We start from the raw sequence: 56,543 nt of genomic DNA, 5'->3' as shown, positions 1-56,543 counted from the left end.
CTGGCGCCGACACGCAGATCGCCGCGCCGGCCGAATACGTCGACGACGGCGACGAAGACGACACCTTGCCCCTGCTGTTCATGTGCTGCCACCCCGCGCTGAGCCCTGCCAGCGCAATTGCACTGACACTGCGCGCGGTCGGCGGCCTGAGCACGGCCGAAATCGCCTGCGCCTTCCTGGTGCCCGAAGCCACCCTGGCCCAGCGCATCAGCCGGGCCAAGCGCACCATCCGCGATTCCGGCATTCCGTTCCAGACCCCGACGGTGCACGAACGCGAGCAGCGTCTTGCCGCGGTGCTGCATGTGCTCTACCTGATCTTCAACGAAGGCTATGCCAGCGCCAGCGGCCCTACGCTGCAGCGCAACGACCTGGCCGCCGAAGCGATACGCCTGACACGGCTGCTGCTGAACCGCCTGCCCGATCACGCCGAAAGCGCTGGCCTGCTCGCGCTGATGCTGCTGACCGATGCACGCCGCGCTGCACGCTGCGGCGCCCAGGGCGAGCTGATTCCGCTGGCCGGGCAGGACCGGCGCCGCTGGAACCGCGCCGCCATTGCCGAAGGCATTGCGCTGATCAGCCGCACCTTGCCCCGGGGCAAGGTCGGTCCGTATCAGCTGCAGGCTGCGATTGCCGCCGTACACGACGAAGCCGGCCGTGCCGAAGATACCGACTGGCCGCAGATTGTTGCCTTGTATACGGTACTGCTGCGCATCGACGTCAATCCCATGATCGCGCTGAATCACGCCGTCGCGGTGGCCATGACACAAGGCGCGACCGCCGGACTTGCCCTGTTGCGGCGGCTGCAGCAGGACACTCGCATTGCCAACCACTACCGCCTGATTGCGGTCCACGCCCATCTGCTGGAAATGGCCGGCGAGCGCGCGCAGGCAGCGGCACAGTTCCGCGCCGCCGCGGCACGGACGCCCAGCGTGGCGGAACGCAACTACCTCAGCAAGAAAGCGGCGGGCAATGAGGCCGCCGGATAGCGAATATCGACCGCCCGCGCCAGGCCGCCCGAAAAGCACGGCCACGCTGGCTCAAGCCAGCATGGCCCTCTCCGCCGAGAGAGAGGGCCGCGAGTCTGTCGGTCAGTAGCCCAGCCCGTCGCAATCCACATCGACATAGCCCTGAGTAAAGGTCCAGGCAATATCGCCCGAATTGACGACGGATCGCGAGTGACGATGTATCCGGCGACGGCAGTCGAACCACCATTCAAGTCTTTGCACAGCCAGACCAGGTCGTCTTCCTGCGCATTGTTCGCCTGTGCCACTGCGACCGCCTTGGCTAACCAGGAGGCACCGCTGCTGGCACCGCCGGTACAGGTCTGTCAGCGATCCACATAAATTGCCGCCGATGCCTGCGCGCTGACCAGGGCGCCGCCGATCAAACCGAACAGAAGCAACGCCTTCATTGCCTTTCTCCTCGCAGTATGGCCTGCGCGAATGCGCTGGCCTGAAACCGTTCGTTGTCGCTCTGCTGCGCGAATTCGCGCTCGACGCTGGCGCGGAAACTGACGATTTCCGTCGCCGTCGCGCCGTTGGCCTGTAGCTGTTGCAGCCAGGCCAGTTTGTAGGCCGCCGCACGCAGCGGGTCTGCCGCAGTACCCAGGCCGCGTGCATAGGCATCGCCGAGCGCGAGATAGGCGTCGGCATAGCCTTGCGCAGCGGCCTGCTGCAGGAAGCCCAGTGCGCGCTGGCGCTGTTCGCCGCGCCGGTTCTGCAGGCGCGCCTCGAGGCTGCGCTCGCTGCCCGGATCGAGCAGCGCATAGGCAACGCGCAATTCGTTATCGCCGAATTCGGCACCAACGCGCACGACTTCCCAGTCCGAGGCGAGCTGGCGATCGCTGTAGCCGCCGCAGTCGCGCATCAGTTCGTCCATCGCACGGCGATTCATCAGGCTTTTGCCCTGCTCCGGAATGCTGTCGCGCAGCCGGGCATATTCTTCCTGCGATGGGCGCAGACGGCAGCGGCTCAGGCCCGCATGCAGCAGCCGCGCCGCGCACGTATCGCCGTTTTTGGCCGCCTGCAGCAACGCATCGAAGTGACGCGCACCGAGCGGCGCCGCCGACAGTTCGTTGGCGGCGAACTCGGCCAGTACCTGTTCGAACAGCGCGGGCGCGCCAGCGCGCACAGATGGCATGGTGGCGCGCACTGCCGTCGCGTCGGCGGTATCGGCATTTGCCCCGGCAACATCGGCAGTGCTGCCTGTGCGCCCTGCCTTGTCGTTACTGGCCGGTTGCAGGCGCGGCCACGCCAGATAGAGCAGCAGCACGGCGCCGCTCAGCAGCACGGCAATCCCGTAACGACGCAGTCGATGCGACGAAAATACCATCGTGAGGCTCTCCGTTCGTATACGTCGGCGCAGCAACCGGAGCCGCATCGCCGTCATCTGTACCTGTGAATCTTTACAGTCTGTGCATCGGTCGAAAAATGCTGCATTGCGGCAGAAGAGCCGCGCACGTTTGCCACGCTGCGACAGCTACTCTCGCAATTCGGCAGCGGATGTGATCACTCGTTTTCGTGACCGAGTTCCGATCTGCCCGATTGACGGCCGCCGCAGCGCCGGCAGCGGCGATTGCTTGCTGCAACGGCGACACCGCTGGCATCTGCAGCAGAGAGCAGAACGGCCCCCTGCCGAAAAGGCGAGAGGGCCGCCGCTGCCGTGCCGGATCAGACGTTGAAATCGTCGCAGCCCGCGTCGTAGCCAATCGAGCTGTGCCACGAGATATGGCTGGAATTGGCGACCGGATCATGCACGACGAGGTAGATGCCCAGCACCGAGTAGGTCGGATTCGACTGCTTGCAGACCACGAGATAGTCATCTTCCTGGGCATTGCTGGCCTGGGCCAGCGCCACCGCGGCGGCATACCACGATGCGCCGGTATTGGGGCCGCCTGTACAGGACTGGCAGCGCGCGTAGTGCTCGACCGCCGATGCTTGCGTGCTGACCAGGGATGCCGCCACCAGACCAAAAACCAACAGAGCCTTCATTGCCTTTCTCCTCACAGTCGGCCAGCGCGGATGCGCCGGCCAGAGATCGTTCGTCGTGCGCTTTTGCGGCGCCTGACAGAGACTCTCGAGATCTGGCAGACAACGTGATCAATACCGTTTTATTAACAATGCACTTCTTTCAATCTGCGGCATCGCTTCATCGGCGCGGTGTGATCGACACAGCTTGCCCGGGGCCGGCGCGGGCAGGCCCCGGACCCGGCTTGGCCATGCCTACACAAACACTTCGCCATTGCCTGCCCACGCTGCCGCCAGCGATGGTGCCGGCGCAGTGCCGGTCACCGGCCGAGGCGCGCTTGCATGTCTGGAGCGGGCTGACATAGGGTCGCAAGCCACGCCCCCTGGCGTCGTCGAGCAGGTAGCTGCCGTGAGCAAGAACGTGCTGTTTCTGTGCAGCCAGAACCGCCTGCGCAGTCCCACTGCCGAGCAGGTGTTTTCCGACTGGCCGGGCATCGAGGTGCAGTCGGCCGGACTGAACGCCGAGGCCGAGGTGCCGCTGTCGCCGGAGTTGCTGCACTGGGCCGAGCTGATCTTCGTGATGGAGAAATCCCATCGCAACAAGCTGGCGAAGAAATTCCGCGCGCACCTGAACGGCAAGCGCGTCGTCTGCCTGGATATTCCCGACGAGTACGACTACATGGATCCGGTGCTGGTACAGCTGCTGCGGCAAAAGGTCACCCACTTGCTGCCGGGGCCGCGGCGAAGCGAACTCGTATGAACGAAGACATCGGCATCTGCCGCCTCAGCGGCGAACAGGCCAGGCAATCGGTCGAGGCGCTGGCCGACCTGCTGGCCGACTGCGTCGAAGGCGGCGCCTCGGTCGGTTTCCTGCTGCCGTTGCCGCGGCAGCGCGCTGTGGCGTTCTGGCACGCCGTCGCCGACGCCGTCGCGCGCGGCGAACGCCTGTTGCTGGTGGCCCGGCATGGCGACGGACGCATCGTCGGCACCGTGCAATTGGTCGTCGCCCTGCCCGACAACCAGCCGCACCGCGCCGACGTGGCCAAGATGCTGGTGCATCGCAGCGCGCGCCGCCGCGGTGTAGCGCAGCGGCTGATGGCGGAAATCGAACAGCTGGCGCGCGCCGCGGGAAAAAGCGTACTGGTACTCGACACTGTCAGCGGAGGCGATGCAGAACGGCTGTACCAGCGCGCGGGCTGGCAGCGTGTCGGCAGCATTCCGAACTATGCACTGATGCCCGACGGCACATTCTGCGCGACGACCTATTTCCACAAACCGCTGTAGTGGCCTGCAACGGACAGATCGGAAGCCAATCGCTCGTCCGATTTATCCGTTGCAGGCAATCGGCCGCGCAGGTCCGCCGTCTCGCGCGTCAGAGAAACATGCCGCCCGAGGCTTCGATGCGCTGCGCATTGATCCAGCCGCTGTCCGGCGCCAGCAGCAGGGCAATCGCGCCGCCGATATCGTCGGGCCGGCCGGCGCGGCCCAGCGCGGTCTGTGCAGCGACGAACGCGTTCAGGGCGCTGTTGTCGCGCACGGCACCGCCGCCGAAATCGGTCTCGATTGCGCCAGGCGCCAGGGTGTTCACGGCGATGCCGCGCGGGCCAAGTTCCTTGGCGAGGTAGCGCGTCAGCACTTCGATGGCACCCTTCATCGCCGCGTAGGCGGCATAGCCCGGCAAGGCAAAGCGCGCAAGGCCGCTGGAAATATTCACGATGCGGCCGCCATCGGCGAGCAGCGGCAGCAGGCTCTGGGTGAGGAAGAACACCCCTTTGAAATGCACGTTCATGAGTTCGTCGAACTGCGCTTCAGTGGTGTCGGCAATGGTCGCATGCGCGCCCACGCCGGCGTTGTTGACGAGGAAGTCGAAACTGTCGCGCTGCCAATGCGTCTGCAATTGCGTGTGCAGCGCCGTGGCGAAGGCAGCGAACGTGCCGACCGCGCCGACGTCCAGCGCCAGCGCAACGGCCTTGCCGCCCAGGGCTTCGACCTCGGCCACGGCGCTGGCTGCTTCGTCGGCGCGCTGGCGATAGGTCAATACGAGGTCGACGCCCTGGGCGGCGAGCTTGAGCGCAGCACTGCGGCCCAGGCCGCGGCTGCCGCCGGTAATCAGTGCAATCTTGCGTGTCATGGTCTGCTCCGATCGGGGAAAAGCGACACCGGGCGGTGTCGTGGCGCCATTGTCATTGCCGGATCGTGGCGGATAAATGCGGACTATCCGTTTAGACTGTTCGCCAGATCCGAATAAATGGCCTGCCGCATGAACCTGTTCGACGCGGTCCAGATCTTCCTGCGCGTAGCCGAACTATCGAGCTTTACCCAGGCCGCCGACCGGCTCGGTCTACCCAAGGCCTCGGTCTCCACCGCGGTACAGCAGCTGGAAGCGCGGCTGGGTACGCGCCTGCTGCAGCGCACGACACGGCGCGTGCAGCTGACCCAGGACGGCCAGGCGTATTACGAACGCGCGCAGGATCTGCTCGCCGACGTGGACGAGCTGCAGAGCATGTTCCAGCTCGGCGAGTCGGCGTATACCGGCCGCCTGCGTGTCGACATGTCCATCGGTCTGGCCAGCAGCATCGTGATGCCGCGACTGCCCGGTTTCCTCGCCACGCACCCGGGGCTCAGCGTGGAACTGAGCAGCACCGATCGCCGCGTCGATCTGGTACGCGAAGGCTTCGACTGTGTCGTGCGCGTGGGCACGCTGGCCGATTCCAGCCTGGTGGCAAGGCCACTGGGGCGCTTCCGCATCGTCAGCGTGGCCAGCCGCGCCTACCTGGAAACCCACGGCCGGCCGCAGCGGCTGGAAGACCTTGCCCGGCACCAACTCATCGGCTATGCCAACGTGCTCGGCGCACGGCCGGAACCCTTCGAATACGTCGATGCCCAGGGCCAGGTGCATACCCTGGACATGCCGGTCTCGCTCGTGGTCAACAATTCCGAAGCCTATCGTGCCGCCTGCCTGGCCGGGCTGGGCCTGATCCAGGCGCCCGATGTCGGCATGCGAACGCTATTGGCAAAAGGTGAACTGGTGGAAGTATTGCCGCAATGGCGCGCCGAGCCGATGCCGGTTTCCATCCTCTACGCCCACCGCCGCCACCTGCCCAGGCGCGTACAGGTTTTCATGAACTGGCTGGCCGAAACGATCGCGCCCTATCTGATGCGATGAGGCCGCCGCGGCAGGTTAGGCTTTACGGCACTGCGAAGCCCACCGGAAAACAGGCCCTCATGTCCAGCGACAACAGCTTCATCGACTATCTGCAGGAACTGCTGTCGGGCCTGGGCAAGGTCAGCCTGCGGCGCATGTTCGGCGGCCATGGCATCTACTACGACGGCCTGATGTTCGCGCTCGCCTTCGAGCAGCGCCTGTTCCTGAAAGTCGACGCCGAAACACGCGCCGCCTTCGCTGCCGCCGGCTGCGAAGCCTGGACGTACGAGGGCAAGGACAAGACGGTGCAGATGAGTTACTGGACGGTACCCGACGAGGCGATGGATTCCACCGAAGCCATGACGCCCTGGGCGCGGCGCGCGTTTGCCGCCGCGCTGCGCAAGGCGAATGCGAAACCGTCGGCCAGGCCGAAAGCAGCGAAGAAACCGGCGTCCGCTGGCAAAGCCGCCAAGGCAGCTGCCACGCCCAGGGCCAAGGCGGCCAAAGCAAAATCCGCAGGCCCCAGTGAAACCAGCGCCAGAAATTCAACGCGCAAGCCGCGTGGCTGAACCGGCCGCGCGGCTTGCGCCCTGGTCTATGCCCCCAGATCCCAGGCCGCCGCCGAATCGTACAGCGCCGGCTCGGCCTGTACCGACAGATGCACGTGGTGGGTATGCCCATTGCTGCCGGTATATGCACGCCATTCCCAGGCCGCGGCCTCGCCGATCGGCGAGGCATTGCAGATGCGCCGGTTCCAGATGATGTATTTGATGCGGCTGTCGCGGCTGTTGCGCAGCTGCGTGGCCAGCCATTCGCCGTCGCAGCCGTTGGCCTTGTCGTGGGTGATGTCCATGGCCGACACCACGCCCGTGTTGCCGGTGCGTATCCAGGGGTTGTGATCGGACGCGCGGGTCTGGTGGCTGGGATCGCCAATGGTGCCGTCGCTGGCCTTGCTGCGCAGCGGGAAGCGCGTGTTGATCTGCTGGCGCAGCTGTAGCAGGCTGGCCGCGACGCGCCAGTTGCTGACGCCTTCGAGCGATGAGACGTCCGCGGCTTCCAGAGCGTTTTCGTCGAGCGCGACAGCGTCGGCAGCGGCATCGTGGCCCGGATCTACGACCGTGGGCTCGCGCCGGCCAGCCACGCTTTCGGTTTCTACCCCGGCTACGCCGGCCTGCTCCAGCACGTCGCGGAACAGCGCCGCCACGCGTACGAAGCTCGCGTCGGTGGGATGCAGCTCGTCGGCCCAGTGACGCAGTTCGCTCAGCGTGCCGCGCACATCGACATGCCAGGCATTGCGGAAGGCGCCCTGGGCATTGTTACCGCCGCAGACGCGCTGGATGCGCTCGTTGAAGCGGTCGATCAGCAGGGAAACGATAGCGCGGCGCAGGGCCGGGTCAGCAATGTGCAATTGTTCGCGCATCGCCTTGCCCATCCATTCGTCCTGGCTGGCCCAGATGGCATGGCGCGGGTCGCCGGGTGCGCCGCCGGGAATGGCCCGGTCGTAACCGTGACAGAGGATAGGCAGGCTGGGAAACTCGCGCGCCACGTTGCCGACCACCTGGCGGTAGCAGGATTCGATGAAATCGAGCTTTTCGCGCACACCGTCGGTATCCAGGTACCACTCCACCGGGCGGCCGGCCTCGAACGGCCGCACGATCTGGCCGATGATGGAATTGCCCTGGGCGTCTTCGCCGACCACGTCGTTGCCGCCGCCGGAAAACAGGAAGGCCCGCACCTTGCCCTTGTGCTCGCGCAGCGCCTGCATGTACTCGGCATTGTCCAGCACCATGTTCTGCAAGGTGTCGCCGGCCGAATCGACGCTCCAGACGTTGTACCACTCGTCCACATTGTCGATCACGTCCTTGAGCATGATGGGGAACTGGAACCAGGAGTCGCCTTCGGACACGAGTATCGGGCGCGAATCGCCGCGGCCGAGGCGCCGCTTGAACTCGCGCTTGCGCCGGGAACGGGCCCAGGAGTTGGCCCAGTCCATCATCATCGCGCCTTCCAGGCCGTCGCCCGGTGCGGCGACATCGACCGTGTCCGGGTTGGGAATGATGGACGGCGCAAACGGCCGCGATGCGTTCGGCGCCGCGGTGAAATACGGCCGCAGCTCTTCGTCGCTGATGCCCGGGTCGCGCATCTTGCGCTGCAGCTCGGCCACCGAGATGCGCGGCGCGGCGGCCGCGCGCACGCCTTCGGCGAAGGCGGCGCCCTGCAGGCCGGCTGCGGGTGGCGAAAGCACGGCCAGCACCTGCTCCGCACCAGGCAGTGGCCGCAGCCGCGGGCGCGGCATGCCTTCCAGCCCGGCCATCTCCAGCGGCGCGGCGACGTCGTAGCCGGCACCGGCGATCTCGCGGCTGAAAATATCCAGGATGCGCGGTTTGTCGGCGGCCAGCAGATCGGCGCAAAGCCAGACGCGACGGCGGAACTCGTTGAAGCGCTGGCGCACTTCGCCGGGTGGACGGCCTTCGCTGGCGACGCTGCGCACAGACTCCCAGCCGTCGCGCACATCGGGAATGCGCGCGTAGTCGGCCCGCTGTTCCAGTGCTTCCACGGCGAAGACGAAATAGGGAAACGGTGCCGGCTGCCTGTTCTTGTCCAGCAGCTTGTAGTCCTTGGCGTCCAGGCTGTATGCGCCCGGCGCCAGCGTGCCCTTGGGCACGCGCGCCACCACGTAGGTGCCGGCCTGCCACTGCGCCTGGCCCAGCGCGATGCCGATTTCCAGCACCGAGCGGTTCTGGTCGAACAGCAGTTCGGCACCGCGGCGCAACGGCGCCAGGAATGGCTCGATCTGGCTGATGAAGGCAACGCCGGCGGCCTTGCTCAAGTCGCCGAGCAGTTCCAGATAGGGTTGGGCCAGGTCGGCCGCACCGAACGAAAACAGGCCGATTTCCAGCTCCATGCCACCGCGATACGGCACCGGCCCGAGCAGGGGCTGGTCGAGCACGATCAGGCGCTCCGCATGCGCCGCGTCCAGCGCTTCGAACACCTTGTTCGGCGCGACCACGCTGAGCACTTCCTGCTCGCCCTTGCGCCGTTCGATGAAATTGAAGCGCGCATGCACGACCGGGCTGTATTTGGTAGTCCACTTGCGCACATCGGTAATCCGCGCGGCACGCAGCGAAATGCGCACGTAGTGGCTGTCGGTGGCCAGATCCAGCGGCGGCTGTTGCGAGGGCAGGAACAGGAATTCGAAATCGGCGGTTTTTTCGCCGGCGAGCTTGCCGATCAGATCCTTAAGAAACGACATGGCGTTCTCCTGCGGCCAGACAGCACGGGAAGGTGTATGGCAACAACGTCTTGCGGAGGGCAACGGCGACAGCGGCCGACGGCCGCTGCAGGCAGAAGAGGATTTACTCCTGCATCGCTACACGTGTGTGTCGCGCGGCGATTCTCTCAGGGAAGAAAGGCAGCCGTGGCGGCTTGCCGGCGACGGACCAAGGTGTCACCACCCTGCCCGATCGCTAACCGGCACAGGCACAGGCACCATCGGCGGCAAGCGCTTCTTCCTGCCTGTGTCGGCCGGCGTGGCAAAAGGCAGAACTTCACGGTGCGAAAAAGGCGCCGAAGCGCCTTTTGGGAAAACGGCCTGGTCGATGGCCCGACCGCTGCAGGCGCGCGCCGTTCAGTGACTGCTGAACTGCAGTTGCGCCGTGTCGTAGCCCAGCTCGCGTGCCTTGTCGAGCAGCAGGCCCCGCTGTACGGAATCGATGGCCGGCTCGCGCGTCAGCAGCCACAGGTACTTGCGATCTTCGCCGCCGACGATGCTCCAGCGGTAGTCCGGATCCAGCGCCACGACGCGATACTGCGCCTGAGTGAAGGGCAGCCAGCGCAGCCCCTTGGGCATGAAGGTCACGGCAAGCTGTCCCGGCTGGCTCAGGTCCGGCACTGTGGCCAATCCCTTGGCCGTTTCCTCGCTGCCGTCAGCACGCACGCAACGGTTGGTCACGTTGATCGAACCGTCGTCGTTGAGCGCATAGCTCGCACTGACATCGCGCACGCAGTCGCGCTGAAAACGGTTCGGCAGGCGGGCCTGCTCGTACCAGGTGCCGACGTAGCGATCCAGTTCGATCGACGGCACGGTAGGCGCGTCGGCGACGATGGAACTGGCGGAGGTCAGGCCAGCCATTGCGAGGGCAATGGCAGCGGCGATCTTGCTGGGCAGCGAGGCTTCCATGACGGGTTTCCTGAGCGCTCAGGCGACGTTGCGCAGGGCCAGGCGGCGGGTGGCGTCACCGGCCCGCTGGATGGTCAGCACATGCTTTTTCAGTGCGGCGCGCACGTTCATGTCGGGGTAGTTGGCGAACAGTGCTTCGATGCGCTGCATCAGGTCCATGTCGAGGGCATGCAGCTCGCGCGCCGCAGCCTGCGGTCGGCGGCCGTCGAACTGCCCGGCGATAGCCGCGAACACCGACGGCGGTTGCTCGCCGTCCAGCCGCGCCGCCGGCACGGACTGCTGCAGGGATTGCAGCAAAGCCGACTGGGCTTCGGCAGAGAAGGCGAAGGCATGGCGAATCTCGGCGTCGAGCACCGAGCGCGACGCATGCAGATAGAACTCGCGCGCATCGGCCAGATGACGGACGGTTTCGGCCAGCAGCTGATGGACGTCTGCGGTGCGGTAGACAGAACGGGTCGGGTTCATGCGGGACTCCTGCGGCTAAATTCGCGTTGCAGTCATCCACTCAGCATTCGTGCCAATCGCCCAGACCGGCATAAATCACCGCAAAACCAACAAATTACTGAATTATGCCGAGGCCGGTCACGGGGCAGTTTGCAAGATACCGCCTGCAGCCTGTGCAGGCTGCAAGAACTCGGCAGGTCATTGCTCGGCCCGGCAGCAGCAAACTCAGCCGCCGCCGCTGAACTCCAGGCTGCGCTGCAGCTGCCGGCCATCGGCACCGGTCACGCTCATCTGCACGGTCTTGCCGGCCAGCAGCGCGCGCGGTGCGATGAAGGTGGCAAAACCCTCGGACGAGACACGCAGCACGCGCTGGCTGCCGTCGGGCAATTGCACGGAAACCTTCTGTGCATCCGAAGCCACGGATATATCGACGATCAGCATTTCGTCGGGCTTGCCCGCGGTGGCGAACTCCCAGCGCGGCTTCAGCGCCTCGCCGCGCAAGGTATCGAATACGACCCGGCCCGGGCTGGCCTCTATCGCGTCGCGCTGGCCGCCGTGCCACTGGCTGCCCAGGCCCAGGCCGACCAGCAGCGATGCGGCCAGCGCCAGTCCGGCGGCCAGCGCCGGGCGCCGCCGGCGCGCGGGTACCGCTGCCGGCAGTGTGTTGTCGGCAGGTTCTGCGGCAAGCAGCTCAGGACCAGCGGCGGCCAGGCTGTCGCGCAGGTCGTTGTCCGCCTCGATGTCGCGCAGAAGATCGGGCTTGTCCAGAACATAGGCTTCGAAACGGGCTGTTTCGTCGTCGTCCAGACTCCGATCCAGATAGCGTGCCAGCCAGGCCCGTTCCAGCCAGGCAGACGCGCGCGACGATAGATCAAGGTCGATCATGGGGACCTCCGGTACATCGATTTCGGCCCCTGCAGAGCACTAAGTGTCGTCATGCGTGCGATTGTCTCATTCGGGCCGGCCCAGGCCGCGGGATTCGAGAATCTCCCGTATGCGTTCGCGTGCACGGTAGGCGACACGATGAAAATGCGAGGGATCGATACCCAGGATGCGACAGACGTCTTCCTTGGAATGCTCCTCCAGATAGAAGCGCTGCAGCAATTCGCGGTCGCGCAGCTTCGGCAGGTGGCGCAGCAGATCGCGGATCGTGTCGGTGAGCTGGGCCGAGTGCAGGTTTGCCGCCGGATCCTCGCCGTCGCTCGCCGTGGCCGCGGCCTCGATCGGCAGAGTGTCGCCACGCCGGCCGCGCTTGCGGTATTCGGCCCTGCAGACCAGGACGACGGTGGAACGGATAAAGGCAGGCAGGGCATCGGGCTTGTCCAGCTGGCGCGCACGCAGGTGCTGCAGCACGATGAGGACCACATCCTGGGCGAGGTCGTCCACCTGCGGATCGCGCGGACGGCAGGCCCGGCGTACCAGCTGCTGGATACCGTTGCGGAACCTCTGGACGAAGAGGTCTTCGGCTTGCCGGTCTCCCTGGCCTATGCGTTGGACCAGTTCTGCCAGCGGCATTTCGCCATCCCTTCCTTCGCCCATGCTTCCCCCAATGCCGCTTAACCGAATAGTAGCGATCCGGCACTGTGGCGCCAACACGCGGCTTGCAATTCTTGCAAGCGACGGGGACAGATGAATTCTTATAAATCCAGAGGGTTATAACATTGGCCCGCGCGCAGTTGGCGAAAACACCTCGGGCTCTTGCACATAAGCCGACCCGATCGGCGAGAGCCGGCAGCAAGGACGAGGCCGGCACCGGGCCAGCGGCGGGCCGGGCCGGCCTGCCGCCGATGAGACTGGCAAACCAAGCTAGCCTTCCAGTTCCTGCCAGCGCGCATAAGCGACTTCCAGCTCGGCCTGCAGCGCCGCCAACTGCTGGTTCAGCGCGACAATGGCCGGCTGCGGCTGCTGGAAGAACGCGGGTTCGTTCATGGCTGCGCTCATTTCGCCCAGGCGTTTTTCCAGCTGTTCGATGCGCAGCGGCAGCTGCTCCAGCTCGCGCTGGTCCTTGAAGCTGAGCTTCTTCTTCGGTGCGGCGGTTGCCGCCTCGAACTTGGTCAGCGTGGCTGCAGCGGGTTTTTCCGCCGCGCGTGCGCGCGGACGCTGGCGCTGCCAGTCGCTGTAGCCGCCGACATACTCGGCAATGCGGCCGTCGCCTTCGAGCACCAGCGAACTGGTCACCACGTTGTCGATAAAGGCACGGTCGTGCGAGACCAGCAGCAAGGTGCCGGAATAGTCGCCCAGCAGGTCTTCCAGCAGTTCCAGCGTTTCCACGTCGAGGTCGTTGGTCGGTTCGTCCATCACCAGCAGGTTGGACGGCTTGGCGAACAGCTTGGCCAGCAGCAGGCGGTTGCGTTCGCCGCCGGACAGGGCGGTGATCGGCGCACGTGCGCGATCCGGCGTGAAGAGGAAATCCTGCAGGTAACCGATGATGTGCTTGCGCGAACCGTTGATCTCGATGAACTCGCGTCCTTCCGACACGTTGTCCAGCGCGTTCAGGTCGTCGCGCAGCTGGATGCGGTGCTGGTCGAAATAGGCGATTTCCAGATTGGTGCCCAGGCTGATCTCGCCGCGGTCGGGCTGCAGCTGGCCCAGCATCAGGTTGAGCAAGGTGGTCTTGCCCGAACCGTTCGGTCCGATGATGCCGACGCGGTCGCCGCGCTGGATATTGCAGGAGAAATTCACCACCATCGGGCGGCGCGCAAAGGCGAAGTAGACGTCCTTGGCCTCGATCACGCGCTTGCCCGAACGGCCTGCATCGGCCAGTTCCATGCGCACATTGCCGCCCAGCTCGCGCCGTTCGGCACGCTCCGAGCGCATCAGCTTGAGCCGGCGCACGCGGCCTTCGTCGCGGGTGCGCCGCGCCTTGATGCCCTGGCGGATCCACACCTCTTCCTGCGCCAGCAGCTTGTCGAAGCGCGCGTTTTCCTGCGCTTCCGCATGCAGGCGCTCTTCGCGCCGGCGCAGGTAGTTGTCGTAGTCGCCGGGCCAGCTGGTCAGCTTGCCGCGGTCGATCTCGACGATGCGCGTGGCCAGCGCACGCAGGAAGCTGCGGTCATGGGTGATGAACACGATGCTGCCGCGGAACTGGCGCAGGAACTCTTCCATCCAGGCGATGGATTCGATGTCCAGGTGATTGGTCGGCTCGTCCAGCAGCAGCACGTCAGGCGCCTGCACCAGGGCCTGGGCCAGCAGCACGCGGCGCTTCATGCCGCCGGACAGTGCGGAAAACTCCAGGTCCTCGGGCAGGTCCAGGCGCTGCAGCACATCGCCGACGCGGCGGTCCAGATCCCAGCCGCGCACCGCTTCGATGCGCGCCTGCACGTCGGCCATGGCATCGGTATTGCCCGGCACGTCCAGGTGATGGCTGAGGTGATGGAACTGGGCCAGCCAGGTGCCCAGCTCGCCCAGGCCCTGGGCGACCACTTCGAATACCGTGCCGCTGGTGTTCTGCGGAACCTCCTGCGCCAGCCGCGCAATGCGCGTGCCGCCTTCGACCTGGATCACGCCGTCGTCGGGCTTGATCTCGCCCGCGATCAGTTTCATCAGGGTCGATTTGCCGGCACCGTTGCGGCCGACGACGCAGACACGCTCGTTCGCGTCCAGGGTGAATTCGAGCTGGTCGAGCAGCAGAGGTCCGCCGACGCTGTAGTCGACTTGGCGTAGTTGCAGCAGGGGCATTGCGGTTACCGCGTGATTCGGGGCGCGAAGGATAGCGCGCAAACGCGTTATTCCGCGGATTTCCTCGTTCCGGGGCCGCGCCCCCGCCGTCCGCTGCTGCAACAGCCTGGCTGCGGCCCGCCTGACGCGGCGGTTTGCCTGGGCCAGGCTGTGCTGGCTGGCTCGGCGAAAGTCTTGCGTGCTGCACGCGCCGGCGCAGGACTTTCGTCATTTACCGCCGTCGCTGTGCCGGGCTAAGGTCGCCGCTTCGCCCTGTCTCGATACTGTCATGACCGCACGCCTGCGCTGGTTCGCTGCCGTACTGATTTTCCTCGCCCTGCCGGCGATCGCCGCCAAGGCTCCGGCCGACGCGCTGGAAGGGCTGAACCGCAAGGACGGTTTCTTCGAAGTCTGGACCGATGCGGCCAAGGGTCGCGTACTGCTGGGCGTGGAGCGGCTGGACACGCCGTTCCTGCTGGTCAGCTCGCTGCCCCACGGCCTGGGCTCCAACGACGTCGGCCTGGATCGTGGACAACCCGGCAATGTGCGCGAAGTGGAATTCCGCCGCGCCGGCCCGCGCCTGCTGCTGGTCGAGCGCAACACCCGCTTCACCGCCAGCAGCAGCAACTCCGCCGAACGCACCAGCGTGCACGAGGCGTTTGCCGAATCGGTGCTGTGGTCGGGGGAAGTCGTTCCTTCCACCAAGAGCGATCGTGTACTGGTGGATTTCTCCACATTCCTTCTCGGCGACCGCCACGGCGTGGCGGACCGGCTGGACGATACCAAGCAGGGCAAGTACAGCGTCGACAAGGAGCGCAGCGCCGTACTGGTCGACCAGGCGCGCAGCTTTCCCGACAACACCGAACTGGAAGCGCTGCTGACCTTCCAGGGCGACGGCAAGGGCGATTTCGTCAGGCAGGTCAGCATGGACCCGGCCTCGCTCAGCCTGCGCCAGCATCTGAGCCTGGTGCGCTTTCCCGCCGCCGGCTATGTACCCCTGCCCTATCATCCGGCCAGCGGCGGCTTCAGCCAGGGCGGTTACGACTTCTCCCAGCCCTTGGCCACCAGCCTGGAACAGCGCCTGCAGCCGCGCTTCCGCCTGGAAAAGATCAATCCTGGCCCGGCCCCCAGCGCGGTAAAGAAACCCATCGTGTTCTACCTCGACCCGGGCACGCCCGAGCCGGTGCGTTCGGCCTTGCTCGACGGCGCCAACTGGTGGAAGACCGCGTTCGAGAAAGCCGGCTATATCGACGCCTTCCGCGCCGAACTGCTGCCGGCCGGCGCAGACCCGATGGATATCCGCTACAACACCATTCTCTGGGTGCATCGCGCCACGCGCGGCTGGTCCTACGGTGCGGCACTGACCGATCCGCGCACCGGCGAAATCATCAAGGGCGCCGTTACGCTGGGCTCGCAGCGCGTACGCCAGGACATCCTGATCGCCGAAGCCCTGCTCGCGCCGTACGGCGCGGCAGCTGCGCAGCAGCGCCAGCCCCAGGCCGAGGCGATGGCCCTGGCGCGCCTGCGCCAGCTCGCCGCGCACGAAGTCGGCCATGCGCTCGGCTTTGCCCACAACTTCGCCGCCAGCCGCGGCGGCAACGGCTCGGTGCTGGACTATCCTCACCCGCTGCTGCGCCTGGACGACAAGGGCGAGGTCAGCCTGCAGGACGCCTACGGCATCGGCGTCGGCCGCTGGGACGAATTCGTCGTCGCGCATGCCTACGGCGAATTCCCCCGCGGCGAAGAAGACAAGGCGCGTGCCGAGCTGCGCCGCCAGATCGCAGCGGCCGGCGTCGACTACATCAGCGACGCCGATGCGCGCGCCAGCGGAGCGGCCCATCCCGACGGCGTGCTGTGGGACTACGGCAGCAACTCGCTGAACAGTTTCGACCAGCTGCTCGCCGTGCGCCGCCGCGCACTGCAGAACTTCAACACCGGCGTGCTGCCACCGCAGCGCCAGCTCGGCGAGATCGAGGCACGACTGGTGCCGCTATACCTGCTGCACCGCTACCAGACCGAAGCGGTGGCGCGCCTGCTCGGCGGCGCCAGCTACCGCTACGGCCTGGCCGGCGACACGGTCGCCGGCACCAAGCCGGTAGCCGCCGGCGAGCAGCGCGCCGCGCTGGAGCGATTGGTGCGCAACCTCAGCGCCAGCGAGCTGGCCCTGCCGGCCAACGTGCTGGATATTCTTACCCCGCCCGGCAATGACTACGACCGCTCGCGCGAATACTTCGCCACGCGCAGCGCACCGGTATTCGATCCGCTGGCCGCTGCCGCTGCGGCCAGCGCGCAGACCCTGCAATTCCTGTTCGACCCGGCGCGCCTGAACCGCCTGGCCTGGCAGCAGGCACGCGAGCCGGCCCAGCCCGGCATCGCCGATCTGATGAGCACTACCTTCCGCGGCACCTGGCAGCGCGATGCTGCCGGCGACAGCGCTCCGGGTGCCGCCGCTGTACAGATTGCAGCAAACTGGACAACGCTGGATGCGCTGCTGCAGCTGCTCGATGGCGGCAGCCTCAATGCGCCGGTCGAGGCCGAGGTACGCAGCCAGCTGAAGAACTGGCAGCAATGGCTGGGCAGCAGCGCCGGCACGCCGGCGCAGACCGCCAACCGGCACCAGGCCGCGGAACTGATCGGCAAATACCTGGCCGATCCGAAATCGGTGAAGCTGCGCGCACTGCCGGCGGTACCGCCCGGGGCGCCGATCTGACGGACGGCGCAAGTCGCTGCGCTCGTTTCGCCCTGCTCAGGTACGCCGCCCCGCGCGGTGCGGGGCGATGTCGCGTAGGGCGCGATGAGCAACGCAATTGCGCCGCGAGCTATCGATAACCGCCGCGCATATTCGTCGCGATCGGCACGGAGCCCGTCACCCGGCGCACTGCCGGGCGTCTCAGCCACAGTAGCCGTACAGCGGCAGGAATCTGGTGCATCCTGCAGCGGCGCACAACCCGTCCGCGCGCTGCTGCGGGCAGGCGGCGGGTCAATCGAAACCATCCGCGAAGGTCAGATCGTTGAAGTCATAGGCCATGCAAGGCGAGAACTCCGACGTATTGCCATCAGTATCGATGGCGATGGCGGAGACGACGCGGCCAGCCAGGCCACCAGCCAGCGACACCGGAATCGATAAGTTCGCGCTGCTGTAGAAACCCGCGACGAACGGCGGCGCTGTGGTAACCGAGGCAGCACCGATCCAGAACCGCCCTTCGCCATGTCCGCTGCGGTCGCAGGCTTCCGATGCGCAGATTTGCACAAGGTAATCGCGGTTCGGCGGTGCGTTGATGGCACCGCTGGCCACACCGCTGTTGAAACTGCCGCTGGCGCTGCCGACCAGCGGGAAGTTCTGCACGCCGTCGGAATTCTGCAGAGGGGTGTTGTTCGGCGTGACGCCATCGACGTTCATGTCGATGCCGAGTGCCGCATTGTGGCAAATGCGATTCGTCACGAGACGATTCGTCGTCCCGTGCCGAATTCAGCGCCTGCTGGAGACTGGCAGTGTTGTTCACGCACCAGATGGAATCCGCATGCAGCAGCGGCGCGGTGAACATCGCGCAACAGAACAGCAGCAATGCGGCCAGCGCGCGGCGCGGCACCGATTACCTCGCCACGCCAGCCCTGGCAGGGCGCCGCACGGCGGCAACGGCGGGCAGAGCGAGCAGAGGGACGGCCGGGCGGCCGGCCTGCGTTTGCGAGGACAAATACGATGTGCTGCCGCACATGGCGATTTCTCCAGGGGTTGGCGACAGCGGAAAAAAGCCGTCAACCCGGGAAATCCGAACGCAGAACCTCTGGCGCGAATGCCAGACACTGCTCTTGCTCAGGCTGGGCCCGCGGTGCCAAGGCCCGATCGGCGCCCTGCGCAACAGGTATACAAGGCACCCGATGCGGCAGCAGCGCCGGCCAGCCAGCCACCTTTCAGCGCGAGTAGCGCCAGGAAACCATGCGCCCGTCCTTGTACGGCATCACGCCATGGAACGGCCGCGGGTCCGCATCGAATACCAGGGGCAGGAACTGACGGTCGCCTTCCCACATGGGCAGTTCGTAAAGACGGTCCAGGTCCACCCATTCCAGCGCGCCTTCGGCATTGCTTTTCAACGGTGTGCCTTCGAATGCGGTGATAAGGAACAGAAAGCCCAGCCAGTCCTCGCCCTGCTTGCCGAAACCTGGCCAGCTGAGGGTGCCGCGCAGTTCCAGTGCGCTGCAGTGGATACCGGCCTCTTCGAGAATTTCCCGGCGCATGCCTGCCAGCACGTCTTCGTCGGGTTCGATCTTGCCGCCCAGGCCGTTGTACTTGCCCAGGTGCATGTCGTGCTCGCGCGCATTGCGATGGATCATCAGCACCTGGCGGCGGTCCGCCGACAGCACGTAACCCAGGGTGGCGACGATAGGTGTATACGGCATTGCAAAAAATTCCTGAAATATAGTTTTTTATTTTGCTTTCAGCGCGCTTTCGCGGCTGATCAGATACAGCCCGCTCAGCACGATGATGCCGGCGCCGAGCAGCATCATCGCATCGGGAAGCGTGCGGAAGAACAGCCAGTCCAACCCCAGCGCCCAGACCAGGGCGGTGTATTCCAGCGGCGCAACGACCGAGGCCGACGTCTCGCGGAACGCTTCGGTGACGCAATACTGGCCGATCGCACCGCTGACGCCCACGCCGAGCAGCAGCCACCAGTCCTGCCGCAGGATAGGCTGCCACTGCGGCCAGGCCACCGCGGTGGCGAACAGGCTGAGCAGGGTCAGCATCCAGAAAACCATGGCCTGGGTGGTGTCGGTACGCCCCAGCGCACGCACGCTGATCGCACTGACGGAATAGGCGAATGCCGCGGCAATCATCGCCAGCCCGCTCAGCGACAGCATGCCCCTGCCGCTGGGGCGCAGTATCACCACCGTGCCGATCAGGCCGACGCCGATCGCGCTCCAGCGCCGCCAGCCCACCTGCTCGCCGAGTATTGGCACCGACAGCGCCGTGATCATCAGCGGCGCAACGAAGAACAAGGCGTAGGCCTCGGCCAGCGGCAAGGACTGCAGCGCATAGGCGAATGCAGCCAGCATCACCACGGCCAGCACGCCACGCAGCAGGTGCAACGACCAGCGCACGCGGATCAGCTGGCCTACTCCGCCGGAAAGCAAGGCCCAGCACAGGATCAGCGGCCACGAGGCGAGTCCGCGCAAGGCTGCCACCTGGGCCGGCGCATAGTGCATGGACAGAAACTTCAGGCCCATGTCCATCAGGGAAAACGTGGCGACGGCGCCGAGCATGCACAGCACGCCGCGCAGTTGGATAGTCATGGCTGCGAATCGAATTGCGGATCGCGCACGAAAACACAGCCTCTGCCGCGGCACAAGAGCCGCCTGCAGCACATCGGCCGGGACGCGGCCGCGCCGGCGATGTTATCGGCACGTGTTGAAAGGCTGGGACTTCGTTCAAAGCATGCTTAGGTCCATGCAGGCATGCTCGCGCCTTGTCCGGTACGAGGCTGCACATGAAATTCCGTTATGCGTTCGTCGTCGCCTGCATCGCCCTGAGCGGTTGCGTCACCACCAGCACGCGCAGCGTGCCCGAGGCATCTGCCCCTGTTGCACCGGACGACCGCTACGAAAGCGTGGCCGGGCGCGATGCCGCCACCATCGACCCGCTGCGCGCCGCGCCGGCGCAGGCGGCAGAAATCCTGCCAGGCAAGAACCCTTCCATCGACCAGGAACAGCTCACGCCGCAGTCGTACGTACTGATCGGCAACAGCTATCACCGCCGCAACGACGAGGCCGCGCGCGGCTGGATCGCCGCACAGGGCCGCGACGTCGGCGCCGACAAGATCCGCTGGTATGCCAGCACCGATGGCGGCGAAACCGCGCTGAGCGCGGCCTATTACGTCCGTCTGCGCCTGGTGTTCGGCGCCAGCTTCCGCGACCTCAATGCGCAGGAACAGGCCCAATTCGGCAACGGCGTGCGCCTGGGCGAGATCGTCGGCGACAGTCCCGCCTCGCGCGCCAACCTGCGCGCCAGCGACGTGGTCAGCGCCCTCGACGGCGTGGCGGTACGCGACCGCGCCGGCTTCCAGCGCCTGCTCAGGGACAACATGGGCAAGGTGGTCAACCTGAGTCTGTCGCGCAATGGCGAGCCGCTGCAGCGCAAGGTGAAGCTGGGCCGCAGCTTCGCCGCCACGCCCTGACCATACGCGCCGGGCAGGCTGCACGAACGCCCCGGACAATTGGGCAGTATGCCCTGGCAGCACTGCCCCGCCCGCCAATAATTTCCAGCGGCCACAACAACTTGGCGCACAAATTCGGCTGGCACGAAAACTGTTGCTATGACTCCGACCAACACAAAGGAGTCGGGTCATGGTGCGCAAGACAACGTCCGTCGAAAAAGCTCCGCGCAAGACCGCCGTCGCCAAGAATTCGTCCAGCAAGGCCGCTGCGACTACGGCAGTAAAGAAGTCCAGCGAGATCAAGCCCAAACGCGCGCTCAGCACGACCGCGCAAAAGTTGAAATCGCCCAGAGTCCTGGTGCCGCTGGCCGTGGCCGTCGGTGTCGGCGTCGCCGCCGTGGCACGCCTGATCAACGGCAAAAGCGGTAAAAGCTCCAACGCCTTGCCACGCCTGGCCAAGGAAATCTCGCCGCGCTTCTCCGAAGCCGTGCACGCGCTGGCCGACCTCGGCCGCGAGCTGCGCGCCAAGGTGCGTTGAGGGTAGCGCCATGAAAAACCTCATTGCTCTCGCCCTGCTGGGTTTTGCCGCGAACAGCTTCGCCCAGAGCCCGGCCGTGCCGCACGACCCAGGGCTGCGGCAAAACACCTACCGCTCGGCATCCGGTGGCACGGTGACGGTGACTACGGGCCAGCCGCCCGCCGGCCCGGTCATTCCCAAGCCGAGCTTTGCCGCCCTGGACCGTAACGGCGACGGCGGCATCGAGGAGACCGAAGCCGCCGCCTACATCACGCTTGCCAACGATTTCATCTACGCCGACCACAACCGCGACGGACGCATTTCCGCCCGCGAATTCAACCGCTGGTAGGCCTCATCACCTGCAAGGAGCATTGCCGATGAAAACCCGAGCTTTGTTGCTGATCGCCGCTCTCGCCCTGCCCGGGCTGGGCCTGGCGGCCAACCGCCACGATGCGGAAATCGCCCTGACTGCTGCGCAAAGCTCGCTCGAAGCGGCCGAACGCGCAGGTGCCGTGGAATTTGCCAATGTGGAAATCACTACCGCACGCAGCGGCCTGGCCAGCGCCCAGGGCCTGGCCGAGCGGCGCGACTGGACCGAAAGCATGCTCGCTTCGGAAAAGACCCAGGCCGATGCCCACCTGGCCGAAGCGCGCAGCCGCCAGGCCCGTGCCGAAGCCACCACACTGGAAGTCGAAAACGCCGTGCGCACGTTGCGCAACGAACTCGGCCGCGGAGGCTAACTCATGAATATGCGCAAACTTGCACTTGTGGTTTCTTCAAGCCTGCTGCTGGGTGCATGCGCCAGCATGCCCCGCGGCCCGGCACCGGAAGTGGTGCGCCTGCAGGGTGAACTGCAGCGACTGCACAGCGACCAGCGCGTCGCACCGAACGCCCAGGCAGAACTGGCCAAGGCCGATGCCGCCGTCTCCGTGCTGGCCCGCGATGGCCGCCGCCTCGACGAGGAACTGTTCGACCATGGCGTCTATGTGGCCGACCGCCTGATTCGCACAGCCGAGGCCGAAGGCCTGGCCCGCTTTGCCGAACGCCACGCACAGGAACTGGGCCGCGAACGCGAGACCTTGCTGGCCGAAGCGCGCTCGCGCGATCTGGCCCTTGCGCGCGCCGATGTCAATGCCGCCACCACAGCGGCTGCCATCGCCCAGCAGCAGGCCGCACAGGAACGCGAAGCGGCTTCACAGGCACGCCTGGATGCGCAATCGCTACGTGCGCAGCTGTCCGAACTGCAGGCCAAGGAAACCCAGCGCGGCATGGTTGTCACCCTCGGCGACGTGCTGTTCGAAACCAACCGGGCCGAACTCAAGGCCGGTGCCACGCGCAGCCTCGACCAATTGGCCCAGGCGCTGCGCAGCGACGATCGCGGCACGGTGTCCATCGAAGGGCATACCGACGCTACCGGCTCGCGCGAACACAATGTCGACCTGAGCCTGCGCCGTGCCCAGTCGGTGCAGTCGTATCTGGCCGGTCACGGGGTCAATCCGGCGCGTATCAGCGTACGCGGCATGGGCCCGGACTTCCCGGTTGCCGATAACAACAGCGCGGGCGGACGTCTACAGAATCGCCGAGTCGAAGTGATCGTCCAGAACACGGTGGCGGTGCGCTGAAAAACTGTCCATCCGGCGGCCGCCCACTAGTGGTCGCCGGATGGCCTGAGTAGCCAGCGCAAGCCGACAGCCAGTACCGGCGGAAGCCCGCTCCGTACCACTTTTGCCAAAACTAAAACCGCTTGACCGTCTCGCCGAACGACGCAATCCGCTCGGGCGGCAAGGCCTCGATCACCTGCTGTGCCGCCTGCAGCGGCGAGCCATGGCGCGCATCGAAAGGATAGGCCCCTTCGCCGTACGGGCCCCATTCCTCAATATCGGTATGCGCAAAGATTGCCGCCGTCGGCGTACCGCTGGCCCGCGCCAGATGCATGATGCCGCCGTCCAGGCACACAAGCAGCGACAGCTGCGACAGCACACCGGCCAGCTTGCGCACACTGCTGGAGTAGTAGCAGGGATAGCGCGAATCCAGCAGCGACACCGCACTCGCCGGCACGATCTCGATCAGGCGGAAATCGCGCAGATGCGCATCGATCGGCGGCATGAACTGCTGCCACCACGCGCGCGGCAGCAACTTGCCGCCAGTGGCATTGGCAAATATGCCGACCACGCCGCGCTGACCGCGTGCAGGGTCGGACTTGGCCGCGATCCGCGACAGCAACTGCGCGCCGGCGTCCTTTTCCAGTTGGCTCAGGCGCAGGTCGAGCGGCGGAAAAGCCTGCTGCGGCTGCTGCGCGGCGGCACGCAACAGGTGTACCGGATACTGGCCGTTGTGACGTGGCGCGCCGGACGGATCGACGCTGTGGCTGATCGCGCCGCTTTTGCTGCCGCCGGCAAACCCCAGCTTGTTGCGCGCATGGCTGCGCAACAGCAGGGCTCGGCCGGTCTGCGAGCGCGGGTCGGTATCGATGGCCAGGTCATATTCCTGCCGGCCTAGCTGGCGCAGGCCACGGGCCAGCGCCAGTGGATGACGCAAGCCGCGCCGCGGCAAGGCAATGACGCGGCGTACGCTGGCATAGCCGCTGAACACTTCTTCCGCCACCGCATTGCGCGTGACGATGTCGACTTCCGCCCCCGGCCAGGTCGCCTCGATTTCCTGCAGCAGCGGCGTGATCAGCAAGGTATTGCCCAGGCTATGGCTGGAGCGGCAGATCAGCACGCGGAAAATATCGCCCGACAGCGGCGGCGCGGCATGCCCGTCGGCGGCCGTCCTGGTGATTGCGCGCATGCCCAGTTGGGCGGCGCGCCGGCGAAGCTGCTGTATACCCATCAGCCCCTCCGCCACAAGCGACTATGCGGGGATGTAGTGGCGCGCTGCCTGTTGCAGTGCGCCGCATACGGGAACAACGCGGGCGATGGCATGACTCTGTGTACTCCCTCAAATCGGTTTGCGCCGCTGCGCCAGACTGGATGAACAAAGGAAAGCGCTGCTGCGCCATGCGCCGACGACTGGCCAGCCGGGGCCGGACGCGACCGCACCTGCCGGCTGTCCGAGCCCCGCGTTGCGCGTAACGGTCCAGCTATTTTCCGCGAAGAACCGGGCAAACGAAGTCTGAACATTTCACCGCGGCTTCATGGCGTTGAACGCGGCGAATAGTCCACGCCCTGCCGTTCAAAAAGCAATGGCCACCGCTCCGGCGTGCAATACGCGCCGATCAGGTAGCCGAAAGCTCCGCCAGCCACCGCGCTGGCCTGACTGAGGCTGCAAGTGTTGACGAGCCCACTGTATGCACGGGCCGCAATGTAGCAATGGCGGGTTGGCGTAAACGCCTGAAACACGGAAAACCCGGAGTCGCCGGTTGCCGCGAGCGTGGACAAAAGCCACTGCCGGCGGCAGCAGCACCCCCTGCTCAACGCAGGCGAAAGCGCGGCGAAAATTCGCCGCAAACGCGGCCTGTTCTTTGATTCAGGGCGCGCCCTGCAACAGCAGCAACAGCCCTACGCACCGGGCAGGCATTCGGCAGGTTTGCATTCCGCCCAGACCGGCCGCAGCGCCAGCGGCGGGCAACGGCGCGCGCATTGCACGCGCGCCGTGCCATTTTCAATGGTGTCCGTAGACGCCGCCGCCCTTGCCGTCGGGCAGTACCATGCGCACGTTCTGCATCATGCCCTGGTCTTCGTGATCGAGGATATGGCAGTGCAGCACGTATTCGCCGATGTAGCGCTCGTAGCGCGAACGCACATGCAAGGTATAGCCCTGCTTGACGAAAAGCGTGTCGCGCCAGGTGCCTTTCAGGTTCGCGTACTGCGTATCTGCCGGTACCGCCGGCGTGGCCTTGCCCGCGGCATCGACGCCAGCCGGCTTGGCTGCCTCGCCGGTCACACTGACATCCACGCCGCTGGGATCGAGGATCTTGTCGATCTGGAACGGATTGACGTGGATATGGAACGGATGGTTCGCCAGCTTCGAGGTCAGGATCCATTCTTCCTGCCGTCCCAGCACCAGGGTGCGTGCCTCGTGCGGATCGTAGGCCTTGCCGCTGACCATGAACTTGCCGCCGGCAATATCGAACTCTACCCGCTGCGGTTCTTTTTCCACCGTGGTGATGTCTTCGTGCGGTACGAACTTGTCCAGCTGCAGCTTGGCCACGTCATCGCTGACCTTGGCCTTGACGGCGTCCGGCATATTGCGCGCAGCCAGTGCGCCCAGCTGCTTGATCACTTCGGCGCGCATCTCCTTGGCCGCCACCGTGCCGCCTGCATCGACGCTGACCTTGCCCAGCACCTGGCGGGTTTCCACCTGCTGGCCTATGGTCGCCGTCGCTGCTGCAGCGGCGTCGATGACGCAGTAGTCGCCGGCTTCGGGAAACAGCATCAGCACGTCGCTGCGATAGCCCGGCTGCAGGATGTTCTCTGTCTTTTCGATGATCTTGCGGTGAGTCAGGCCATCGCTGGCGATTTCCCATTGCGGCAGCGGATCGCCGATGCAATTGGCCTTGACCCACTTGTCCTGGTCTTCCACGCGCAGGCGATCGAAGCGCGGCGCGTTGGCCTTCATTTTCTTGAACTGCAGCGCCACCGTCGCGCGCACGCCGGCGTGTACCAGGCGCCAGCGTTCCAGGCGGCCGCTGCGCGCACCGGCGAAGGTCGGCAATACCTGGCCGTTGATGCTGGTATAGCGGTTGGATTCGATCCAGCTGCGGCTGCCGAACTGGTCGTAACTGTCGATGCGGCCGGTATCGCCCTTGTCGCAGATCCAGGCCACCACTACGTCCTTGCCCTGGCTGTCTTTCTCGGTCTTGGTCTTGATCTGCTGCTTGCTGTCGCGGCAGGCGTACTGCACCTGCTGCAATTGCAGCAGGCGTCCCGGCATGGCCGCGCCGTCGGCCTGGGCCAGCAAGGTGTCGACGTCGCCGTTGTCCTCGGCCGTGGGCAGGCGGCTGCCGTGGATGATCAGGCTGCCGGCCATGCCGCTGGATACCTGCAGCGCGGTAGAACCGTGCAGATGCGGGTGATACCAGAACGTGCCGGCCGGATGGTCAGCGGGAATGTTGTATTCGTATTCGAACGACACGCCGGGACGCACGGTGATCAGCACGTTGTCGCTATTGCCCGAAGGGCTGACCCACAGCCCGTGCGAATGCAGGTTGGTCGAATTGAAGCAGTGCGGAATGTTGATGTTGTCGGCCGCCACCTTGCCGCAGTCCGGTTCGGCCTGCAGCTGGTTATTGAGCTTGACGCGCACGGTTTCGCCGGGCTGCACCTCGATCAGCGGCGCCACGAACGGAATCGGCGGATTGGTGCCGGGGCTGCGGTAAGAACGCAGTTCCACCGTGTCGTCCTCGCCCGTGGCCGGATTGAAGATCTTGGACGTGGTCAGCACGATGTCCAGTTCCAGCCGCGCCTCATGATCGGGTACCGGCGGCAGCCGCCGGGGGGCAACCGATTCGTTGCCGGTCAGCAGGCGCTCGGCAGTACGCTTGATCGCCGCCCTGACCGGCCCCTGGTCGACACGCTCGGCCGCCACGGCCGGTACGGCGACAACCAGGCCAAGCGCCAGCGCACAACACCAGCTAATGCGTTTCGCGCGCGCAGCCGGACGCGGCGCGCAACAGGCACGCTTCGAAGTCATTTGGTTTTCCCCTAGTCGATGGAATCGCGGGCCCGCCACCCCAGCGGTCGCGGTGCCACGCTAACACAATCGAGAAATTGCGACAAAAGCTATCAATAGCCAGCGGACGCCTTACCGCGCCGCTGTCGGCAGGCGGACGCCAGCGCAGCTAGCGCTGGAACTCCTCGTGCAACACCACCGACGTCGTCACCGACGCCACTTCAGCCTGTTGCGCCAGCCAGTCGCGCAGTTCGTTCAGCGCGCCCAGCGACTCGGCCTTGGCGCAGAGGATCAGGTCGATGTCGCCGCCGATGGAGCAGCAGCCGCGCAACTCGGGCCGCTCGCGCAGGCGCCGCACCAGGGCCGTGGCCGGCGTCTGCTTAAGGCGCAGCGACAGATAGGCCTGCACGCCGCCGTCGGGCCAGTCCACTTCGGCGCGATAGCCGCGGATCACGCCGCTGCTTTCCAGCCGCGCCACCCGCTCGCGCACCGACGAGCGGGCCAGGCCGACCCGCGCCGCAATCGTCTTCAGCGGCAGGCGTGCATTGCTGTACAGCAGGTTCAACAGCTGTCGATCCTTGGTGTCTAGCGTATTCATGGGGTAGCCCGGTCAAAGTGGCGGTGGCGGGGGCCGCATTGGCGGCACCTGGCGAGGCACGATTCGCGTCCAATAAGGCGGCGCAGGGCGTGCCTGTCCACTCTCGCAACCGCGCAACCGCCTGTCATGCGGCAACCGGCGCGAGCCGCGGCGATTTCGGTATGAGATTGCCGGAATGTGACGGGCGTCCGCAGCACTATCCGCGCCGGCCGATTCCCGCCTGGCATCCGCCATTTTGGCCTTGCGCGCCGCAGCGTAGCGGGCAGCATTATTCTGCGTATTTTTTGCTTTGTATTTATTTTAAGTACAGATCAAATGTTTTGCGATTCCAGCGGAAAATTGCCGCGAATATGACAATACGGTGACCAGCCACCCTCCTAGATTGCACGCCGCGGCAGCCAAGAGCTCGCAAAGCCCGCTGCCGCGAATGCGGGGAACTCATCATCAACCGGAGGGGATTCATGTCACACCATGTGCGTTACCGAAGCCTGAAATTCTGTACCACCCTGCTCGGCGGCAGCCTGCTGCTGGCCGGCATGGTCAACGCCGCCGATCCCGCTGTCCTGCGCGACCGGGGCCAGACGGCCAAGTCGGCGGCGCTGGAACAGCTCGCCCTGCCCTCGTCGCATCTGCAGAAGCAGGCACGTTCCAGCGCCCAGCGCGCACCGACGCCGGCACTGCACAGCGGCCACCGTTCCGACTACGACCTGCCCGACGCACTCAGTGCCAAGCTCGCGCGGCCTTCGGCAGCCGGCGATTTCGCCAAAGCCGACTGCAGCACCAGCCAGTTCGCCAACCTGAGCGGCAGCGCCCTGGTCACGGCGGTGAAGGCGGCCACCAGCGAATGCATCAACGGCCTGTTCAACCTCAGCGGCAGTACCGCCACCGGCACGTTCCGCGAAGCGCAGATGGTCACCATTGCCACTGCGCTGCAAAGCGCCGCCGCCAGCTACAACGGCACGAACAGCGGCTCGGCCCTGCAGCTGATCCTTTTCCTGCGCGCCGGCTACTACGTGCAGTACTACGACCCCGCTACCGTCGGCAGCTACGGCACCAGCCTGCGCAATGCCATCCGTCCGGCGCTGGACGCGTTCGCGGCAAACGCCAGCTTCGGCCTGGTCAATGACGCCCACGGCGAAGTGCTGGCCGAATTCGTCACCCTGATCGACAGCTCGACCGAAAACGCGCGCTATCTGCCGGTGGTCAAGCGCCTGCTAGGCAACTACAACCCCAGCGCCTATGCGCCGTTTTTCTGGATGAAATCGGCCGTCAACAACAGCTATACCGTATTGTTCCGCGGTCACTACGACGCCGCTTTCGTCAGCGCGGTACAGGCCGACACCTCCATCGTCGACACGTTGTACAACTTCGCCAACGCCAACTTCAGCCAGCTGGGCGGCAGCGACGACTACCTGGTTTCCAATGCCGGGCGCGAACTCGGCCGCTTCCTGCAGTACACCGGCAGCCTGCAAAGCCTTGCACGCAGCCGCGCCAAGGCACTGCTCGACCGCAGTTCGGTCACCGGCAACACGGCGCCGCTGTGGGTAGGCCTGGGCGAGATGGTCGACTACTACGACAAGGCCAACTGCAGCTACTACAACCTGTGCGATTTCCAGCAGCGCCTGGAAACCGCGGTACTGCCCATCAGCTACAACTGCAGCTCCACCCTGCGCCTGCGTGCGCAAAGCATGAGCCAGACGGAAATCAACACCGCTTGCGCCACGGTCGCGGGCCAGGAAAACTATTTCCACACCCAGGTCGCCAGCAACCGCGTGCCGGTGGCCAACGACAACAACAGCGCACTGGAAATGGTGGTGTTCGACAGCAGCAGCGACTACGGCACCTATGCCGGCGCGCTGTTCGGCATCGATACCAACAACGGCGGCATGTACCTCGAAGGCGACCCCTCGGTCGCCGGTAACCAGGCACGCTTCATCGCCTACGAGGCCGAGTGGCAGCGTCCCAGCTTCGAAATCTGGAACCTCACCCACGAATACGTGCACTACCTCGACGGACGTTTCAACATGTACGGCGATTTCTCGGCCGCCATGGCGCAGAAAACCGTGTGGTGGGTGGAGGGCTTCGCCGAATACATGTCCTACAGCTATCGCAACCTCGCCTACAGCGAGGCGACCGCCGAGGCTGCAGCCGGCACTTATCCCATCAGCACCATTTTCCAGAACGATTACAACAGCGGCACCACGCGCGTCTATCGCTGGGGTTATCTTGGCGTGCGCTTCATGTTCGAGAAGCATCGTGCTGACGTGAGTTCCATCCTGGGCCTTTTCCGCCCCGGCAACTACACCGGCTATGCCAGCTTCATGAATGGCCTGGGCACCCGCTACGATACCGAGTTCCGCAGCTTCCTCGCCTGCGTCGCCAATCCCTCGGGCAGTGGCTGCAGCGGCGGCAGTGTCAACGTGCCGCCGGTGGCGAACTTCAGCTTCGTGGCCAACGGCCTGGGCGTAACCTTCAGCGACGGCTCCAGCGACAGCGACGGCAGCATTGCCTCGCGTAGCTGGAGCTTCGGCGACGGCACCAGCTCCACCGCCACCAACCCGAGCAAGACCTATGCGAGTGCCGGCACCTACACCGTCAGCCTCAGCGTGACCGACAACGCCGGCGCCAGCCATAGTGTCTCGCGCAGTGTCACGGTCAGCAGCGGTGGCGGCGGCAGCAGCGAACTACAGAACGGCGTGGCCAGGACCGGCCTGACCGCAGCGGCCAATGCCAAGCTGGCCTTCACCTTCGACGTGCCGGCCGGTGCCACCAACCTGCGCTTCGTCATGAGCGGCGGCAGCGGCGACGCAGACCTGTACGTGCGCTACGGCAGTGCGCCGACCACGACGGCCTACGACTGCCGCCCGTATGCGGGTGGCAACGCAGAAACCTGTACGATTACCAATGTACAGGCAGGCCGCTACCACGTGATGCTGAATGCCTATGCCGCCTTCTCCGGCGTCAGCCTGGTAGCCAGCTATACCGCCCCCAGCGGCGGCCTGGCCGAGTGCAGCGGCAGCGACCTGCGTGTACTGGGCAAGAACTGCCAGCGCAGCAACATGTCGGCAACCCAGGGCAACTATGCGTACTTCTTCGTCAACATACCCGCAGGCACCAGCCAGCTGCGCATCCGCAGCAGCGGTGGCACGGGCGATGCGAACCTCTACGCCAACGCCGCGACCTGGGCTACTACCAGCGCCTACCAGCAGCGCTCGATCAATGCCGGCAATAGCGAAACCCTGACTATCAACAATCCGCCGGCCGGGTATTTCTACATCAGCCTGCACGCAGCCAGCGCCTTCAGCGGGGTGACCATTTCGACCGAGTACTGAGGAAGATCCACACCCGCAGCCGGCATGCCGTTCGCGTGCCCGGCTGACGGCCGCAACCCGGTCCGGGCCCGGCTACGCCGGGGCCGGACTTGCCGTTCTCCAGCCTGTGCCTTGCCGGCACAGGCTTTTTCTTTGGCGACCTGCCGCCACGGCACCGCTGCAGCCTGTGCCGCCTCGCTTATCATGCGCAGCCTTGCCGCAACGCCCCTGCCCATGACTGTCAGTAATTCCTGCGAACCCATCGATGTCGCCGTGATCGGCGGCGGTCCTGCCGGCCTGATGGCCGCCGAAGTCGCCTGCGCCGCCGGACTGCGCGTGCAGCTGTTCGACGCACTGGGCTCGGTCGGGCGCAAGTTCCTGGTTGCCGGCAAGGGCGGACTCAACCTCACCCACTCAGAACACTTTGTGGAATTTATTGCACGCTTCGGCGTGCGTGCCGGCGAGGTGGCGCACTGGCTGCGCCGTTTCGACGCAGACGCCCTGCGCGCCTGGGCCGGCGAACTGGGCGTGGAAACCTTCGTCGGCAGCTCCGGCCGCGTGTTTCCGCTCGACCTGAAGGCTGCGCCGCTGCTGCGCGGCTGGGTACGGCGTCTGCGCGAACAGGGCGTGCAGTTCCAGGTACAGCGGCGCTTTCTCGGCTGGGACGATGCAGGACAGCTGCGCCTGGCCGATCGCGACGGCAACGAAACCGCCGTCGCCGCGCGCGCCTGCGTACTGGCACTGGGTGGTGCCAGCTGGCCGGTACTCGGTTCCGACGGCGCCTGGGTTGCGGTGCTGGCGGCGAACAATGTGGATATTGCACCTTTGCAACCTGCCAACTGCGGCTTCGACCTGGCCTGGTCGGCGCATTTTTCCAGCCGCTTCGCCGGACAGCCGCTCAAGCCGGTCAGCCTGAGCTGGCGCGGACAGGACGGTACGGCACAGACGCGCCAGGGCGAATTCGTCATCAGCGCCAGCGGCGTCGAGGGCAGCCTGATCTACGCCGCCAGCGCCGACCTGCGCGAAGCGATACGGCGCGACGGCAGCGTGGAAATCGCGCTGGACCTGGCGCCGGCGCAACCGCTGGCGCAGCTGCAGCGCGAACTGGCCAAACCGCGCGGCAAGCGCTCGCTCAGCGACCACCTGCGCCGCCAGGCAAATATCGCCGGGGTCAAGGCCGGCCTGCTGTATGAAGTACTGGGCAAGGCGCGCATGGACGATGCCACGGCACTGGCCGCCGCGATCAAATCGCTGCCCTTGACCCTGCTGCGTCCACGCCCGGTGCAGGAAGCGATCAGCACCGCCGGCGGCGTGCGTCTGGAAGCCATGGACGAGCACCTGATGCTGCACGCCCTGCCCGGCGTGTTCTGCGCCGGCGAAATGCTCGATTGGGAAGCCCCGACCGGCGGCTACCTGCTCAGCGCCTGCATGGCCAGCGGCCGTGTTGCCGGCCTGGGCGCTGCGGAATGGGCCAAGCGGCGCTGATCGCAGTCCTTCTGGTTCCTCGCCGGCAGCGTAGGCGCGGATTGCGCCGCCTTGCTGTGGCGTTGCCTTGCGGTGATCCCGCCTTGCTTTAGGCCTGCCTTACTGCAGTTCTGTCTTGCAGTAGTTCTGCCTTGCTGTGGTACGGCCTGCTGTGGTCCCGCGTTGCCTTAGCCCTCTCCTCCAAGCTCCGCTTGGGGGAAAGTTGGGTGAGGGGCAGCCATTGCCGCGGGCTCGCCGATCGACTTTTGCCGTAAAGAATTTTGTGTATCAGTTTCAAATTCTCGGCAGAAATTACCAAACTCCGCTCATAAATCCGCCCCCTCGATACGGCTAAAGGCCATACCCGCCCCCTCCCCGCGTCACCACCGCCCAACCCACCACTAGCACCAAGAGAACAACCCCGGCACGCACCGCTCACAGCGTAGTAAGACCTACGTTGTCATCACGAACAAATCCCGCACCGCAACATATCCAACGTTCTGTGACCGACCCGACAAGTCCACAGTGGAAGTATGTTGACAACGTTGTCAATGGCGCGCACTGTAAGCCCCGCATCAGGCTGACGGCATGAGTCCGTCGACAGGAAGTCGCGAAGAAAGCGGTGCCGAGCCGGCAGGATTGCCGGCCAGGACGAAGCCTTGATGCTGCAGAATTGCCTGCCCTATCCAGCGTCGCCCAGCGGCGCTTTCACCAGGAATTCGCCGGCCGCACTACGGGCCGGACGCGGGACCGGCATTGCCGGCTCTCCCGGTACGCATGCGGGGGCATGCCTGACCGGATTCCGGAACCAGGGCAGTCAAAGCTGTATCGATGTGCTCGGGGAGGGCGCATCGGACCCGACATTGCAGGCAGGCCCAGGCTGGCATAACGGCCGGGTTGCCGACAGTCGGTACTTGTCGCCACATCCCAGCCCGCCATCGACCGGTGGGTTGCGAACCCGGCAACGGCCCCTGAAGCCGTTCGCCGCGACGTGGGCCGAGTCGCCACTGCGCCGCAATGCGTCCTCGCCTCTCCCCGGTATCGCTCTCCGCACCTCTCTCGCAACGGAGTCCAGGACATGCGCTTCCGATCGGCCCTTACCACAGTTTTTACACTTGCACTTTTCGCCAATGCTGGATCTGCTCTGGCGCAAACCGCCAACTGCAACGGTGTAGCCGCGTGGAATGCTTCCACCGTATACAACCCCGGCGACAAGATGACGTACCAGAATCGCCTCTACCAGGCGAATATTCCGATCTGGAACGCCGCGCCCACCTATTGCGCCAGCTGCGGCTGGTATAGCGACCTCGGCGCCTGCGGTACGGTTGGCGGCGACACCACGCCGCCCAGCGTTCCGGCCAACCTCGCCTCGCCCAGCAAGACCAGCACCTCGATCACCATCAGCTGGAGCGCATCCACCGACAACAGCGGCGGCACGGGCGTGGCCGGCTACGACGTCTACCGCGGCGGCAGCGCTCTCGCCAGCACCACGGCGACGACGTATACCGACAACGGCCTCAGCGCGAACACCACGTATACCTACAGCGTGCGTGCTCGCGACAACGCCACCAATGCCTCGGCCCAGACCGCGGCCATCAGCGTGACCACCAATCCCACCGGAGGCACCTGCACCACGGTTCCTTCAGTACCCGCTGGCCTGAATTCGCCCGCCCAGAGCAGCAACAGCATCAGCCTGGCCTGGGGTAGCGTTGCCGCCGGCGCCAACTGCACGGTCAAATACCGCGTCTATCGCGGCGGTGCACAGCAGACCGAAACCAGCAGCACCAGCTTCACCAATTCCGGCCTGAATGCCGACACCAACTACAGCTTCACCGTCTCTGCGGTGAGCGAAGCCGGTGCATCGGCGCAAAGCGCGGCGATCACGGCGCGCACGCGGCCGGTCATCGTCGGCGGCGATAAAAAGGTCATTGGCTACTTCGCCCAGTGGGGCATCTACGGCCGCAACTACCTGGTCAAGAACATCGACACCAGCAACAGCGCCGCCAAGCTCACCCATATCAACTACGCCTTCGGCAACGTGCGCAACAACCGCTGCGAAGTCGGCCTGATCCAGCCCAGCGATCCGAACACCGGCGTTGGCGGCGATGCTTTCGCCGACTACACCAAGTCGTTTGCCGCGGGCCAGAGCGTCGACGGCGTCGGCGACACCTGGGACCAGAAACTGCGCGGCAACTGGAACCAGCTGAAGAAGCTCAAGGCCAAATACCCCAACCTGAAAGTGATGATCTCGCTTGGCGGCTGGACCTGGTCGCGCGGCTTCGCCAGTGCGGCGCGTCCGGAAAACCGCCAGGCCTTCGTCGCTTCGTGTATCGATGCCTACATCCGCGGCAACCTGCCAGTGACCGACGGCGCCGGTGGCGCCGGTGCAGCACTGGGCGTGTTCGACGGCATCGACCTCGACTGGGAATACCCGGCCGCCTGCGGCCTGACCTGCGGCACGCCGGAGGAAAGCGCCAACTTCACCGCGCTGCTGGCCGAATTCCGCCGCCAGCTCGACCTCGTGCGTCCCGGCCTGCTGCTCAGCATTGCCGCCGGTGCCGGCGTCGACAAAGTGCGCGTGACCGATCCGGCCACCTACCACCAGTACCTCGACTACATCAACGTGATGACCTACGACTTCCACGGCACCTGGGATCCGCAGACCAACCATCACTCCGCGCTGTACGGCTCGCCCGCCGACCCGTCCACGGGCGACCAGCGCTCCTACAACACCCACGACGCACTGCAGGCCTTCCGCACCCGCGGCGTGCCGGCGGCCAAACTCAACCTCGGCATCGGCTTCTACGGTCGCGGCTGGACCAACGTGTCCTCGACCAACAACGGCCTGTACCAGAGTGGCACCGCCGCGCCTGCCACCTACGAGGCGGGCAACGAGGACTACAAGGTGATCAAGACCAAGTCCGGCAGCCACTTCACCGACGCCACCGCCCGCGCCCACTGGCTGCTCAGCGGCAACACCTTCTGGAGCTACGACGACCCGGCGCTGATCTTCGAGAAGATGCAGTACGTGAAGAGCCAGAGCCTCGGCGGCGCCTTCTTCTGGGAATTCAGCGGCGACGATGCGGAAGGCTCGCTGGCCAAGGCGATCAAGGATGGATTGCAGTAGTAGCTGAGCGATAGTTCAAATGTGAACCAGGGCGGCGCAGGAAACTGCGCCGTTTTTTTTTGGTCGCGACAAAATGCCTGTGAAAGCAGTCACGCACATCGGAAAGTAAAAAAATCGGCGGCCGAACCAACCGCGTGCCGATCGAAAGCACGATACATGGTCGCGCGACCAAGGCGCGCGAAACGCGCCGCCAGGCGCGCAAACAACATCCGCCAACGGCGGACTCCTTCCCAAAAATTCAACGGCGAAGAACAACCCGCCCCCCAACCAAAGCCTTCTATCCGCTACAAACGACAAAAATCAACGAATCGCCGAAAAATCGTCGACAAACACCCGATCAATCACCACGATCAACCCCCTCATCCCACTCCCCGTATCCCCATGCTGCTCGCAGTAATAGCCAATACTGCCCAGCAGCGTGAACTGCACGCCCGCACTCCAGGCCAACGCACTCGGCGCCGTATTCGTATTGCAGTTCACCGCGCAACGGAAGCGATTATCGTCGGCCACGACATTGTGCAAACCGCCGCCATTGCGAAAAACCACGCGGTCGTACTGGTAGATCGTCAACGTGGCCGGCGTAAACGTCATGTCGGGATTGGCAATCACCTCGAACGTACGCGCGCTGGCGTCGCCGGCGAGCACGGCCAATAGCAGTGCCGCCGGCAAACCGCGCAAACGCTCAGCCCATGAAACGCAGATTGCTGGCATCGAAGCGGTGCAGGTTGGGAAAAATGTCGGCGATGTCGCTGTTGCCGACGCCGAACCAGCTGGCCAGTGTGGCCGCGTACTGGTCGACCGACGTGGTCGGGATGATCTGGCCGTGGCCGGTATCGTCGGGGTTGGCAAGAGGATTGGCCTGGGTGCTTTGCAGCAGCGACGGCATGCGGCCGTAGAAGCGGCGGCCGCGCACGGCACCGCCGATGACGAAATGGTGCCCGCCCCATCCATGATCGGTGCCATCGCCGTTGACCGCGAGCGAGCGGCCGAAATCCGAGGCGGTGAAAGCGGTCACCTGGTTGGCAACGGCCAGCTCGATCGTCGCGGCCTGGAACGCGGCCAGTGCCTGGGCCAGCTGGCCCAGGTTGTCCGCATGCGTATCGATCTGGCCGTCGTGGGTGTCGTAGTCGCCGGTGGACAGGTAGAACACCTGCCGGCTCATGCCCAGCGCCGCGCGCACGCCGATCAGGCGCGCAACCATCTTCAGCTGCGCGCCGAGATCGGTATCGGGGAAGGGCGTAGCCAGCGGTGCGGCCGCATCCAGCGCGGCGCTGACGATCTGGTAGTTGTCGATCGCCGCGCTCGCCGCCTGGGCATAGGCGCGCTCCAGCACATGCGTCTGCGTGCCTTCGGCAATCAGCGCGTTGTACGCCGCTGCACCGCCCGGATTGTCACCCATGATCCACGATTCGGAACCGTCGCCGAGATAGCTCATCTTGTCCACGCCCGAGGCGTCCATCGCATACGGATTGACGAGGGCGGCACGCAGGAAGCGGTTTTCGTTGGACAGCGAGATGCTCATCGGCGCGGGACCGCTGTTGGCCGAGTACAGCAGGTCGGCGATGCGTCCGCCCCAGCCGTCGGCATTCGCATCGTCGGGACGCGCGGTCTGCCAGCAGATGCTCTGGTCGTCGTGGGAAAACAGCTGCGGCGGCAGCGGCACCGTGCCCGCCTGGTACTGTGCCTGCGTGGTCGGCTGACGCAAGGTTCCTACATTGGCAACGATGGCCATTTGTCCACCATTGAACAATGCACGCAGCGGCGCCAGCGAAGGATGCAGGCCGTAGCTGCCGCCGTCGCTGGGCGGACCGCCAGGCAAGCCCGCAGCCAGGGCCAGCGCATCGAGGTTCTGTGCCTGCACTGCCGCCTGTTGCAGCGCCAGGCCGCCGGCACCGGCCAGTCCGTTGCGCGACTGCCGGTAAGCGTTGTATTCGCTGCTGCTGTACGGCACCACGCTATTGAAGCTGTCGTTGCCGCCGCCGAGGAAAATGCACACCAGCGCCTTGTAGTCGCCGAAGCGGTAGCGGCCCTGGTTTGCCGCTGCAGCCACCACGCGCAAATTGCCCAGGGCCGAGAACAGCCCTGCCCCGCCCAGCGCCGCGGCCAGGCTTTTGCGCAGGAAATCACGCCGATTCAGATGCACGCGGCCGTCCTCATTTCTGGATGGAATATTCGGGCGAGTTGACAATGAGATAAAGCGCGTTCTGCACCCGTACCCGGCCCAGGCTGGCGCCGTAGTCGGCGGTTGTCAGCAGCTGCAGCTGGGCCAGGATGGTCGCACGCATGAACGGCGACATCTGGCCGGACAGGAACAGCAGGTTGTAGCGGTCCAGCAGTGCCGCCGGATCGCTCGCCGCCAGCGGCGCGTCGCGGGCGAGATTCATGCGCAAGGTGTCTGCCGCGTCGCTGTCCCAACAGCGGTCGCTGCCGCTGTAGTAGCAGAACAGCTCGTAGAACAGGCGGTTCGGCGTGCCCACCGCAAGACTGTCGGAAAGAATCTGGAATTCCGGGCTGCGCAAACCAGCCGTGCGTATCTCGCCGGGACGGCTGTAGTCGGGCTTGAAGAAATTGAACACCGTCGGCGAGCGCAGCGGCGCCTGGCCGATGCGCTCTTCCAGATACGGCCAGGTGCTCATGTTGCCGACGCGGCCGTTGCCCGAGCGTGCATCCAGCGCGCGCCACAGATGGGTTAACTTGAGCTGGGGTTCGCGCAGCTTGCCGAAGCGGTCGGCCTGCTGCCACTGGCCGTAGCGCGCTTCGCTGTCGAGCAGAATCGCGCGCAATACCGCCTTCATATCGCCACGCACGCCCTGGCCGTTGTCGGCAAATGCCTCGGCCACACGCCGCACATAGCCAGGGCTAGGGTTGCTGGTGACCAGGTTCTGGATCAGGCGCCGTGCGATGAACGGCCCCACGTTCGGGTGCCGCACGATATTCGCCAGCGCCGCATCGAGTTCTGCCTGCGCATTGCCGCCGTGCGGCAGCACGCCGTTGGCCAGGGCAACGCCGGGATAGACCAGCAGCTGCTTGTCGCTGCTCGCATCGTGATATGCCTCGACCGGCTGCATCGGCTGCTGCCACGGCGCTTCGTCGCGATTGCTGGGACCGCACCAGAAAAACGTCTCTTCGTCGCAGCAGGTATAGGTATTGTCGCCGCAGCCGGCGTTGTTCCAGTTCCAGCCGGTGAATACCGCGGCAAAACCGCGCACCGTGGCCTGGCTGTAGGTCGGCACCGGCGCGCCGCCCTGCAGCAGCGGGCTACCGTCGCTGTTCAGCTGCACCAGGCCGACCGAGAACAGCTGCAGCACTTCGCGCGCGAAATTCTCGTCCGGATGGATGTTCTGCTCTGCGTCCGCCTTCTGGTTCTGCAGTATGCTCAGGTAAATGCCCATGGCCGGATGCAAGGTCACCGCGCGCAGCAATTGGGAAAAATTGCCGAATGCCTGCGTGGCCAGCATGTCCTGGTAGCTGGCCAGAGCCCAGGGCTGGTAGTTCAAGGTGCCGTTGTTGTTCGATACGACGAAGATCTGGCTCAGGGCATAGGCGACGCGCTGGCGCAGGGCATCGGCTGGCAGCGCCTGGCCGCGGCTGGGATCGGGCAGGCCTACGGCATTGATCGCCCAGATTTCCAGTCGCGCATCGTCGGTCACGTCGTTGTTCGCGGGCAGGTTGGCGACCCAGTCGAGATAGGGTTCGCTGGTGGATACCGGCGCGGCGAATTGCTGTTCCAGCCATTGCCGATAGCCGACGGCACGCAGCTGTGCGATCGCCGCCGTAGTCGGTCCGAAGGTGGCCTGGGCCAGAAAACGCGCGGCGTCGGTATCGCGCGCCGGGCCCTGGTCCGGCGCTTCGAAACCATTCGCCAGCAGTGCATCCGGCCGGTGGCTGGCCGATTGCGCCAGCGCCGTGCCGGCAAGCCCGCACAGCAGCACTGCCGCCGCGGCACGCATCCATTCGCCCGTCATGATCGAATTCCCCGCTCGTCCGGCGCCGACTCTACGCCCGCGCCTGCCCGGCAAATCATGCACTGACGCACAAGTCCGGCGACTCGACGGCAGGCCCACGCTCGGCACGCTGGCCCCGCCCTGCCCCCGACCTTTGGCCCTGTCGCACACCGCGGGGCGCGCGTAGGCTTGCCCGCTTCCCTTCCACGGTAGACGCCGTGAATGCTTCTGCGGAAGCGGCCGGGGCCGCTTCGTCCAACCTGGTTCGCGCTGCCCTGCTGATGGTTGCCAGCGCCGTGCTGTTCGGCTTCATGACGGTCACCATCCGCCTGGCCTCCAAGCAACTGCACGCGTTCGAAATCGCCTTTTTCCGCAGCCTGTTCGGTTTCGTCTTCGCCCTGCCGCTGCTACTGCGCCACGGCCCTGCGCTGTTCAAGACCGACAAATGGGGCTTCTACGTGATGCGCTGCTGCATCGGCATCGTGTCCATGCTGGCCGGTTTCTGGGCCGTAGTGCACCTGCCGCTGGCGCAGGCGATTTCGCTGTCGTATTCGACGCCGCTGTTCGTGACCATAGGCGCAGTGCTGTTCCTCGGCGAAGTCGTGCGCCTGCGCCGCTGGACTGCGGTATTGATCGGCTTCATCGGCGTGATCGTGATCGTGCGCCCTGGTGCGGCCGATTTCAGCATCGCCAGCCTGATCGCACTGATGGCCGCGGCGCTGAGCGGCACGGTCGCGATCAGCATCAAATACCTTTCCCGCACCGAGCATCCCGATGCCATCGTGCTGATCACCACCGGCCTGTGGGTGATCCTGGCCTTGCCGGCGGCGATTCCGGTATGGCAATGGCCGAATGCGGAATCGTGGCTGTGGGTGATCCTCGCCGGCGGCTTCGGCACTGTCGCCCACCTGCTCTGGACGCGTGCCCTGAAGCGGGGAGAAGTCTCCGCACTGACGCCGCTGAGCTTCCTGCAGCTGCCGGTCGTGATCCTGTTCGGCTATTTCCTGTTCGACGAGCGGCTGGACATCTGGACCGGCGTCGGCGCGGGCGTGATCGTCTGCAGCAATGTCTATATCGCCCATCGCGAGGCACGGCTGGCGCGGCATGTGGTGACGGACAAGAATGTGGCGGCGGAGACGACGACGTAGCCGCACGTCGGATTTTTCGCAGTCTTGTCTCGCCCTCGGGGTTTTTGGCAAACCTCGCTTCCTGATATTTCACGCGGAAATCTGTCAGCGAAGAAAATTTTGACACCTGCCCCCTCACCCCAGCCCTCTACCCCAAGCGAAGCTTGGGGTAGAGGGAGCTATCCCGGCTCTGAGTTTTTCGCCGTTTTCTCCAGGCCCCTTCCACACCCGAGCGTTCTTCCACCACGCAAGCGGGCACGAAGCGCTAACCCATCCGCCCGAACACCCGATCCAGATCCGCCGCATCCAGCGCGCGCCACTGCCCCGGCGCCAGCTCGCCCAGGCCCAGCCCGCCGACACTGACGCGATGCAAGGCGACCACATGGTTGCCCACGGCGGCGAACATGCGCCGCACCTGGTGATAACGCCCCTCGTGCAGTACCAGCCTGGCGCGGCGCGGCTCCAGCGTCGTCATCTGCGCCGGCAGCAGCGGCGTTTTCTCCGATTCCAGCATCAGTCCGCCGCTGCCGAACAAGGCCGCCTCGTCGCCGCGCAGATCCTGTGCCAGCGTCGCTTCGTAACATTTGGGAATAGTGGCTTTTGGCGAAATGATCCGGTGCAGCAGGCCACCATCGTCGGTGAACAGCAGCAGGCCCGAGGTATCGCGGTCCAGCCGGCCCACCGGTGACAACAGCGGATCGCGGTAGCGGAAGCGTGGCGGCAGCAGATCGTAGACCAGGCGGCCGGCGTCCTTGGTCGAACAGGTATAGCCCGTCGGCTTGTGCAGCATCAGTATCAGGCCCTGGGCCGGGTCCAGTGGCTCGCCGTCGATCAGCACCTCGGCCGGTGCAATGCGCGTGTCTTCGTCGAGCACGGCACCGGCCTTGTCGGTGACCAGACCGTCGCGAAACAGCGCCGCCACGTCGCGCCGGCTGCCATAGCCAAGGTTTGCAATCACGCGCAGCAGCTTCATGCGCGGGGCTCCTGCGCCTGTATCACCTTGAAGCCGCTGTCCTCGGCCAGTACCTGGCTGCGGCTGAAATGCCGCGCCAGGGTCTGCTCGTAGGGCAGGTGCCGGTTCGCCACCAGCAGCAGGCGCCCCTGCGGCCGCAGCGCCTGGGCTGCGACGCGCACGAAGGCCTGGCCCAGCTCCGGCAGATCGGCACGGCCCTGGTGGAACGGCGGGTTGCTGACGATGAAGTCGTAGCGTTGCGGCAGGCCGCGCACCACGTCGTGCCAATGAAACTCCAGCGCGGCGGCCTGCGGCGGTGCGCAGCGCGCGAGGTTCAGCTGCGCCAGTTCCAGCGCGCGCGCCTCGGCTTCGTACAAATGCATGTATTTCACCTGTGGACAATGTTTCAATACTTCGCAGGCCAGATAACCGTAGCCGGCCCCCAGGTCGGCGCCCTGCCCGGCCAGGTCTGGCGGCAATTGCGCCGCCAGCAGGGCCGAGGCCGGGTCGATGCGATCCCAGGCAAACAGGCCGGGCCGGCTGAGAAAGCGCCCGTCGACGATAGGCTGCGGCGCGTCCTCGCGCTGCCACGCCTCGGCCAGGGCCGCATCCAGGCGTGCCTGATCGCGGCGCAGCCAGAACACGCGGCATTTGTGCTTGGACAGGCTGGCTACGGCGCCGCCCAGGCGCTCCAGATCGGCCTCGATCGCCCGCGCGCCTTCGTTGTTCGCCACGCTGGCCAGTACCAGGCCGCCTTCGTTCGCCTGTACCAGCGCGCGCGCCAGCAAAGCGCGCGCTTCGGCGCGCTGGCGCGGCGGCAGCAGCAGCACCGCATCGAATTGCCCTTGCGCCTGTGCCGTTACCGGCGAGCCCTGCGCATCGAGCGCATCGGCGAACGGACGGAAACTTTGTTCAGCCAGCACTCGCCACTGCGGCTGCGCCGAACGCAGGCGCAACAGGCCCATGCCGGCGCGGGCACGCAGGAACAACAGCGAGGTCTGCTGCGGCAGGCGTACGAGGCCGTCGAACAGAGGCAGGAACAGGGCTTCCAGCGCAGGATCGGTCACGGCGCGATGCAATATGAATGGACGCAAGGGCCTGCATGGTAGCCGAGGACGGCCGCGATAACGCCGCAACGATCGCCGCTCAGGCTAAGCTGCACGCTCTGGGGCGGCGCCAACCGGCGCCAGCAGGAGCTGTCCGATGTCGCTGCGCGTTGCATCCGTGTTGCCGCTGTTGCTGCTGTTGAGTGCCTGCAATTTCTCCGCGCCGCCGCCCTCTCCCCCTGCCGCTGCCGCGCCGCCTGTCAGCACGCCGGACTGCCTCGCCAACCTGCCCGGCACGGCGCTGGACGCGCCGCTGGCACAGGTCTATACGCAAGACTTCAGCGCGCCGGCATTGGACGAAGCCGCCCAGCGCTGCATCGGCGCATTGCTCGGCGAGCAGGCCTTTGCTTCGCCGCAACAGCATGACCCGGCTTACGCCACGCTGCAGCAGGCGCAGGGCGAAGACGCCCGCACGAGCTGGAACAGAACGCCGAAAAAGCGTGTGCAATGGCTGCGCATCGCCCAAAGTGCGGCGGCGTCGACCTGGCTGCTGCGCATCGATACCGGCCTGCCGCCGCCAGGCGCGCGCTACGACCTGCTGCTGACCAGCGACGCGCAAGGCCACCTGCGCGACCAGATGCTGGTCGGCACCAGCGACAGCCGCTTCCGGCGCACGATGGATTTGCGCAGCAGCAACCAGTTCAGCCTGACCGAGCAGAGTACGCGCGAGGACCAGCCCGGGCTGAACTACCGTGCAGCCTTCCGTATCGACGACAGCGGACGCATTGCGCTGGACAGCAGCGCCGCCGCGGGCATGCCGCCCGATCCGCCCGGCGCGACCGCCACCGACAGCAGCGGCAGCACGGCAGACGAAGGCGACAGCGGCACCTCGCTGGAACAAGTGGACGGCCCCGCCGGCGATGCAGAAGCGATCCGCCGCCTGCTGTTTTCCGATTCGGGCGTGATCGAGGAACTGGTGCAGCGCGAAAGCTTTGCCGACGGCGGCCTGGCCATGCTGGCGGTAGGCCGCATCGACGCGGCCGGGCTGATTGTCTATGTCTTCCGTCCCCTGTCCGGCGCGGCGGGCAAGGTGCAATACCAGGTCGCCAGCTATGTACTGCCCGAACCGCCACAGGCGCTGGGCGGCGAACTGGGCAAGGTCAGCTGGCAGGCCGACAAGGGCGGCGTCTCCATCGTGCTGCCGATGCGCTACGAATTCCTGCGCGACGGCGGCGATGCCGACAGCAGCGAACCGGAAACCCAGGGCCGCGACGCGAGCCTTCGGCTGCGCTACGACAGCGCCGAAGGCGAACTGAAGCGGCAGAAATAGCCGCGCCGATGCCGCCTGCCGGCGGCGCTCAGCGTATCCGCCGGGGTTCCATCGCCGCAACCGACTCCTGCATCAGTTGCAACAAAACAAAGTTGTCCACATCCGCCAGTTTTTTCAGGTACAGGCAGACCTTGGACGTCTTGTGCCTGCCCAGTCTGGCCAGCAAGGCCTGGGTGTTGTCCAGGTCGAGCACGAGGTAGAGGGTGAGGTCATTCTTGCGCGGCGAGAAAGCGATGATGGGCCATTCGCCTTCGCTGCCATCGGCATAGCCAAGGCGGTACTTGCCGAAGCCGACGATGCTGCTGCCCCAGAGCACAGCCGGCTCGCCGGTGACCTGGGCCATCATTGCCGCCAGCGCGGCGCAGTCGGCACGGCGTTTCTGCTCGGGCAGTGCATCGAGAAATTGCGTCAGTGTTGTTGCCGTAGGCTGGGTCTTGGCTGCGCACATGGCGGCCTCCGCCGTGGGATGAAGGGTCGCGGCGGCAGGCCGCGGATGCGGTACGCTAAGCCGGCGTTTGCCCTGGCCGCAAGCTGCCGGTGCATTCCGACCTGAACCGTACGGAATTCCCTCGTCCATCACTCGCAGGAGCGTCGCCATGGATATGCCCAAGCCCGGCCCGGAACATGCCCTTCTCGCCCGCCTCGTCGGCGACTACGAAGGCGACGAGGAATTGCAGCCTTCGCCGTGGGGTGAAGGCGGTCCGGCGCGCGGCCGCGGCAGCTATCGCAGCGTCACCGACGGCATGGCTATCACGCAGGATTACGAAGAAGAAAAAGACGGCGCCATCGTCTTCAAGGGCCATGGCGTATTCAGCATAGACCCGGAAAACGGCGACGTGCTCTGGTGGTGGTTCGACAGCATGGGCTTCCCACCCGATGCACCGGCCCGCGGCCGCTGGGAAGGCGATATGCTGACCTTGCACAAGACCACACCGCGCGGCGACGGCCGCTACGTCTACCGCCTGCATACCAACGGCTACGAATTCTCGATCGAGAACCGCTTCCCCGGCCAGGACGATTTCTGCCTGTTCATGCGCGGCGATTACCAACGCCTACGGTGAATCGCCGCGTGAGCGCGGGCGCAGCACATCTACGGCGCAATTCGCGGTGCTCATCGCGCGCTGCCAAAGCGAACTCCGCGTCGTAGGGTGCGATGAGCGCCAGCGAATTGCACCATCGCAGCGATGGTACGTACGGCAAACCACGACGCAATTCGCAGTGCATGGCGCGCCCGGCCGAGACGTGTCACAGCATCGGCGCGGCGCTCACAGCGCCGCCGCCATCTGGGCCAATTTGGCCACGGTGTTCATATTGCGCGCAGTGCCCACAGCGGCGGCCGGAATCCTGAGCCTGGAATCAGCCATGCCGTCGCCGTAGTGCACGTAGATTTCGCGCTCGCCCAAGACCATTTCCTCGCCGTTGACGTGGCTCGCGGCCTGCAGGCAGTCCCTGGCCGGCGCCGCATCGAGGAAGATCGCGAGAGTGCGGTTCGGCGCGGCCTGGGGAAACGGATTGGCCGCCAGCACGGCCGACATCTCCTGCGCCGTGCGCAACATGACGGCGACCGGCTTGCCGGCGTAGCTGGCCATGGCCGCTTCGAGCGCCTTCTTCACCGCCGCCGCAGATTTGCTGCTGCGAAAAACCACGTTGCCGCTGGCGATATACGTTTTCACTTTTTCGAAACCGGCTGCCTCGCACATGACGACCAGCTCAGTCATCGGCAGCTTGCCGGTGCCACCGACATTCACGGCGCGCAGCAGGGCGACAAAAGCAGGCATGGCACCGGTCCGCGGGAACGAAGCCGGAATCTTAGTGCGCACGCAGCCGTGTCGACCAGACTTGCTGGCCCGTGCCGTCACAGCGTAGAACTGCGCCCAGGGCCAGACCTGCCCGCCCACTTCTTCGCGGCGCCTGCATGAGCACAACCGGACAAAGCAACGCCGACTTCCTGCAACAGCATGCCGCCGCCGCCCGCATCGGCCTGGCCGGCGGCAGTGCGCTGATCGATCGCGGCATCCGCAAGGCGCAGCGCCTGATCGTCGACGATGCGGCGGGCTCGGCCTGGTCACACGCCTTCCTGATCGGCGAGCAGCGCAGCGACGGCCAGTGGTGGGTGCTGGAATCCGACCTGGATCTGCGCCATAAGCAGATTCGCCTGGGCGCGCAGGAAAACCGCCTGGCGAAATATTTCGACGCGGCCGAATGGCCGAACCTGGCGGTACTCGATTTCGGCCTGGATGCAGCGCAGACGCGCCAGGTGCTGGCCACGGCACTGGACCTGCTGGCCAATGCAACGCGCTATTCGCTGCGCGAAATCGTCGGCACCTTGTTCGCACTGGCCAAGCCCAGCCTGCGCGAACGCGACAACCTGCTGGCACGGGAAGGTTCGCTGTACTGCTCGGCCTTCGTGCAGCACTGCTATGCCAGCGCCGGCATCCGCCTGGCCGCCGGACTGGCCACCAAGAACACTACGCCGCACGATATTGCCCGCAGCAGGCTGCCGCACCGCGCGGCGACCTTGCTGCGCCAGAGCGGTGCCAGCGCCTGAGGCAGCAATGCCGCAACGCCAGCCCGCCAACAGGTCGAGAACACCATGAGCACTACGCCTGCCGATCCATCCTGCCGCCAGCCCAATCGCTCCATGCCGGCGAGCAGCGTGATTCCCGTGCTGGCCTATCCCGACCTGCCTGCCGCCGTCGACTGGCTATGCCGCGCATTCGGACTGGTCGAACGCTTGCGCATCGGCGGGCATCGCGCGCAACTCGTCTTCGGCGATGGCGCGCTCGTCGTCATCGCCCATGCCCAGGCCACGCCGGGCCAGGGTAGCTCGCTGATGCTGCGCGTTGCCGACGTCGACGCGCACTACCGCCGCGCGCTCGACGCCGGCGCCCGTGTTTCCGGCCCGCCGCAGCGTTATCCCTATGGCGAAGCCCAGTACAGCGCGCAGGATCTTTTCGGCCATACGTGGACATTTTCACAAAGCATCAACGACGTCGATCCGGCCGACTGGGGTGGCGAACGGCGCAACACCTAGGCTGGGGTAAGCCGCCAGGCGCACCCGAGCATCGAGTTGTCTCGCCATCGAAGAAACCACGCCGAAGGTATCTTCGTTTCGCCGCAGCACAAGCAAAAGCGTTCCTCCGGCATGGGCCTTTTGTCGCGGATATAGCTCGATGTCGGGGTACGCCTGGCGGTTTACCCCAACCTACGGTTTTGTGCGCGACCTCAACCACCGAGATCGCGAGACTCAGCGTCACGGCGCTGGACGATCTGCACCTGATGACCCGAGTACGCTGGGATTCGCGCTATGTGCGGCGCAAGGACGGCGCCGCTGTGCGTATCGAATTCGAAAATCTGTATTTCCTGCACATGCAGAACGGCGAACCGAAGATTCTCACCGATGTCACCGGCGACGAAGCCGGGGCACTGAAGGAAAACGGACTGACCTCAAGCGCCGCCGGACGCACGCTTTCGCGCCGCCCGGGCACAAGGCCGCAGCAATGCCGTTCAACCCGGCCCCAACGCCAGGGCCGAGCCACTGAACGGAATCACCGCCGTATAGTTTTCCAGCGCCGGTTCGACAGGCGCCGTCGCCGCCGTGCCGAACTGGGTGACGCCCTGCCCCAGCATCTCGCGCAGATCGTAGTGCCGGCCGCGGAACTGGAACGGCTCGCTGTCGATCAGGCGCGCACTGAAGACATTCGAGGCCACCAGTGCCTGCGCCGCGGCCGCGGCGCTGCTGTTGACCGTAGTGCCTACGACAACGCTGCTGCGGCGGAAGCGCGCAATGCACTGGCCGAGCGCGAACGAGGCCGGATCGTCGAAATTGCCCCGGGGTTCGGCCTGGAAATACACAGCGAAGCTGCCGACCGGATCCAGCGCCAGGCTCAAGGCGCCGTTGCTGATCGAACGCGCCTCGAACGGCTGCGCGGCAAAGGTGAAATGCGCCGTGGCTTCGCCCGGCTCGCCGTCGAACAGGGGCGCGGCAATCGTGCCCAGGTGCAGAAAATAGCCGTAGTCCGCCAGTGCCTTACTGGCCTGTGCATAGAAGCGGCCGGTCACGTACCAGGCCAGCTCGCCGGGCAATACGCTGGACATGAATGCCTCGCTGCCGTGTATACCGCCAGGTGCGGCGCGCCACTCTCGGCCATTCGCGCAGGGGCTGCAAGACCGGCAGTTGAATCGGCGCGAGGCCGGCGCGAAGATCGCGCTTTCGGCAGGCGGAGGCGAATCATGTTCGGAATGCTGGGCAAGTTCAGGTCGCTGCCGGGCCAGCGCGATGCGCTGGTCGCCCTGTTGCTGGAATGCACGGCGGACATGCCGGGCTGCCTCAGCTATGTGGTGGCGCTGGACCCGGCCGATGCCGACGCGATCTGGGTTACCGAAGCCTGGACCGACGAAGCCAGCCATGCCGCCTCGCTGGCGATTCCCGCCGTGAAGCAGGCCATCGCCAAAGCCATGCCGCTGATTGCCGGCGTGGATATGCACCAGAAGACGATGCCGGTCGGCGGCTACGGCCTGGCCGGCTGAGCAAAGCGCCACTGGCTTGCATCGAACCACCCGGACCAACCCACGGAGAAAAACGCATGGACCTGCAACGCCGTGACCAACTGCTGAAACAGCTTGCCGCCTACGGCATGAATGAGGAAAACCCGCGCGGCAGCGGCGCTCTGCCGCTGGTCGGCATCGACGATTTCTTCGACGGCAACGACGACCGCAACAGCTTTGCGCCGAACCTTGTGCAGCATTATCCAGATCTGGATTATTTTCAGCAGCAGCTGCAGCAGATCGCCCAGCGCGACGATGTCAGCCATGTACTGGTACAGGCCGCCGACGTGGAATGGGCGTACGACTCCGATGCCGACTGGGTAGTGGCGAACAAGGTCGTCTTCGTGACCTCGGCACCGACGCAAGAGCTGATCGACTGGACCGAGCTGCTGATGGCCGCCGGACCGGTCAAGGGTTTTCCCGAACCGGTCGCGCCGAATGCGCCGACCCTTCCGGCCGGGCACGCTGCCTGGCATATCGTCTGGCGCTGAACCCGCGCGCCAGCGCCTGCACTCCCAGGCCACGCCGGCAACTGCCGGCGCTTTTGCTGCGCCGCAGCTTGCCCCTTCGGACACTGTGAGCCCGCGCACTGCTGTGGCCCACTGCGCGCGCCTTCCACCCTGAGGAAACGGCCATGTCTTCGCCTTATCGCGGGTCTGCCGGGCCGCTGCGCCCGTGCCTGTCGTTGCTGCTGCTTGCCTTGTCTGCACCTGCACTCGCCCAGACCGAAGTGACCGGCTTCGGTAGCAATCCCGGCAATTTGCGCATGTACAAATATATACCGGCCAGCCTGCCCGCTGGCGCACCGCTGGTAGTGGCCATGCACGGCTGCTCGCAGAGCGCGGCCAGCTACGATGCGGAAACCGGCTGGCAGGCCCTGGCCGACCGATGGCATTTCGCCCTGCTGCTGCCGCAGCAGCAGAGCGCGAACAATTCCAGCACCTGCTTCAACTGGTTCGAAAGCGCCGATACGACGCGTGGCCAGGGCGAGGCACTGTCGATCCGGCAGATGGTCGACCGCATGATTGCCGACCATGCCAGCGCGCCCGGCCGCGTCTATGCGACCGGGCTTTCCGCCGGCGGCGCCATGACGGCCGTGCTGCTGGCCACCTACCCCGACGTGTTTGCCGGCGGCGCCATCCTGTCCGGCCTGCCGTATCGCTGTGCCACCAGCCAGGCCAATGCCTTTTCCTGCATGAATCCCGGCACCGACCTCAGCCCGCAGCAATGGGGCGACAAGGTACGCGCCGCCAGCAGCTGGAACGGCCCCTGGCCTATCGTCTCGATCTGGCATGGCGATGCCGACTACGTGGTGCGGCCGGCCAACCAGGCCGAGCTGATGCAGCAATGGACCAATGTCCACGGCGTCGACCAGACCGCCGACGTATCCGAAAGCGTCGCCGGCTATCCGCACAAGGTGTACAGCGACGGCAGCGGCCAGCCTCGGGTGGAAACGTATACCATCAGCGGAATGGGCCACGGCACGCCGGTGGCCCCAGGCAGCGGCGAAAGCCAGTGCGGCACTGCCGGCGCCTATATCCTCGACGTGAATATCTGCTCCAGCTACTACATCGGGCGTTTTTTCGGCCTGGACGATCTCGACGGCATCGCGCCCAGCGTGGTGCTCACCGCACCGGCCGATGCCAGCGTCGTCAGCGGCATCGTCAGCGTGACCGCCACGGCCAGCGACGATGTCGGCCTGGATCGCGTGGATTTCCTGCTCGACGGCAGCCTGCTCGGCAGCGATGCGGCGGCGCCGTATGCGTGGAGCTGGAACACCGCCAGCAGCAGCAACGGCGCCCATGTGCTGCAGGCGCAGGCCTATGACCTGGCCGGCAATACCGGTCACTCGGCCCAGGTCCATGTCAGCGTCACGGGCGGCGGTGGCGGCGGCGGCACGCCGGTGACTGTGGTGTTCGACAACGAAGACAGCAACGACGGCTACGTCAAGGCCAATGCCAGCGGCGGCGGCGCGGCCGTGGGTACGCTGGAATCGATCTACGGGCTGGCCATCGGCCGCGGCACCGACGGAAATTTCAATCGCAGCCTGCTTTCGTTCGATACCGCATCGATACCCGACGGCGCGACGATTACCGCCGCCAGTGTCAGCGTCGGCTACCGTAGTGCCTCGGGCAACCCCTGGACCAGTCCGGCCGGCAATACGCTGGTCGTCGATGCGAACAGCGCCTGCATCGGCGCCTGCACCATCGAGGCAGGCGACTGGTCGGCGACGACGACGGCAAGCGCAGTGGCGCAGATTCCCGCGTTCAGCGGCGGCAGCCAGGCCAGTACGCTGTTTTCCGCCGCCGGGCTGGGCGCGATCAACAAGAGCGGCCGCAGCCAGTTGCGTTTGCGCTTCACGGCAAACCCGAGTGCAACGAACTACATCTGGATCGACAAGGGTGCCACCGCGAAGCTCAGCATCACCTATCAACCGTAAGTACAGGTTGGGGTGCAAACCTCAACATCGAGGTATTTCCGCAAAGCGTTTGTCGATCGGAGACCCCGCCGAGCCGAGGCATGCCGGGGCGAGAAAAGACAAAATCGCTTGGCCAGGAAGACGATTTCCGGGAATCTTTCGATGATGAGGGTTGTACCCCAACCCAGGTTTTGGGTTTATACAAATACCTCGACGTCGCAGTTGCCCCACAACCTACCGCATCGCCGCTTCCCGCTCTGCCTGCAGGCGCTGGCGCAGGTATTCATCGCGGCTCAGGCCACCGGGAATCGTGGCCATTGCCATCACTTCGGCAACCACGATCGGCTCGCGCGATTTGTACTGGAGGAACGAGGCGTCCTGGTTCTGCTGTTGCTGCCACTGCGCCTCGCGCTGCTGCGCATCGAGTTCGTAGCGCGTGACGATTTCCGCCATGCGCTCGGCGCGACGGCCTTCGTCGGCCTCGATCGCCTGGACCAGGCCCAGGCGCAGATTCATCGCCTCGCCGGCCGACAATTGACGGCGTTGTTCGTAGGCATCGACATCGGCTTCGATAGCCTTGGCCTGGGCCACGCGCGTGGCCGCATCAAGCCCGGCCGCGCCGGCGAAGAAACGGCGCGCATTCTGTTCGAACGCCTGGCGCTGCAGCCACGCCTTGGCTTCCGGTGTCTGCAGCAGCGCATCCGGCGGTGCCGCTTCGCCATCGGCAAGTGCCGCTACGTGCACGCCCGCAGGTTGACTGCCGCCGCTGGCCGCTGGCACCCGCTGCCCGGCCGCCGGCGCTGCCGGCAGCGATGTCTGCTGCTGCGTGGACGGGTTCAGCCGCCACAACCAGGCCGCGACGACGCAGGCAGCGAGGGCGCCGGTCAGCGCGAATAAGGAAATTGGCTTCATGCGATTTCCCGGCGAAGACGCGGCCCGCCGCGTCTTCGCCCCTGTGGTTACAGCAACTGGTCGATGGTCCAGTACAGCAGATTGAACGCCTTGGCCCTGTCCGCCGCGTCGCTCGCTTCGCTCGCATCCAGCACGGCGCCCGAGCCGTCCAGCACGCTGTCGATGAAATTCTTCAGCTGCAGGCTGCGTTCCTGCACATCGCCGTTCTTGAAATCGACGATGGTGGTGCAGTGACTTTCGTTCAGTGCGCGGTACTGGGGGAAATAGCCGCCGAAATTGGCCAGTCCGTTGAGCGTGTTGCGCAGGCGGCCCGTATCGATGTCCCAGCGCGCATGGATCAGCGCTTCCTTGGCCGCCGGGGTCGGTGCATTGGCGATCTCCGGATAGAAGCGTTCATACGAATAACTGGAAAAATTCAGGTCTTTCCAGAAATGCGTATGGCCGAGGCGATCATTCGGAAAGCGCGCCGACAAGGCGTTGTACAAGGTGCCCAGGTCGCTGGTATTGAGCGTCGGCAGGTTCGCCAGCAGGTACGACACCGGCCCGCCGGCCGCGTCCAGGCCCCAGACATTGCGGATATGCGTGGCCAGCGGCAGCGACGGGTAGCTGGCTGCGTTGCCGCCCGTGGGCGAGGAAAACACCGGGCCCGAATCGTCGATCAGATAGCCGCGGTCCGGCGCCAGATCGCGCCGCGCCGCGGCGTAGTTGGTCAGGCTGCCCGCGCCGCCGGCGCTGCAACCGGTCGACAGCATCTGCGTAGGCCGCGGCAGGTTGTCCTTGAGCCAGGAAATCACCGCCCGCGTATTGCGCACGCCGTTGTGGTGCCAGATCAGCGGCGGATTGGCATTGCTCGGGTCGGGATATACCGCGACGCGGTCGCCGCTGTAGATGTCGCCGGTGCAATACGGAACATAGACCATATTCCAGTTTTGCGTTTTCACCGACTCGAACGGACTGACCCGCGTCACGAACGGGCTGACCAGGCTGGCGCCGGGATTGAGCAGCGACATGTAGTCGTCGGCAATACCGTTCGGATTGCGCGCGCCGCGTATACCGGTCTGGCCGGTGCAGCTGGCATAGTCCCAGCACGCGCCGCCGCCTTCCATGTAGACGATGGTGTTGCGCGTATTCGCCACGCGGTTGACGAAGAACTTGTACGGCGAACCGTTGCCGCAGACGGCACCGGTCTGCGGCGCCAGCTGTACGGTCTGCCATTCGCCGTACGCGCCGGGACGGAAACCGTCGCCGAAACCGGCCGGATTCGACAGCAGCGGATACGGTCCGGTACGCTGGGCCGCGGTCACCGGGTTGTCCGGCCGCGGCGGCGAAACCAGGTTGACCATGGTCTGCCAGACCGAATAGTCGCCGAGTTCGGCCTGCACCGGCGCCGTTGCAGCCACCGCCAAAGTGCCGGCCAGTGCGGCCAAGCAAGCATGCTTACGCATTGTCACTGCCTCCAGGAAAGGACATGACTTTCGTCAGGTGATCCGGCTCCCCCAGAGCCGGTCGGTCCGGCCAGCCTCCACTGGCACGGTGCTCCGCCCGGCGAGCCCGGCGCGAAGTAGCCGCAGTCTTCGCCGCAATGCCCGGCCTAGCGAGGGCAGGAGCGGTAAGCCATGGGGGGAAATACGGACAAAAGACGTTGTGAATTTTGCTGCATTGCGGCGGAACAAACGCCTTGAGCGCAACGTTCGCCAGCAGTGCCGGCAAAAAGAAAAGCACTGCGGCACGTCGACAGGCGACAATTCGCCAGCGGTGTGTCGTTCAGGCCGCTGCCGACGGCAATGCCGCATTGCACCAGTGGCAGATTGCGCCGGGCAGGCAAAGATTCCGTGGCCGCGCAAACGCGCTTCGGATCCTCGTCACCGCTACCATCCTGCTCCCTGTCGTGCAAAAAAGAACGGCGAAATATCGGCGAAAAAAATCAGTGCCCCCGCACGTCGGTAGGGGTTCTGCCGGTCCAGCGCTTGAATGCGCGGCGAAACTCCCGCACATCGCCAAAGCCGACTTTCGATCCAATATCGGCAATGCTCAACGACGCATCGCGCAGCAATTCCAGCGCCCGCTCGCAGCGCACCCGGTCGTGGATCATGGTGAAACTGGCGCCTTCGTCGGCCAGCTGCCGGCGCAAGGTCCGTTCGCTGCGGTACAGGTTTTCGGCAATGTCGAGCAGGCGCGGGTTCTGGCTGACGCGCTGGCGCAATTGACGCTCAACCGCGGCAGCGGTTTCGCTCTGGCTGCTGCGGCTGGACTCGATTTCCCGCGCCAGTGCCGCCTGCGCCTGGCGCGCGGTGACCGGGTTGTAGCTCGGAAACGGCTGTGTCAGCCAACGTGACTCGATCACCAGGCAATTGTGCGGCCGGCCGAATTTGAGTTCGCACTGGAACAGTTCGTGATACTCAGCCACATAGGCCGGCTGTGCATAGGCGAATTCCAGCCGCAGCGGACGCAAGTGCGAGCCGAGCAGCTCGCGGATCACCGCGAGCACGCTGGCAAACATTTCCTCGCAGAGGAAAGGCAGCACGGCCGCGTCGTACAGGGGTACGCGGGCGAGCAGGGCAATTTCCTCGGCGGCCACCTGTTCGACCTGCAACTCCATCAGCGCGCCGGTCGCGCGCTGGTGGGTAATACCGATGCCGACGGCTTCGAGAAAATTGCGCGCCGTTTTCATGGCCAGGCCGAGCAGGCCGAAATTGCCGATGTCCTGGCGCCGTCCCAGCAGCAGTCCGAGATTGGGATCGGGCAGCGACTGCATCGCACGGCGGATGATGGCTACGGCTTGACGATAGGACACCCTCGCACTGGGGTCGCATACATCGCCAGCTGTAAGTCCCAGTCCGGCAAACCAGGGCTGCGCGTCGATGCCGCGCTCTTCGGCCAGCTGCACCAGGCTGCACAGGATATTGGTCGGCAGGTTCGCGACGGACAGGCGCGGATCGTCGATCGCGTTGCTGTTCTGCACCATTTCCGCGCTCTGCCCCTTGGCCGTTTTGCCCCCCCTAGTATGCCGCTGGCGCCCTCGATTGTGGCGCTGCGAACGCACAAGACTTCATGGAATCCCAGCCTGGAGCGCGCCATGCGTCAATGTATACCCGTGTTTGCTCTCGCCGCCCTGCTCGGCGCCTGCGGCGAGGCTGGCCAGAATGCGGCCCAGCCCGCGGCAGACACGAGCTATGCCGCCACGCTGCATCAGAAGCTGCTGGACGCCAAGCCCGGCGACGTGATCGAGATTCCCGCGGGCCGCTTCGCCTTCGACCGCAGCCTGACCCTGCGTGCCAGCGGCATCACCATCCGCGGTGCAGGCATGGACAAGAGCGTACTGAGCTTCAAGGGACAGAAAGCCGGTGCCGAAGGCCTGCTGGTGAATGGCGACAATTTCACCATCGAAAATTTGACCATCGAGGACTCCAAGGGCGACGGACTCAAAATCAGCGAGTCCAATCACGTCACCATCCGGGGCGTCAAAGTGCAGTGGACCAACGGGCCGAGCACCAAGAACGGCGCCTACGGCCTGTATCCGGTGAAGACAACGAACGTGCTGATCGAGGATTCGGTCGCGATCGCGGCATCGGACGCCGGCATCTACGTCGGCCAGTCCAAGGACGTCATCGTGCGGCGCAACAGGGCCGAGTCCAATGTTGCCGGCATCGAGATCGAGAACACCATCAACGCCGATGTCTACGACAACGTCGCCACCAATAACACCGGCGGCATCCTCGTGTTCAACATGCCGGCACTGTCGCAGCAGGGTGGCCAGATCCGCGTCTACAAGAACCAGATCGTCGGCAACAACACGGGCAATTTCGGCGCCAAGGGCACACCGGTGGCCAGCGTGCCGGCCGGCTCGGGCATGGTGATCAATTCCAACGACGACGTGGAAGTGTTCGACAACGACATTGCCGACAACGCCACGGCCAACATCATCGTGTCCAGCGTGTATTCCACCGGCTACAAGGATTCCAGCATGGCCTCGGGCTTCGATCCCTATCCCGAGCGCATCTACATCTACGGCAACCGCCTCAAGGGCGGCGGCAATTCCCCCGACGGCATCGACCTGAAGGCACTGCGCGTGGCTTCGATGGGCCTGACCACGCCGTTTCCGGATGTGCTCTGGGACGGCTATTTCAACAAAGAGCGCAAAGTGGACGGCCAGGCGCGCGGCCCGGAGATCTGCCTGGACGGCGTGTCCGGCGTGATCAACGCCGACGGCCCGAACGGTTACGACAGCCCCACCACCGACATAGCGCCGTTCCGCTGCACCTTGCCCAAGCTGCCGGCCATCGACCTGGGCCGGGGTTGATCGATGTCGACATGGGTTTGGCGCGCGGCCCTGGCCGGCCTGTTCCTGCTCGCCGCCGGCTGCCAGCGCAGCGAGCCGCCGGTGCAGTTCCACGCCGACGGCCTGCCACAGAAACTGTCCGACTGGCATGTACTGGTCAACGACGGCAAGAGCCTCTCGCTGAATGCCAGCGTGCTGCCGTATGACCTGAATACGCCGCTGTTCTCCGACTATGCGCACAAGCTGCGCACGCTGTGGATGCCGCCAGGCAAGGCGGCGCAGTACCAGGCGACGGCGGCCTTCGATTTTCCGGTCGGTACCATCATCAGCAAGACCTTCTACTACCCCTTGCCAGCCGGCCAGCGCTGGGACGGCAAGCGCGTACTGCGCAGCGATCCGGCAACCAGCCTGCTGGCCGGGGAAAAACTCGACCTGAGCCAGGTGCGCCTGATCGAAACACGCCTGCTGGTGCGGCGCGAGCAAGGCTGGATCGCCCTGCCCTATGTCTGGAACGACGACCAGAGCGAGGCCATGCTGACGCGCATCGGCGCGCTGATTCCGCTGCAACTGGTCGATGCGCAAGGCCAACACGAGGAAGTCGCGTACCAGGTGCCCGACCAGAACCAGTGCGCCAGCTGCCACAACACCGACAACCTCGCCCGCGTGCTGCAGCCGATAGGCCCCAAGGCGCGCCACCTGAACCGCGACTTCGACTATGCCGCCGGCACAACCAACCAGCTCGCACACTGGACCAAGGCGGGCTATCTGCACGGCGCACCGGAGCCAGCGCAAGCACCGCGGCTGGCCGATGCGCG

General features: G+C 65.5%; 51 protein-coding genes and 1 pseudogene (2 of these 52 cut by a window edge). 26 read left to right on the top strand and 26 right to left on the bottom strand.

Going from position 1 to position 56,543, the window contains the following annotated elements:
• Window positions 1-986, top strand: the 3' portion of a protein-coding gene (locus DFR29_RS20855; RefSeq protein WP_133820577.1) for an RNA polymerase sigma factor. It extends 268 nt beyond the left edge of the window; 986 of the gene's 1,254 nt are visible here — the last part of the coding sequence; its start codon lies beyond the left edge, outside the window; it ends in the stop codon at window positions 984-986.
• A gap of 421 nt (window positions 987-1,407) precedes the next feature.
• Here DFR29_RS20855 and DFR29_RS20850 read toward each other — a convergent pair whose 3' ends face one another.
• Both DFR29_RS20850 and DFR29_RS20845 read right to left on the bottom strand, forming a co-directional pair.
• The gene (locus DFR29_RS20850; protein WP_133820576.1) at window positions 1,408-2,331 is read right to left on the bottom strand and encodes an SEL1-like repeat protein; all 924 of its coding nucleotides are present in this window, start codon (window positions 2,329-2,331) and stop codon (window positions 1,408-1,410) included.
• 338 nt (window positions 2,332-2,669) lie between these two features.
• On the bottom strand, window positions 2,670-2,990 hold the full coding sequence (locus DFR29_RS20845) for a hypothetical protein (protein ID WP_133820575.1): 321 nt from the start codon (window positions 2,988-2,990) through the stop codon (window positions 2,670-2,672).
• Between the two features lie 385 nt (window positions 2,991-3,375).
• On the opposite strand from DFR29_RS20845, the gene DFR29_RS20840 reads away from it, so the two are divergent.
• Both DFR29_RS20840 and DFR29_RS20835 read left to right on the top strand, forming a co-directional pair.
• Window positions 3,376-3,726 (top strand): low molecular weight protein tyrosine phosphatase family protein, encoded by a 351-nt coding sequence (locus DFR29_RS20840; RefSeq protein ID WP_133820574.1) that lies wholly within the window; start codon window positions 3,376-3,378, stop codon window positions 3,724-3,726.
• Complete coding sequence (locus DFR29_RS20835) at window positions 3,723-4,250, top strand: GNAT family N-acetyltransferase (protein ID WP_133820573.1); 528 nt, start codon at window positions 3,723-3,725, stop codon at window positions 4,248-4,250. The genes DFR29_RS20840 and DFR29_RS20835 overlap by 4 nt, the downstream gene beginning before the upstream one ends.
• Before the next feature lie 88 nt (window positions 4,251-4,338).
• Here DFR29_RS20835 and DFR29_RS20830 read toward each other — a convergent pair whose 3' ends face one another.
• Window positions 4,339-5,097 (bottom strand): SDR family NAD(P)-dependent oxidoreductase, encoded by a 759-nt coding sequence (locus tag DFR29_RS20830; protein WP_133820572.1) that lies wholly within the window; start codon window positions 5,095-5,097, stop codon window positions 4,339-4,341.
• 129 nt (window positions 5,098-5,226) lie between these two features.
• Between DFR29_RS20830 and DFR29_RS20825 the strand changes: the two genes are divergently transcribed.
• Together DFR29_RS20825 and DFR29_RS20820 are read left to right on the top strand one after the other, a co-directional pair.
• Window positions 5,227-6,132, top strand: a complete 906-nt coding sequence (locus DFR29_RS20825; RefSeq protein ID WP_133820571.1) for a LysR family transcriptional regulator — start codon at window positions 5,227-5,229, stop codon at window positions 6,130-6,132.
• Window positions 6,133-6,191: 59 nt separating this feature from the next.
• Window positions 6,192-6,680 carry a TfoX/Sxy family protein gene (locus DFR29_RS20820; protein ID WP_133820570.1) on the top strand — a complete coding sequence of 163 codons (489 nt, stop codon included), beginning with the start codon at window positions 6,192-6,194 and terminating at the stop codon, window positions 6,678-6,680.
• A 26-nt stretch (window positions 6,681-6,706) separates the two neighbouring features.
• Here the strand turns inward: DFR29_RS20820 and DFR29_RS29730 are convergent, their stop codons facing one another.
• Window positions 6,707-9,364, bottom strand: a complete 2,658-nt coding sequence (locus DFR29_RS29730; protein ID WP_208113672.1) for a hypothetical protein — start codon at window positions 9,362-9,364, stop codon at window positions 6,707-6,709.
• Here DFR29_RS29730 and DFR29_RS20810 point away from each other — a divergent pair.
• Window positions 9,363-9,746 (top strand): hypothetical protein, encoded by a 384-nt coding sequence (locus tag DFR29_RS20810; protein ID WP_133820569.1) that lies wholly within the window; start codon window positions 9,363-9,365, stop codon window positions 9,744-9,746. The genes DFR29_RS29730 and DFR29_RS20810 overlap by 2 nt on opposite strands.
• Here DFR29_RS20810 and DFR29_RS20805 read toward each other — a convergent pair.
• The 5 genes from DFR29_RS20805 to DFR29_RS20785 form a co-directional block, all read right to left on the bottom strand.
• The gene (locus tag DFR29_RS20805) at window positions 9,740-10,291 is read right to left on the bottom strand and encodes a lipocalin family protein (protein WP_133820568.1); all 552 of its coding nucleotides are present in this window, start codon (window positions 10,289-10,291) and stop codon (window positions 9,740-9,742) included. The genes DFR29_RS20810 and DFR29_RS20805 overlap by 7 nt on opposite strands.
• An 18-nt stretch (window positions 10,292-10,309) precedes the next feature.
• On the bottom strand, window positions 10,310-10,756 hold the full coding sequence (locus DFR29_RS20800) for a hypothetical protein (RefSeq protein WP_133820567.1): 447 nt from the start codon (window positions 10,754-10,756) through the stop codon (window positions 10,310-10,312).
• Window positions 10,757-10,960: 204 nt separating this feature from the next.
• On the bottom strand, window positions 10,961-11,620 hold the full coding sequence (locus DFR29_RS20795) for a hypothetical protein (RefSeq protein ID WP_133820566.1): 660 nt from the start codon (window positions 11,618-11,620) through the stop codon (window positions 10,961-10,963).
• Between the two features lie 66 nt (window positions 11,621-11,686).
• Window positions 11,687-12,250, bottom strand: a complete 564-nt coding sequence (locus DFR29_RS20790) for an RNA polymerase sigma factor (RefSeq protein WP_166654240.1) — start codon at window positions 12,248-12,250, stop codon at window positions 11,687-11,689.
• Between the two features lie 291 nt (window positions 12,251-12,541).
• Entirely contained in the window at window positions 12,542-14,413 is a 1,872-nt protein-coding gene (locus tag DFR29_RS20785; protein ID WP_133820564.1) for an ATP-binding cassette domain-containing protein, read from the bottom strand.
• Window positions 14,414-14,681: 268 nt separating this feature from the next.
• On the opposite strand from DFR29_RS20785, the gene DFR29_RS20780 reads away from it, so the two are divergent.
• Window positions 14,682-17,102, top strand: coding sequence for a zinc-dependent metalloprotease (locus DFR29_RS20780; protein WP_133820563.1), 2,421 nt, complete (start codon window positions 14,682-14,684; stop codon window positions 17,100-17,102).
• Window positions 17,103-17,372: 270 nt separating this feature from the next.
• On the opposite strand, the gene DFR29_RS20775 is transcribed toward DFR29_RS20780, so the two are convergent.
• The 3 genes from DFR29_RS20775 to DFR29_RS20765 form a co-directional block, all read right to left on the bottom strand.
• On the bottom strand, window positions 17,373-17,834 hold the full coding sequence (locus tag DFR29_RS20775) for a hypothetical protein (RefSeq protein ID WP_133820562.1): 462 nt from the start codon (window positions 17,832-17,834) through the stop codon (window positions 17,373-17,375).
• A gap of 470 nt (window positions 17,835-18,304) precedes the next feature.
• Window positions 18,305-18,790: an NUDIX hydrolase gene (locus tag DFR29_RS20770; RefSeq protein WP_133820561.1), complete on the bottom strand. Its 486-nt coding sequence runs from the start codon at window positions 18,788-18,790 to the stop codon at window positions 18,305-18,307.
• Between the two features lie 27 nt (window positions 18,791-18,817).
• A complete protein-coding gene (locus tag DFR29_RS20765) occupies window positions 18,818-19,681 on the bottom strand; it encodes a DMT family transporter (RefSeq protein ID WP_243746128.1) in 864 nt (287 codons plus the stop codon).
• A 194-nt stretch (window positions 19,682-19,875) separates the two neighbouring features.
• Here DFR29_RS20765 and DFR29_RS20760 point away from each other — a divergent pair, with 194 nt between their 5' ends.
• From DFR29_RS20760 to DFR29_RS20740, 5 genes are all read left to right on the top strand, one after another.
• Entirely contained in the window at window positions 19,876-20,562 is a 687-nt protein-coding gene (locus DFR29_RS20760; protein ID WP_133820560.1) for a PDZ domain-containing protein, read from the top strand.
• Between the two features lie 169 nt (window positions 20,563-20,731).
• Window positions 20,732-21,079, top strand: coding sequence for a hypothetical protein (locus DFR29_RS20755; protein ID WP_133820559.1), 348 nt, complete (start codon window positions 20,732-20,734; stop codon window positions 21,077-21,079).
• A 10-nt stretch (window positions 21,080-21,089) separates the two neighbouring features.
• The gene (locus tag DFR29_RS20750) at window positions 21,090-21,407 is read left to right on the top strand and encodes an EF-hand domain-containing protein (protein WP_133820558.1); all 318 of its coding nucleotides are present in this window, start codon (window positions 21,090-21,092) and stop codon (window positions 21,405-21,407) included.
• 28 nt (window positions 21,408-21,435) lie between these two features.
• The gene (locus DFR29_RS20745) at window positions 21,436-21,798 is read left to right on the top strand and encodes a DUF4398 domain-containing protein (RefSeq protein WP_133820557.1); all 363 of its coding nucleotides are present in this window, start codon (window positions 21,436-21,438) and stop codon (window positions 21,796-21,798) included.
• Between the two features lie 3 nt (window positions 21,799-21,801).
• The gene (locus DFR29_RS20740) at window positions 21,802-22,680 is read left to right on the top strand and encodes an OmpA family protein (RefSeq protein ID WP_133820556.1); all 879 of its coding nucleotides are present in this window, start codon (window positions 21,802-21,804) and stop codon (window positions 22,678-22,680) included.
• 112 nt (window positions 22,681-22,792) lie between these two features.
• Here the strand turns inward: DFR29_RS20740 and DFR29_RS20735 are convergent, their stop codons facing one another.
• The 3 genes from DFR29_RS20735 to DFR29_RS20725 all read right to left on the bottom strand — a co-directional run bounded on the left by DFR29_RS20735 (window position 22,793) and on the right by DFR29_RS20725 (window position 27,269).
• The gene (locus tag DFR29_RS20735) at window positions 22,793-23,890 is read right to left on the bottom strand and encodes a glycosyltransferase family 9 protein (RefSeq protein ID WP_133820555.1); all 1,098 of its coding nucleotides are present in this window, start codon (window positions 23,888-23,890) and stop codon (window positions 22,793-22,795) included.
• Window positions 23,891-24,661: 771 nt separating this feature from the next.
• Entirely contained in the window at window positions 24,662-26,692 is a 2,031-nt protein-coding gene (locus DFR29_RS20730; RefSeq protein ID WP_133820554.1) for a multicopper oxidase family protein, read from the bottom strand.
• 148 nt (window positions 26,693-26,840) lie between these two features.
• The gene (locus DFR29_RS20725) at window positions 26,841-27,269 is read right to left on the bottom strand and encodes an Lrp/AsnC family transcriptional regulator (RefSeq protein ID WP_133820553.1); all 429 of its coding nucleotides are present in this window, start codon (window positions 27,267-27,269) and stop codon (window positions 26,841-26,843) included.
• Window positions 27,270-27,730: 461 nt separating this feature from the next.
• Here DFR29_RS20725 and DFR29_RS20720 point away from each other — a divergent pair, with 461 nt between their 5' ends.
• The 4 genes and pseudogenes from DFR29_RS20720 to DFR29_RS30410 all read left to right on the top strand — a co-directional run bounded on the left by DFR29_RS20720 (window position 27,731) and on the right by DFR29_RS30410 (window position 35,171).
• Window positions 27,731-30,601 (top strand): collagenase, encoded by a 2,871-nt coding sequence (locus tag DFR29_RS20720; protein ID WP_208113671.1) that lies wholly within the window; start codon window positions 27,731-27,733, stop codon window positions 30,599-30,601.
• A gap of 213 nt (window positions 30,602-30,814) precedes the next feature.
• Window positions 30,815-32,065 (top strand): TIGR03862 family flavoprotein, encoded by a 1,251-nt coding sequence (locus DFR29_RS20715; protein WP_133820552.1) that lies wholly within the window; start codon window positions 30,815-30,817, stop codon window positions 32,063-32,065.
• Window positions 32,066-33,122: 1,057 nt separating this feature from the next.
• A pseudogene (locus DFR29_RS30560) lies at window positions 33,123-33,608 on the top strand (fibronectin type III domain-containing protein); the annotation flags it as partial.
• On the top strand, window positions 33,591-35,171 hold the full coding sequence (locus DFR29_RS30410) for a glycosyl hydrolase family 18 protein (protein ID WP_425598874.1): 1,581 nt from the start codon (window positions 33,591-33,593) through the stop codon (window positions 35,169-35,171). The pseudogene DFR29_RS30560 and the gene DFR29_RS30410, both read left to right, overlap by 18 nt.
• Before the next feature lie 300 nt (window positions 35,172-35,471).
• On the opposite strand, the gene DFR29_RS20705 is transcribed toward DFR29_RS30410, so the two are convergent.
• Genes DFR29_RS20705 through DFR29_RS20695 form a run of 3 tightly spaced genes read right to left on the bottom strand, consistent with a single transcriptional unit; the run spans window position 35,472 to window position 39,136 of the window.
• Window positions 35,472-35,816, bottom strand: a complete 345-nt coding sequence (locus DFR29_RS20705; RefSeq protein ID WP_243746130.1) for a plastocyanin/azurin family copper-binding protein — start codon at window positions 35,814-35,816, stop codon at window positions 35,472-35,474.
• A 37-nt stretch (window positions 35,817-35,853) separates the two neighbouring features.
• On the bottom strand, window positions 35,854-37,314 hold the full coding sequence (locus DFR29_RS20700; protein WP_166654238.1) for a DUF1501 domain-containing protein: 1,461 nt from the start codon (window positions 37,312-37,314) through the stop codon (window positions 35,854-35,856).
• 10 nt (window positions 37,315-37,324) lie between these two features.
• A complete protein-coding gene (locus DFR29_RS20695) occupies window positions 37,325-39,136 on the bottom strand; it encodes a DUF1800 domain-containing protein (protein ID WP_133820548.1) in 1,812 nt (603 codons plus the stop codon).
• 260 nt (window positions 39,137-39,396) lie between these two features.
• On the opposite strand from DFR29_RS20695, the gene DFR29_RS20690 reads away from it, so the two are divergent.
• On the top strand, window positions 39,397-40,263 hold the full coding sequence (locus DFR29_RS20690; RefSeq protein ID WP_133820615.1) for a DMT family transporter: 867 nt from the start codon (window positions 39,397-39,399) through the stop codon (window positions 40,261-40,263).
• 244 nt (window positions 40,264-40,507) lie between these two features.
• On the opposite strand, the gene DFR29_RS20685 is transcribed toward DFR29_RS20690, so the two are convergent.
• Together DFR29_RS20685 and DFR29_RS20680 are read right to left on the bottom strand one after the other, a co-directional pair.
• Window positions 40,508-41,215 (bottom strand): pseudouridine synthase, encoded by a 708-nt coding sequence (locus tag DFR29_RS20685; protein WP_133820547.1) that lies wholly within the window; start codon window positions 41,213-41,215, stop codon window positions 40,508-40,510.
• Window positions 41,212-42,261 (bottom strand): class I SAM-dependent methyltransferase, encoded by a 1,050-nt coding sequence (locus tag DFR29_RS20680; protein ID WP_133820546.1) that lies wholly within the window; start codon window positions 42,259-42,261, stop codon window positions 41,212-41,214. The genes DFR29_RS20685 and DFR29_RS20680 overlap by 4 nt, the downstream gene beginning before the upstream one ends.
• Window positions 42,262-42,397: 136 nt before the next feature.
• Between DFR29_RS20680 and DFR29_RS20675 the strand changes: the two genes are divergently transcribed.
• Window positions 42,398-43,570, top strand: a complete 1,173-nt coding sequence (locus DFR29_RS20675) for a hypothetical protein (RefSeq protein ID WP_133820545.1) — start codon at window positions 42,398-42,400, stop codon at window positions 43,568-43,570.
• Window positions 43,571-43,598: 28 nt separating this feature from the next.
• Here the strand turns inward: DFR29_RS20675 and DFR29_RS20670 are convergent, their stop codons facing one another.
• Window positions 43,599-44,018 carry a DUF1801 domain-containing protein gene (locus tag DFR29_RS20670; RefSeq protein WP_133820544.1) on the bottom strand — a complete coding sequence of 140 codons (420 nt, stop codon included), beginning with the start codon at window positions 44,016-44,018 and terminating at the stop codon, window positions 43,599-43,601.
• A gap of 148 nt (window positions 44,019-44,166) precedes the next feature.
• Between DFR29_RS20670 and DFR29_RS20665 the strand changes: the two genes are divergently transcribed.
• Window positions 44,167-44,631 carry a DUF1579 family protein gene (locus tag DFR29_RS20665; protein ID WP_133820543.1) on the top strand — a complete coding sequence of 155 codons (465 nt, stop codon included), beginning with the start codon at window positions 44,167-44,169 and terminating at the stop codon, window positions 44,629-44,631.
• A 204-nt stretch (window positions 44,632-44,835) separates the two neighbouring features.
• Here DFR29_RS20665 and DFR29_RS20660 read toward each other — a convergent pair whose 3' ends face one another.
• The gene (locus tag DFR29_RS20660) at window positions 44,836-45,348 is read right to left on the bottom strand and encodes a DUF1697 domain-containing protein (RefSeq protein ID WP_133820542.1); all 513 of its coding nucleotides are present in this window, start codon (window positions 45,346-45,348) and stop codon (window positions 44,836-44,838) included.
• A 137-nt stretch (window positions 45,349-45,485) separates the two neighbouring features.
• Between DFR29_RS20660 and DFR29_RS20655 the strand changes: the two genes are divergently transcribed.
• Entirely contained in the window at window positions 45,486-46,118 is a 633-nt protein-coding gene (locus tag DFR29_RS20655; RefSeq protein ID WP_133820541.1) for a hypothetical protein, read from the top strand.
• A gap of 45 nt (window positions 46,119-46,163) precedes the next feature.
• Window positions 46,164-46,604, top strand: a complete 441-nt coding sequence (locus tag DFR29_RS20650) for a VOC family protein (protein ID WP_133820540.1) — start codon at window positions 46,164-46,166, stop codon at window positions 46,602-46,604.
• A gap of 473 nt (window positions 46,605-47,077) precedes the next feature.
• On the opposite strand, the gene DFR29_RS20645 is transcribed toward DFR29_RS20650, so the two are convergent.
• A complete protein-coding gene (locus tag DFR29_RS20645) occupies window positions 47,078-47,668 on the bottom strand; it encodes a hypothetical protein (protein ID WP_133820539.1) in 591 nt (196 codons plus the stop codon).
• Between the two features lie 135 nt (window positions 47,669-47,803).
• Here DFR29_RS20645 and DFR29_RS20640 point away from each other — a divergent pair, with 135 nt between their 5' ends.
• From DFR29_RS20640 to DFR29_RS20630, 3 genes are all read left to right on the top strand, one after another.
• The gene (locus DFR29_RS20640; protein ID WP_133820538.1) at window positions 47,804-48,100 is read left to right on the top strand and encodes a putative quinol monooxygenase; all 297 of its coding nucleotides are present in this window, start codon (window positions 47,804-47,806) and stop codon (window positions 48,098-48,100) included.
• Window positions 48,101-48,156: 56 nt separating this feature from the next.
• Window positions 48,157-48,609: a hypothetical protein gene (locus tag DFR29_RS20635; protein WP_133820537.1), complete on the top strand. Its 453-nt coding sequence runs from the start codon at window positions 48,157-48,159 to the stop codon at window positions 48,607-48,609.
• 143 nt (window positions 48,610-48,752) lie between these two features.
• Window positions 48,753-50,558, top strand: coding sequence for an extracellular catalytic domain type 1 short-chain-length polyhydroxyalkanoate depolymerase (locus DFR29_RS20630; protein ID WP_133820536.1), 1,806 nt, complete (start codon window positions 48,753-48,755; stop codon window positions 50,556-50,558).
• A gap of 213 nt (window positions 50,559-50,771) precedes the next feature.
• Here DFR29_RS20630 and DFR29_RS20625 read toward each other — a convergent pair whose 3' ends face one another.
• From DFR29_RS20625 to DFR29_RS20615, 3 genes are all read right to left on the bottom strand, one after another.
• Complete coding sequence (locus tag DFR29_RS20625; protein WP_133820535.1) at window positions 50,772-51,449, bottom strand: hypothetical protein; 678 nt, start codon at window positions 51,447-51,449, stop codon at window positions 50,772-50,774.
• 47 nt (window positions 51,450-51,496) lie between these two features.
• Window positions 51,497-52,894, bottom strand: a complete 1,398-nt coding sequence (locus tag DFR29_RS20620) for a pectin acetylesterase-family hydrolase (RefSeq protein WP_133820534.1) — start codon at window positions 52,892-52,894, stop codon at window positions 51,497-51,499.
• 479 nt (window positions 52,895-53,373) lie between these two features.
• Entirely contained in the window at window positions 53,374-54,414 is a 1,041-nt protein-coding gene (locus tag DFR29_RS20615) for an AraC family transcriptional regulator (protein ID WP_133820533.1), read from the bottom strand.
• 111 nt (window positions 54,415-54,525) lie between these two features.
• Here DFR29_RS20615 and DFR29_RS20610 point away from each other — a divergent pair, with 111 nt between their 5' ends.
• Window positions 54,526-55,749 carry a parallel beta-helix domain-containing protein gene (locus tag DFR29_RS20610; RefSeq protein WP_133820532.1) on the top strand — a complete coding sequence of 408 codons (1,224 nt, stop codon included), beginning with the start codon at window positions 54,526-54,528 and terminating at the stop codon, window positions 55,747-55,749.
• A 3-nt stretch (window positions 55,750-55,752) separates the two neighbouring features.
• Window positions 55,753-56,543: the 5' portion of an SO2930 family diheme c-type cytochrome gene (locus tag DFR29_RS20605; protein WP_133820531.1), read on the top strand. The gene runs 355 nt beyond the window's last position; 791 of the gene's 1,146 nt are visible here — the first part of the coding sequence; the start codon lies at window positions 55,753-55,755; its stop codon lies off the right edge, out of view.

The sequence above is a fragment of the Tahibacter aquaticus genome (genome assembly GCF_004363655.1).
GTDB lineage: Bacteria > Pseudomonadota > Gammaproteobacteria > Xanthomonadales > Rhodanobacteraceae > Tahibacter > Tahibacter aquaticus.
Note: the sequence above shows the minus strand (reverse complement) of the source record. Positions and strands in the feature narration are given on the sequence as shown.

Coding starts and splice junctions, on each gene's coding strand:
- DFR29_RS20740 (WP_133820556.1), top strand. CDS start 21,802: ATGAATATGCGCAAACTTGCACTTGTGGTTTCTTCAAGCCTGCTGCTG.
- DFR29_RS20675 (WP_133820545.1), top strand. CDS start 42,398: ATGTCGCTGCGCGTTGCATCCGTGTTGCCGCTGTTGCTGCTGTTGAGT.
- DFR29_RS20655 (WP_133820541.1), top strand. CDS start 45,486: ATGAGCACAACCGGACAAAGCAACGCCGACTTCCTGCAACAGCATGCC.
- DFR29_RS20730 (WP_133820554.1), bottom strand. CDS start 26,692: ATGACTTCGAAGCGTGCCTGTTGCGCGCCGCGTCCGGCTGCGCGCGCG.
- DFR29_RS20750 (WP_133820558.1), top strand. CDS start 21,090: ATGAAAAACCTCATTGCTCTCGCCCTGCTGGGTTTTGCCGCGAACAGC.
- DFR29_RS20615 (WP_133820533.1), bottom strand. CDS start 54,414: ATGGTGCAGAACAGCAACGCGATCGACGATCCGCGCCTGTCCGTCGCG.
- DFR29_RS20735 (WP_133820555.1), bottom strand. CDS start 23,890: ATGGGTATACAGCAGCTTCGCCGGCGCGCCGCCCAACTGGGCATGCGC.
- DFR29_RS29730 (WP_208113672.1), bottom strand. CDS start 9,364: ATGTCGTTTCTTAAGGATCTGATCGGCAAGCTCGCCGGCGAAAAAACC.
- DFR29_RS20745 (WP_133820557.1), top strand. CDS start 21,436: ATGAAAACCCGAGCTTTGTTGCTGATCGCCGCTCTCGCCCTGCCCGGG.
- DFR29_RS20785 (WP_133820564.1), bottom strand. CDS start 14,413: ATGCCCCTGCTGCAACTACGCCAAGTCGACTACAGCGTCGGCGGACCT.
- DFR29_RS20660 (WP_133820542.1), bottom strand. CDS start 45,348: ATGCCTGCTTTTGTCGCCCTGCTGCGCGCCGTGAATGTCGGTGGCACC.
- DFR29_RS20845 (WP_133820575.1), bottom strand. CDS start 2,990: ATGAAGGCTCTGTTGGTTTTTGGTCTGGTGGCGGCATCCCTGGTCAGC.
- DFR29_RS20835 (WP_133820573.1), top strand. CDS start 3,723: ATGAACGAAGACATCGGCATCTGCCGCCTCAGCGGCGAACAGGCCAGG.
- DFR29_RS20665 (WP_133820543.1), top strand. CDS start 44,167: ATGGATATGCCCAAGCCCGGCCCGGAACATGCCCTTCTCGCCCGCCTC.
- DFR29_RS20650 (WP_133820540.1), top strand. CDS start 46,164: ATGAGCACTACGCCTGCCGATCCATCCTGCCGCCAGCCCAATCGCTCC.
- DFR29_RS20850 (WP_133820576.1), bottom strand. CDS start 2,331: ATGGTATTTTCGTCGCATCGACTGCGTCGTTACGGGATTGCCGTGCTG.
- DFR29_RS20690 (WP_133820615.1), top strand. CDS start 39,397: ATGGTTGCCAGCGCCGTGCTGTTCGGCTTCATGACGGTCACCATCCGC.
- DFR29_RS20820 (WP_133820570.1), top strand. CDS start 6,192: ATGTCCAGCGACAACAGCTTCATCGACTATCTGCAGGAACTGCTGTCG.
- DFR29_RS20770 (WP_133820561.1), bottom strand. CDS start 18,790: ATGCCGTATACACCTATCGTCGCCACCCTGGGTTACGTGCTGTCGGCG.
- DFR29_RS20760 (WP_133820560.1), top strand. CDS start 19,876: ATGAAATTCCGTTATGCGTTCGTCGTCGCCTGCATCGCCCTGAGCGGT.
- DFR29_RS20715 (WP_133820552.1), top strand. CDS start 30,815: ATGACTGTCAGTAATTCCTGCGAACCCATCGATGTCGCCGTGATCGGC.
- DFR29_RS20620 (WP_133820534.1), bottom strand. CDS start 52,894: ATGCGTAAGCATGCTTGCTTGGCCGCACTGGCCGGCACTTTGGCGGTG.
- DFR29_RS20805 (WP_133820568.1), bottom strand. CDS start 10,291: ATGGAAGCCTCGCTGCCCAGCAAGATCGCCGCTGCCATTGCCCTCGCA.
- DFR29_RS20685 (WP_133820547.1), bottom strand. CDS start 41,215: ATGAAGCTGCTGCGCGTGATTGCAAACCTTGGCTATGGCAGCCGGCGC.
- DFR29_RS20795 (WP_133820566.1), bottom strand. CDS start 11,620: ATGATCGACCTTGATCTATCGTCGCGCGCGTCTGCCTGGCTGGAACGG.
- DFR29_RS20725 (WP_133820553.1), bottom strand. CDS start 27,269: ATGAATACGCTAGACACCAAGGATCGACAGCTGTTGAACCTGCTGTAC.
- DFR29_RS20635 (WP_133820537.1), top strand. CDS start 48,157: ATGGACCTGCAACGCCGTGACCAACTGCTGAAACAGCTTGCCGCCTAC.
- DFR29_RS20695 (WP_133820548.1), bottom strand. CDS start 39,136: ATGACGGGCGAATGGATGCGTGCCGCGGCGGCAGTGCTGCTGTGCGGG.
- DFR29_RS20720 (WP_208113671.1), top strand. CDS start 27,731: ATGTCACACCATGTGCGTTACCGAAGCCTGAAATTCTGTACCACCCTG.
- DFR29_RS20830 (WP_133820572.1), bottom strand. CDS start 5,097: ATGACACGCAAGATTGCACTGATTACCGGCGGCAGCCGCGGCCTGGGC.
- DFR29_RS20810 (WP_133820569.1), top strand. CDS start 9,363: ATGGCGTTCTCCTGCGGCCAGACAGCACGGGAAGGTGTATGGCAACAA.
- DFR29_RS20630 (WP_133820536.1), top strand. CDS start 48,753: ATGTCTTCGCCTTATCGCGGGTCTGCCGGGCCGCTGCGCCCGTGCCTG.
- DFR29_RS20640 (WP_133820538.1), top strand. CDS start 47,804: ATGTTCGGAATGCTGGGCAAGTTCAGGTCGCTGCCGGGCCAGCGCGAT.
- DFR29_RS20825 (WP_133820571.1), top strand. CDS start 5,227: ATGAACCTGTTCGACGCGGTCCAGATCTTCCTGCGCGTAGCCGAACTA.
- DFR29_RS20790 (WP_166654240.1), bottom strand. CDS start 12,250: ATGCCGCTGGCAGAACTGGTCCAACGCATAGGCCAGGGAGACCGGCAA.
- DFR29_RS20780 (WP_133820563.1), top strand. CDS start 14,682: ATGACCGCACGCCTGCGCTGGTTCGCTGCCGTACTGATTTTCCTCGCC.
- DFR29_RS20765 (WP_243746128.1), bottom strand. CDS start 19,681: ATGACTATCCAACTGCGCGGCGTGCTGTGCATGCTCGGCGCCGTCGCC.
- DFR29_RS20755 (WP_133820559.1), top strand. CDS start 20,732: ATGGTGCGCAAGACAACGTCCGTCGAAAAAGCTCCGCGCAAGACCGCC.
- DFR29_RS20625 (WP_133820535.1), bottom strand. CDS start 51,449: ATGAAGCCAATTTCCTTATTCGCGCTGACCGGCGCCCTCGCTGCCTGC.
- DFR29_RS20610 (WP_133820532.1), top strand. CDS start 54,526: ATGCGTCAATGTATACCCGTGTTTGCTCTCGCCGCCCTGCTCGGCGCC.
- DFR29_RS20670 (WP_133820544.1), bottom strand. CDS start 44,018: ATGTGCGCAGCCAAGACCCAGCCTACGGCAACAACACTGACGCAATTT.
- DFR29_RS20800 (WP_133820567.1), bottom strand. CDS start 10,756: ATGAACCCGACCCGTTCTGTCTACCGCACCGCAGACGTCCATCAGCTG.
- DFR29_RS20645 (WP_133820539.1), bottom strand. CDS start 47,668: ATGTCCAGCGTATTGCCCGGCGAGCTGGCCTGGTACGTGACCGGCCGC.